We start from the raw sequence: 42,705 nt of genomic DNA on the forward strand, positions 1-42,705 counted from the left end.
GCCTGGACTTTTAATACATACGATGGGGAAAATTGCCATCGCATTTATTTATCTAATTTTTTAAAACAACAGAATCAGAGTTCAAATACTGATTCGCATATATTATATATAAGTAGGTGCAAAAGTATTTTATTTCCTCGAAAATAAAAAGAGAATGTTGTATAGTTCTAACCTTTTAACCTTTGAATTTTAACTTTTAACCTTTAGCAGGGGTTCGTAAGCCTTCAAGGCTTTTTCGAAAGTAACAATAGCTTCTTCCATAGTCCCTGTAAATTCTCCTCCGGATGCATTCAGATGTCCTCCTCCATTAAAGAAGTCGGCAGCCACTTTATTAACGGGGAAAGTACCCACCGAACGTAGCGATATTTTAATTATATTTCTCTCTGTGTCTTCTCTTAAGAAACAGGTAAAGAATACATCTTTAATTGATAAGGGGATATTCACAAAGCCTTCGCTATCTCCTTTTAAATAATCAAATTTATCTTGCTCTTCCTTAGTTAAGGAAATTAATGCTGCATGACAATCGGAATAGACCTTCATATTCGACAAAACATATCCCATCAACCGCAAACGGCATTCTGAATAGGTGTTGTACACTTTTCTGTAAATTTCATCTTTATCAATGCCTTTCAGAAGAAGCTCACTAATAATAAAATAGATATGACGATTATTGGAGTTATAAGTGAATCCACCTGTATCAGTCATCATTCCGGTATATATACACTCCGCTGCCTTTTTGGAGATGTCTTCGAAATAACCCATCCGACAAATCAAGCGGAAAACAAGCTCAGATGTAGAAGATATTTCAGGATAAGAGATCGTTATCTTACAAAAATCAGCCGGATTCAAATGGTGGTCGATAAGTATTTTACGAGCCGGAGAAGCTGCAACAGCATCTGCCATATTATCAATACGCGATAAAGCATTCAAGTCGAGGCAACAAATAACATCAGCTTCGGCAATCAGTTTATCGGCAAATTCTTTATAACGATCATATAACAAGATATCTTTTGCCCCGGGCATCCATTTCAGGAAATCGGGAAAAGCATTGGGCACAATTACATTTGCATTCTTTCCTTGCGATTCCATAAAATGCCACAAGCCCAGCGAGGACCCAATAGCATCTCCGTCGGGAGATACATGAGATACAATAACAATATTATCGGCTCGCTCAAACCATTTCGCAAAATGATCGACTTTAGATTGTTCGATAACTTTATTCAGCATATTTTCTAATTAAATTAAACACGGCAAATATACGAATAATATGCCATTGAATGATATGTTTAAATAATAAAGCGTTATTAATAAATGAGATAAGAAGCATGATTCAAAGATATGCAAGACATTTCTAATGCTTCGCATTCTTTTCGCAGCCTATTTTGTAGATATTCAGGCAAAGAAGCATCCAATACAATATGCTTTACATTAAAAATGGTGGTCAGAGATTGCACGCTACCTGTATATCCCTTACACAAATAAAGATAATCTACCCGAAGGGGGTATTCACTTTTCCGGTATCTCCAAGAGTTATTGTTTATAAAAGCTACTCGTTTTTCTCCGAAAGAAATCATATTATCTTTTCGAGTAAAGGCTCCTTCATTATAGTTTTCCTTTACAGCCTTAGGTTTATCTAATCGCAAACGATTCCAATAGGGAGAAGCAGAATGCTTTAATCTCTCTACATCAGGTATGCTATCTACATAACTTAGCCAGGATTTTCCTGAAGATGATATGCAATGAACTGCCGGGCAATTTCGAACACAATAAAACACCATGCTATTGGAGGGAGAATTTTTATATGTAAGTCCGGCATGCAAAACCACAAAACTCAAAATGCTACCCAATAAGAGTATTAACGTTTTAGCTCTACGGTTAAAAACAAATACGCCCAATAATACAAGAATTACATAAATACCAATAACTTCTATTTTATGCAACCAAATATGATCGATGGAAGAATATGGAAGTTTCTCCACCCAACCCACAATATTGATTAAACCAGACAAAAGATACTTTAATATCCAGGCTACACATTGTTGTGCCAACGGTATAGGAGTAAGTAGCAATAATAAAACGGCTCCATAAACAATAAAAGAGACTAAAGGAATCACCAATAAATTTGTCAACAGGAAATGAGTAGAGAAACGTGAAAAATAGAATAACACTAAGGGAGCAGTACCTATCTGTGCTGCCAAAGAAACAGTAACTAAATCCCATACATATTTCAGTGCCCTATTATTTACTTTCACCTTATTAGATAACCAAGGCTGAATAAACAAAATAGCTACTACAGCCGAAAAAGAAAGCTGAAAACCCACATCGAACAACCAAGCCGGATTATACACTAACATAAAGAAAGCCGCTGCTGACATGGAGTTGAACGAAAGATTTTTATGTCCGGTGAACTGTGCCAAACTCAACAATGAGCACATAATAGTTGCTCTGACCACCGAGGTTGATAATCCTGTGATAAATGCAAAAGCCCAAAGAGCAATAAGTATCACAATCAGTTTGAACATTCGATTGCCCAATGTCTGATTTCCTAACCCAGCCAACATAAAAAGAAGTATTGTGTAAACAAGCATCAAATGAAGCCCAGACAGCGATAAAATATGGCTCGATCCTGCCACAGAAAAGGACTCCCGGATCTCTTCACTTAAATCTTCTTTATAGCCTAAGGTTAAAGCTGAAAGAATAGATAATTCATCTTTTGTAAAACCCAATTGTCGGTACACAGATAAGAGTGTATCTCTGGAATCAGAGGCTATTTGTTGAAGAGTACGGTGCGAATCATGCGTTAAGAGCTTCCAATGTCCATCAGCAACATAACCTGTACCACTGATCCCTTTTCTCAATAAGTAACGCCGATAATCAAAAGCATCCGGCACTCCACTGTTTTTGGGTAGAGACAATTGGGAAGACACAAGTATCCTATCACCCCTTCGAAGTGTTGCAACAGTAGAATCTTTAGGAAAATACAATAACACCCTTTGATGTTCTATCTCTGATTCACAAAGTATAGAGCGCTCTTTCACCTCAGGCGAACTAATTATAGAAGCTTGATAGACAGAAGAATCTTCCGAAAAAGAGCAGTTTGTTTGTTTCAATTTCCAATAATGCCAATTGCATCCCAACAAGAAAAACACCCCAAATATGGAAGCACCAAACAGCCAACGCAAGGAATATCTCTTTGAGATGCAAGACAATAAAGCCACACAAACAACTACACAGAAAGGTACAAATAAGTAAAAAGCAGAGAGGTTTACTCCCCGATAAAAAAGTAAATCACCCCCAACAATACCAAGAATTAACGGAATAAGTAAACGAAAAAAAGTGTGTTTGTGTAAAAAGTCGGCAAAGGACACTGGTTAACTATGAGTTCTTCAGCTTATGAATCATTAATTCCGGATTCTCATTGCCAAAGATTGCACTTCCGGCTACCAGTACATCGGCTCCCGCAGCCACTAATCTGGCTCCGGTTTCGGCATTCACGCCGCCATCTACTTCAATCAGAGCTTTAGAACCTGTACAAGCAATCAGTTCGCGTAGTTCCTGTATCTTTACGATGGTATGTTCGATAAACTTTTGCCCTCCGAATCCGGGATTCACACTCATAACCAATACCATATACACATCGCGAATAATATCCGAAAGGAAAGAAACGGGAGTAGCCGGATTAATAGTCACAGCAGGTTCCATACCTGCTTCGCGAATTTGTTGTACCACCCGGTGCAGATGTGTACAAGCTTCGAAATGCACATTCATGGTATGAGCCCCCAACGCTTTTACCTCAGGAATGAACTTTTCAGGATTCACAATCATGAGATGTACATCAAGAGGTTTATGAGTGAGTTTCACTACCTGTTCCAATACCGGAAAGCCAAAAGATATGTTGGGTACAAATACCCCATCCATTACATCGGCATGTATCCAATCTGCTTCACTGCGGTTAAGCATCTCAATATCCTTGGCCAAATTAGAAAAATCGGCCGACAAAATAGAAGGAGCTATCAGAGGTTTCATAGTTCATGAATCATAATTACTATGCAAAGGTAGAAAAAGAAAATACAATAACCATCTCACTGTAATATGAAAATATGCTCTTTCCAAACCAAATATGATGAAAATAATACTTTCGGTAGGTAAGAAGCTGCAAATTAATTGTTAAGATTCAACAAACTATTCAAACGTTTCACTAAATTTGCGTCTTAAAAACTCAAAAAATATACATGATAGAGAAGCACATTGTATTAGAAGATATAGATCCGGTTATTTTTTATGGTGTTAACAACGCCAACCTTCAACTGATTAAAGCCCTATACCCTAAGCTACGAATCGTGGCCCGGGGAAACGTTATCAAAGTATTGGGTGATGAAGAAGAGATGGCCGCCTTTGAAGAGCACATCATTAAACTGGAGAAATATTGTGCCGAATACAATTCATTGAAAGAAGATGTTATTATTGATATCATAAAAGGGAATGCCCCCCAAGCCGAGAAAGCCGGAAATGTAATTGTTTTCAGCGTAACGGGAAAACCAATTATTCCGCGTAGCGAGAATCAGATGAAGTTGGTGGAAGGCTTTCAAAAGAACGATATGATTTTTGCAGTTGGTCCTGCCGGCTCCGGAAAAACATACACAGCTATTGCACTGGCTGTTCGTGCTCTTAAGAATAAAGAGATCAAGAAAATCATACTCAGTCGCCCTGCCGTAGAAGCGGGAGAGAAGCTTGGTTTCCTGCCTGGTGATATGAAAGAGAAGATCGACCCTTATCTACAACCTTTGTATGACGCTTTGCAGGATATGATTCCCGCTGCCAAGCTGAAAGAATATATGGAGTTGAACGTAATTCAAATAGCCCCATTGGCTTTTATGCGCGGTCGAACACTCAATGACGCGGTAGTAATTCTGGATGAAGCACAAAACACCACCACCCAGCAAATTAAGATGTTCCTTACGCGTATGGGTATGAACACCAAAATGATTGTAACCGGAGATGTTACACAAATCGACTTACCGGTTTCACAAACATCGGGCCTGGTGCAATCTATGAAGATATTAAAACATGTAAAGGGTATCTCCTTTATTGAACTGAATAAAAAAGATATTGTTCGTCATAAACTGGTAGAGCGTATTGTGGATGCTTACGAAAAATATGACAAAGAGAGAGAGTTACAAGTTACAGGTTACGAGTTACAAGTTAAGAAGAAGAAATCTGACTCAACTCAAACCAGCAACCCGTAACTTGTAACCCGTAACTTGTAACTCGTAACTTAATTGTAACTTGTAACTAAAAAAAATAATATGAGCAAAGCATTAGTTAGAACAGATTTCAATTTCCCGGAACAAGTAAATGTATATCATGGAAAAGTACGTGATGTATATTATATTGGCGAAGATCTTCTTGTGATGATTGCTACAGATCGTATCTCAGCTTTCGACGTAGTACTTCCGAAAGGTATTCCTTACAAAGGACAAGTATTAAACCAAATTGCATCTAAGTTTTTGGATGCCACATCAGATATTGTTCCCAACTGGAAACTGGCTACTCCGGACCCAATGGTAACAGTAGGGCTTAAATGCGAAGGATTCCGAGTGGAAATGATTATCCGTGGATACCTGACAGGTAGTGCTTGGCGTGAGTATCAAGCCGGAAACCGTGTAATCTGTGGCGTTGCTATTCCGGATGGAATGAAAGAGAACCAACGATTCCCTGCCCCTATCATTACGCCTACTACTAAAGCTGATGAAGGACATGATGAAAACATCTCGCGCGAAGAAATCATTGCACAAGGCATTGTTAGCGAAGAAGACTACGAACAAATGGAAAGATACACGTATGCACTCTTCCAACGTGGTAGCGAAATGGCCGCTGAGAAAGGTCTGATTTTGGTAGATACCAAATATGAGTTCGGCAAGAAAGATGGCAAAATCTATCTAATAGATGAAATCCATACTCCTGACTCTTCACGTTATTTCTATGCAGAAGGTTATGAAGAGAAATTCCTGAAAGGCGAACCTCAAAAACAACTTTCCAAAGAATTTGTACGTCAGTGGCTGATGGATAACGGCTTCATGGGCAAAGCTGGTCAACAAGTTCCCGAAATGACAGATGCTTATGTAGAATCGGTATCCGAACGCTACATTGAGTTATATGAACACATCGTAGGCGAAAAGTTTGTAAAAGCAAATGCTGATGATGTGGCTGTTCGTATTGAGAAAAATATAAATCATTTTTTGCAAAAATGATTTAGTTACGAGTTACAAGTTACGAGTTACCTTTCCTAATTATTGCTAACTCACAACTTGTAACTCGTAACTCGTAACTTGTAACTATATGAATTATCCCCAAGAAACCATCAAGCCTTACAATGGTGAAGGAAAAAAGGCAGAGCAGGTAGAACACATGTTCGATAACATTGCTCATGCATACGATCGGCTTAACCATACTCTTTCATTGGGTATCGACAGAAGTTGGCGTCGCAAAGCAATTGCCGGCCTCAAGCCTTATAAACCACAACAGATTATGGATGTGGCTACAGGTACAGGCGATTTTGCTATTTTAGCTTACCGCATGCTACAACCCGAATCCATTATCGGAACTGATATATCCGAAGGTATGATGAATGTGGGAAGAAATAAAGTTGAAAAAGAAGGACTATCCGATAAGATAACTTTCTCTAAAGAAGACAGTTCTTCTTTTTCTTTCGAAGATGAAACATTCGATGCGGTGACCGTTGCTTTCGGTATCCGAAACTTCGAGAACCTGGATAAATGCCTGGCCGAAATGTGCCGCGTATTAAAGAATGGCGGACATCTGGCTATACTGGAGCTTACTACTCCGGATAAGTTCCCGATGAAACAACTGTTTGCCATTTACTCCAAGGTTGTGATCCCCGTTATCGGTAAGCTATTATCCAAAGATAACAGCGCTTATAAGTATCTGCCCGAAACAATCAGGGCTTTTCCGCAAGGAGAAGTTATGAAAGGTGTTATAGCCCGGGCCGGCTTCAGCGAAGTAAACTTTAAGCGATTAACATTTGGTATATGTACACTTTATACTGCGACTAAATAACTTCTAAAATTCCCTTTTATGCAAAAATATGGTTTAATTGGTTTTCCTCTGCACCATTCGTTCTCTATCGGATACTTCAACGAGAAGTTTCGTGCCGAAGGAATTGATGCCGAATATGTTAACTTTGAAATACCTTCCATTAAAGACTTCAAAAGTGTTATTGCGGAAAATCCCAATTTAAGCGGGCTGAATGTAACAATTCCCTATAAAGAACAAGTAATTCCTTATTTGGATGAGTTAGATAAAGATACGGCAGCCATCGGAGCTGTGAATGTAATCAAAATCATTCACAAAAAGGGAAAAGTAAGATTGGTAGGATACAATTCCGATATTATCGGCTTCACCCAATCTATTGAGCCGCTTTTACTGCCTCAGCACAAAAAAGCCTTGATTCTGGGAACCGGAGGAGCAGCCAAAGCTGTGTTCCACGGATTAAAGAATTTGGGGGTGGAAAGTGTATATGTATCGCGCACTCCTCAAAAAGGAATGCTCACGTATGAAGAGCTGACTCCTGAGATCATGAAGGAATACCTGGTAATTGTTAATTGCACACCGGTAGGCATGTATCCCAAAGTTGATTTTTGCCCATCTATTCCTTACGAGGAGCTTACCTCAAATCATTTACTTTACGATTTACTATACAATCCGAATGTTACTTTATTTATGAAGAAAGGAGAAAAGCAAGGAGCTGTTGTAAAGAATGGTCTTGAGATGCTCTTACTCCAGGCATTCGCTGCATGGGACATTTGGAACGACAATCTATAAAATGAGAATTAAGTTACTCGCCATATTAGCTTGCGTACTCTGGGGGTCGGCCTTTGCCGGAGCGAAAATCGGATTTGAATATACCAGTCCGCTACACCTGTCGGGTATGCGATTTATGCTGGCAGGGATATTATTGGTTCCTTTTCTGATTTATCAAAAGGTAGATTGGAGGAAAAATCTGAAAGAATGGCGGTACATGTTACTGTTCGGACTCCTTCAGACCTTTATTCAGTATGGACTTTTCTTTATGGGGCTCAATGATGTGCCGGGTGCCATATCTGCCATCATCATCGGAGGCGGTCCGCTTTTTGTTGCTATCATGGCGCACCTCACCATTAAAGATGATAAGCTGACAACCCGAAAATCATTCGCCATTACTTTAGGGCTTATAGGGATTGCATTCATTAGCATATCCAAAGGGCAGGCAGAAGCCGGAAGCGCTGATTTCAAGTTTTACACCGGAGTTGCACTACTTATTATCAGTAACATCGTAGGAGCCTCCACCAATATTATTTTAGCTAAAAACAAAGGTAGAGTATCTCCCGTTATGCTTACGGCAGTAGCCAATTTCAGCGGAGGCCTTTTACTTTATATCGTATCCTTCTTTACGGAAGATTGGTACATCAAAGATTATACCACCGAATTTTATCTGGCCTGGATATGGCTTGCCTTTATCCCGGCAGCCGGATTTTCCATCTGGTATTCTTTATTACAAAGACCGGAGATAAAGGTTTCCGAACTAAACATTTGGAAATTTGTAATCCCTGTGACGGGAGCAATCCTTAGCTGGATGCTATTGCCCAATGAATCACCCGACTTTTATTCGATCGTTGGCATTATCATCATTACGACTGCACTCATCGTTTTACAATGGAATCCACGGAAAAGAAATAGGTAGCAGTTGCTTCGATTGTCAGTAGCATTTGCTTCAATTGCCGGTAGCATTTTTTTCAACTGCCGGTAACATTTAACAGTATCGTGATAGGTAAATTTATCCATTTACCCAGAGACTTCATGACGATTTCCTAACGCACCTAACGCACTTGCCCTTTAAACATCACTAATTCAGATAATTAGGGTGCGTTAGGTGAGCCAAAAATACCTAACGCACCAATCACGCACCTAACGCAGTAGATCACGCAAAAAGGTAAAGAAAGAGAAAATGCCCGTAAATTTTAGTATTCAACTTAAAAACAGTAATTTTGCATCCATTAAAACCATTATAGTCCATGAGTAATCAACGATACATGATGCGAGGTGTTTCTGCCTCAAAGGAAGATGTGCATAACGCAATCAAGAACATTGATAAAGGTATTTTCCCGCAAGCTTTTTGCAAAGTCATTCCCGATATTTTAGGAGGAGATCCTGAATACTGTAACATTATGCATGCAGATGGTGCGGGCACCAAATCATCTTTAGCATATTTGTATTGGAAAGAAACCGGAGACATCTCTGTATGGAAGGGAATTGCACAAGATGCCCTAATCATGAACATTGATGATTTACTTTGTATAGGTGCTACCGATAATATATTAGTATCTTCTACTATCGGGCGCAATAAGCTACTCATTCCGGGAGAAGTTATCTCAGCCATTATCAATGGTACAGACGAACTATTGGCAGAACTCCGCGAAATGGGAGTAGGTATCTATGCCACCGGTGGAGAAACCGCCGACGTAGGCGACCTTGTACGCACCATCATTGTAGATAGCACCGTTACCTGCCGTATGAAACGCAGCGAGGTAATTGATAATGCCAACATCCGTCCGGGAGATATCATTGTTGGTTTAGCCTCTTATGGACAAGCTACATACGAAAAAGAATATAATGGCGGTATGGGAAGTAACGGATTAACTTCTGCCCGTCACGATGTTTTCGCCAAATACCTGGCCGAAAAATACCCGGAAAGCTTTGACGCAGGTGTACCTGCTGATTTGGTTTACTCAGGTGGCTTGAAGCTAACCGATAAAATAGAAGGTTCTCCGCTGGATGCCGGCAAACTGGTACTCTCTCCTACCCGTACGTATGCTCCGGTTGTAAAAAAGCTATTGGATGCATTACGCCCTCAAATACATGGTATGGTACACTGTTCCGGAGGTGCTCAAACTAAAATTCTCCACTTCGTAGATAAGGTACGAGTGATAAAAGATAATCTATTCCCGGTTCCTCCTTTATTCAAAACCATTCACGAACAAAGCGGAACAGACTGGGCTGAAATGTATAAGGTATTTAATATGGGGCATCGTTTAGAAGTATATTTATCTCCTGAACATGCGGAAGAAGTCATTGAAATATCTAAATCATTTAATATTGATGCACAGATTGTAGGTCGGGTGGAAGAAAGTGATAAGAAAGAATTAATCATTAAGAGTGAATTTGGAGAATTTAGATATTAAAACATTCACCACAGAGGACACGGAGTACACAGAGGAATACATAAACTCTGTGACCTCCGTGTCCTCTGTGGTGAATTCTAATTTATACAGATGGCAGATAATAACAATATATTAGACAAATTAGAAGGACTTGTTAGTCGCTTCGAAGAAGTCTCAACCCTCATTACCGACCCTTCCGTAATTGTCGACCAAAAGCGCTTTGTAAAACTCACCAAAGAGTACAAAGAGCTGGACGATATTATGAAAGCCCGCAAAGAGTATATCCAAATATTGGCAAATATTGACGAAGCTCATGATATTCTCAATAACGAGCAAGATCAGGAAATGAGAGAGATGGCTCGCGAAGAGTTGGAAGCAGGCCAAACACGTCTTCCCGAATTGGAGGAAGAAATAAAAATACTACTCATTCCGGCCGATCCCGAAGATGGCAAAAACGCCATTGTAGAAATTCGCGGAGGTACCGGAGGAGATGAAGCTGCTATTTTTGCCGGCGACCTATTCCGTATGTATATCAAATACTGCGAAACCAAAGGTTGGCAAACCGAAGTAACCAGCAGCAGCGAAGGAAGTTCCGGAGGTTTTAAAGAAATTATCTTCACCGTATCGGGCGATAATGTTTATGGAACACTGAAATACGAAAGTGGCGTGCACCGTGTGCAACGTGTTCCTGCCACCGAAACGCAAGGACGCGTACACACCTCTGCTGCATCGGTAGCCGTACTTCCCGAAGCAGAAGAAGTAGATGTGGAAATCAATCCGGCCGATTTGGAGTTCCAAACAGCTCGTTCAAGCGGCGCGGGAGGTCAGAATGTAAATAAGGTAGAAACCAAAGTACAATTATACCATAAGCCTACAGGAATACAGATTCAGTGCCAGGTATCACGTTCGCAGTTAGCCAATAAAGAAATGGCATTGCAAATGCTTCGTACTCGTCTTTATGACATGAAAATGCAAGAACACTTGGCAGCCATCTCTTCCAAAAGGAAAACAATGGTTTCTACCGGCGACCGTTCTGCTAAAATCCGCACCTATAACTATCCGCAAGGACGTATTACAGATCATCGTATTAATTATACGATTTACAATCTTGCAGCTTTTATGGATGGCGATATACAAGGTTGCATTGACCAGTTGATTGTGGCGGAGAATACGGAACGAATGAAAGAGAGTGAACTGTAAGCCTCTCCCCGACCCTCTCCAAAGGAGAGGGAGGAAGACCTGCGGATGAGATGCTATGAAATAAAAAAGCTAATTATAGAATAAAACAATATAAACCATAAAAAATGAGGGCCCAATCCGCATGGCGGCTCCCTCTCTTTGGGAGAGGGATGGGGTGAGGCTTTATGAACAAACAACAATTATTCGAAAACATAAAACGCAAAAAATCATTTCTTTGCGTTGGGTTAGACACCGATATAAAGAAAATACCCGAACATCTATTAAAAGAAGAAGACCCAATCTTTGCTTTCAATAAAGCCATTATTGACGCAACAGCCGATTTCTGTATTGCCTACAAACCGAATCTTGCTTTCTATGAGAGTTTAGGTGTAAAGGGATGGATTGCCTTTGAGAAAACAGTTAACTACCTCAAAGAGAATTATCCCGATCAATTTATTATTGCCGATGCCAAACGTGGTGATATTGGCAATACCAGCGAAATGTATGCTCGTTCTTTCTTTGATGAACTAAATATAGACTCAGTAACCGTAGCTCCTTATATGGGCGAAGACAGCGTGAAGCCATTCCTTATATATCCCGAAAAATGGGTGATACTATTGGCTCTTACTTCCAATAAAGGCTCGCACGACTTTCAGCTAACAGAAGATGTAAATGGCGAACGCTTATTCGAGAAAGTATTGAAGAAATCTCAGGAATGGGCCAGCGATGAGCAAATGATGTACGTGGTAGGTGCTACACAAGGTAAAATGTTCGAAGACATCCGTAAACTTGTTCCTAACCATTTCTTGTTGGTTCCCGGTGTAGGAGCTCAAGGCGGATCACTTGATGATGTATGCAAATATGGCATGAACAGCACTTGTGGCCTTATTGTAAATTCATCTCGCGCCATTATCTATGCAGATAAAACAGAAAAATTTGCAGAAGTAGCTCGTCAGGAAGCTCAAGAGGTGCAAAAACAAATGGCCCAGCAGTTGGATAGTTACAAGTTACGAGTTACAAGTTACGAGTAAAGCTTATACATATTTACTCAACCACTTGTAACTCGTAACTATAATGTCCAACAACAGGAAGATCATCAATGATCCGGTATTTGGTTTTATCAATATACCGGAAGGGTTAATATATACGGTTGTTCAACATCCGCTATTGCACCGCCTTACACGTATTAAGCAAATGGGATTATCCTCATTTGTTTATCCGGGTGCTCAACACACTCGCTTTCAGCACTCATTAGGAGCGTTTCACCTGATGAGTGAAGCCATTACACAATTAAGAAGTAAAGGCATTGAAATCAGTGAAGAGGAAGCCATTGCTGTTAAGATAGCCATTCTTTTACACGATGTTGGTCATGGGCCTTTTTCTCATGTATTGGAAGATACCATTGTATGCGGAGTATCACACGAGGAAATCTCACTGATGCTAATGCAACAGATAAATAAAGAGCTTAATGGTCAGTTAGATCTTGCCATTCGTATCTTCAAGAATGAATATCATAAGAAATTCTTGCACCAACTGGTTAGCGGGCAATTGGATATGGATCGACTTGACTATTTACGCCGTGATAGCTTTTATACGGGAGTAACAGAGGGCAATATCGGATCAGCCCGCATCATAAAAATGCTTCATGTAAAAGACGACCATTTGGTGGTAGAAGCCAAAGGCATTTATTCCATTGAGAATTTCCTTACTTCGCGACGGCTGATGTACTGGCAAGTATATCTTCATAAAACATCAGTGGCTTGCCAGGAGATGCTTATCAGCACATTGCTTCGTGCCAAAGAACTTGCCGAAAAAGGAGAGGTTCTTTTTTGCTCCCCTGCTCTTCATTTCTTCCTGTACAATCATATCGATCGGGATACGTTTTACACGAATCCCGAATGTCTGGAACATTTCATTCAATTAGATGATAATGATATATGGACAGCCCTCAAAGTTTGGAGTGCACATTCTGATAAAGTACTCTCAACCCTGAGCATTGGCTTATTAGATAGGAAGCTCCTGAAAGTGAAGACTTCCGAAGAGCCATTTAATGAAGATCATATAACTGATTTAATCAAGATAATAAGTAAGAACCTTGCTATTCCTTTTTCGGATGCGAAGTATCTAATTTCAACCCCCAGCATTGAAAGGAATATGTACGATCCGGCAGACGACAGCATCGATATTATATATAATGATGGATGTATCAAGAATATCGCTACGGCATCCGACATGTTTAATATATCTTTGCTCTCTAAAAAGGTAAAGAAGTACTACATTTGCTATTTACGAACGAAGTAGCGGCTACAAAATATCCTCGTTTTAGTAAGGATATATAAAAAAAAAATCCGTTATTTGCGTTTTGAATTAAACACGCAGGGCAAAACCTGCTTTATTTTGACCAATAAACATAGTAGGTAATTTTATAAAAGCACTATAAAGATGGAGTTCTCGGCTAAACAGATAGCGGCGTTTATACAGGGAGAAATAGTTGGCGATGAAAATGCTAAAGTTCACACTTTTGCAAAAATAGAAGAGGGGGTTCCCGGCGCACTATCATTTTTGGCAAACCCCAAATATGCCTCATATATTTACACTACCCAATCAAGTATTGTACTTGTAAATAAAGACTTTCAACCCGAACAAGAGATTAAAGCCACATTGATCAAAGTAGATAATGCTTATGAAAGCCTGGCAAAGCTTATGAACTTATATGAATCGAATAAGCCTAAAAAACTGGGAGTAGATTCATTGGCATACGTAGCCCCCACTGCCAAACTGGGAGAAAATGTATATATAGGAGCTTTCGCTTATATTGGCGAGAATGTTATCATAGGAGACAATACACAAATATACCCTCACACTTATATTGGCGACGGCGCAAAAGTAGGAGATACATGTGTTCTATATTCCAATGTATCAATCTATCATGACTGTCGTATAGGTAACGAATGTATTATACATTCCGGTGCCGTTATAGGCTCAGATGGTTTTGGATTTGCTCCAACAGATGAAGGCTATGATAAGATACCACAAATTGGCATCGTTATCTTAGAAGATAAAGTAGAAATAGGAGCCAACACCTGCCTCGACAGGTCTACTATGGGTGCAACAGTAATTCACAAGGGAGTCAAATTAGACAATCTTATACACATAGCACACAACGTAGAAGTAGGCTCTCATACAGGTATGGCAGCACAAGTAGGCATCTCCGGCTCTACAAAAGTGGGAGAATGGTGTATGATTGGCGGACAAGCCGGATTATCAGGCCATATCACAATAGGCGATAAGGTAGGAATCGGCGCACAATCGGGTATTAAAAGTTCGGTTAAAGACGGTAGCCAGATTATAGGATCGCCGGCTATTGAAATAAAACAATGGTTCAAAGCTTCCACTGTTTTTAAACACTTACCCGATATGTATCTTGAAATGAGCAAACTCCGCAAAGAATTAGATGAACTGAAAAAACAATTAAATAATTAACCAATGATTAAACAAAAAACGCTGAAGAGCAGCTTTTCATTAAGTGGAAAAGGGCTTCACACCGGAGTTAATCTGACTGTGACGTTCAATCCGGCTCCGGAAAATCATGGCTATAAAATACAACGCATAGACTTAGAAGACAAACCCATCATCGACGCTATTGCCGATAATGTGGCAGAAACTACAAGAGGAACAGTACTTGCACAAAACGGAGCGAAAGTAAGCACCGTAGAGCACGGAATGGCCGCCCTGTATGCATTAGGAATAGACAATTGTTTAATAGAAGTAGACGGCCCTGAATTTCCGATTCTTGAAGGAAGCTCCAGACGTTATGTGGAAGAAATAGAGAGAGTAGGAATCCAAGAGCAAAACGCTGTAAAAGACTTCTATATCATTAAATCGAAAATTGAATTCCGCGACGAAGAAACGGGTTCATCGATTACCGTCCTTCCCGACGAAAACTTTAGCCTAAATGTACTTGTTTCATACGATTCTGAAATTCTCCCCAATCAATATGCTACTTTAGAGGATATGACTAACTTCAAAGACGAAATAGCCGCAAGCCGCACTTTCGTCTTTGTCCGTGAAATAGAACCTCTGCTTTCTGCCGGATTAATTAAAGGAGGAGACTTAGACAATGCCATCGTTATTTATGAGCGCAAAATGTCTCAGGAGAACTTCGACAAGCTGGCAGATGTAATGGGAGTTCCTCACATGGATGCCGAGAAAATAGGCTACATCAATCATGTTCCTTTGGTATGGCCTAACGAATGTGCCCGCCATAAGCTATTAGATGTAATAGGGGATCTTGCATTGATAGGAAAACCCATTAAAGGAAGAATCATAGCTACTCGTCCGGGACATACTATCAACAACAAATTTGCCCGTCAAATGCGTAGAGAAATTCGCAAACATGACATACAAGCTCCTGTATACAATTGCGAGGAAGCTCCTGTTATGGATGTGAATCGTATTCGCGAACTCCTACCCCATCGGTATCCATTCCAATTAGTAGATAAAGTAATTGAGATTGGTGCTAATTATATTGTCGGAGTAAAAAACATCACCTCAAACGAGCCCTTCTTTCCGGGACATTTCCCGCAAGAGCCTGTTATGCCCGGTGTATTGCAAATAGAGGCCATGGCACAAGTAGGCGGTTTACTTGTTCTCAACTCAGTTGATGAACCCGAACGTTATTCCACCTACTTTATGAAGATAGATGGAGTAAAATTCCGCCAGAAAGTAGTTCCAGGTGACACGCTGCTCTTCCGGGTAGAGTTACAAAGCCCTATTCGCCGTGGAATCTCCACCATGAAAGGATATGCTTTCGTAGGAGAAAAAGTAGTTTGCGAAGCTGAATTCATGGCACAAATAGTGAAAAACAAATAACTAACATATTTATGATAAGCCCTTTAGCATATATCCACCCCGAGGCTATTATTGGAGAAAATGTAGAAATTGCTCCATTTGCATTTATTGATAAGAATGTAGTGATTGGCAACAATAACAAGATCATGGCCAATGTCAGCATTCTCCACGGAAGCCGTATTGGTAACAACAATACCCTATTTCCCGGAGCGGTTATCGGTGCTATTCCTCAAGACTTGAAATTCCGCGGCGAAGAAACAACCGCTGAAATAGGAGATAATAACACTATTCGCGAAAACGTAACCATCAATCGCGGTACTGCTGCCAAAAACAAAACTGTAGTAGGCAGTAACAACCTATTGATGGAAGGTGTACACGTTGCACATGATGCCATTGTAGGTAACGGCTGTATCATTGGTAATGCCACTAAAATGGCTGGTGAGATTATTATCGACGATCATGCCATCATCAGCGGCGCCGTATTGATGCATCAATTTTGCCGGGTAGGCGGATATGGAATGCTTCAGGGAGGAAGCCGTTTCAGCAAAGACATTCCCCCATATATCATTGCAGGTAGAGAGCCTGTTGCATTTTGCGGCATAAACGTTATCGGCTTAAGACGACGCGGCTTCTCTAACGAAACCATAGAGTTAATACACAATGCATATCGCATCATTTACCAAAGCGGATTAAATACTACAGATGCATTAGTGAAGATTGAAGAGGAGTTGGAAGATACACCCGAAATCAAATACATAGTAGACTTTATTCGCGGCTCAGAAAGGGGTATCATTCGCTAAGAATTACATTATTCACATATAATTGAGTCCGGTTTAACCAAATTAACAGTTAAGCCGGACTTTTTTAAGCCCGTATTTGTAGTCTTTGCTTTTTTTGCTAATTTTACACCATTAATAAATGATAGAATTATGATATACAGATTTACTATTATATCCGATGAGGTAGATGATTTCGTAAGAGAAATACAAATTGATCCGGAAGCAACTTTCTTAGACTTTCATGAAGCCATTTTGAAATCGACAGGATACACTGATAATCAAATGACTTCTTTCTTTATATGCGACGATGATTGGGAGAAAGAAAAAGAAATCACACTTGAGGAAATGGATTCAAGTTCAGAAATCGACAGTTGGGTAATGAAAGATACCCCATTAAATGAGTTAGTAGAAGACGAGAAACAAAAGCTCTTATACATTTTCGACTACCTGACAGAACGTTGCTTCTTCATTGAGCTCTCTGAAATCATCACAGGAAAAGAAATCAAGAAAGCAACCATTACACGTAAGGAAGGTACTCCTCCTCCTCAAGTAATGGATTTCGATGATATTGCCGCCACATCAGGTTCCGTAGATTTAGGTGAAAACTTCTACGGCGACGAAGATTTCGACATGGACGACTTCGATATGGACGGATTTGATGTAGATAATGCAGGAGCCTCCGGTAATAGCGGTGACGATATCTTTTAATGAATAAATTCTTAATTGTACTTATAGGGCCTACAGGTGTCGGAAAAACCGAATTGAGTCTTCGGATTGCCGAAGAATTTAATACGAGCATCGTCTCTTCGGATTCCCGACAACTGTATGCCGACCTTAAAATAGGAACTGCCGCTCCCACTCCTGAACAACTCCAGCGAGTACCACACCACTTCGTAGGTACGCTAAAACTGACAGATTATTACAGTGCGGCTCAATATGAAACGGAAGTCCTCCAACTTCTGGATTCTTTATATACTCAAACAAACGTTGTTCTATTAACCGGCGGTTCCATGATGTACGTGGATGCTATTTGCAAAGGTATTGACGATATTCCAACCGTAGATACTGACACTCGTCAGCTCATGCTTCAACGTTATGAAACAGAAGGCTTGGAGCGTCTTTGTGCAGAATTAAAGTTACTCGATCCTGAATATTATCAGATTGTAGATTTAAAAAATCCCAAGCGAGTTATCCATGCATTGGAAATCTGCTATATGACAGGAAAAACCTACACCTCCTTTCGTACACAGAAGAAAAAAGAAAGACCTTTCCGAATCATTAAGATAGGTCTTACCCGAGATCGTGAAGAGTTATACGCGCGCATTAATCAGCGTGTAGATATTATGATAGAGGATGGACTTCTTGACGAGGTTCGTTCTGTCTACCCCTACCGTCACCTGAATTCATTGAATACAGTAGGTTATAAAGAACTTTTCAGATATTTAGATGGTGAATGGGAATTGCCTTTTGCAATAGAGAAGATCAAGCAAAACTCTCGCATCTATTCTCGCAAACAAATGACCTGGTTTAAACGGGATACGGAGATTCAATGGTTTCATCCGGAAAAAGAAACGGAGATACTTTCGTACCTCCGCTCTATGATTACTTCTGCATAACTTCGGCAACTTTTGCTTTGAGTTCTTCGCCACGTAATCCTCTAGCAACTACAGTTCCATCAGGAGCAAACAAAATGATGTGTGGTATGCTTTGAAATCCATACAGCTCGCCCGGTACTTTTTGCGTATTCAAGATGTGAGGCCAAGGCATTTTATATTTTTCGAAAATAGCCTTTGTCTTCTCCAGTTCATCCCATACGGCTACGCCCAATACCTCAAATTTATCTCCTTTATACTTTTCGTACACTTCGGTAACTACCGGCACTTCGGCAAGGCACGGTCCGCACCAACTGGCCCAGAAGTCAACCAGTACATATTTACCTTTACCTACATAATCTGAGAAGGATTTTGTTGTGCCATCGCCCTGATCAATCGTAAAATCAACAAAAGGTTTCCCTATATCTGTTCTCATATAGGCGGCATTCAACTTAACTATTCTCTCCACTCTTTGACGAGACAGTACAGCTTCGCCTGCCTTTGCTATCAGTTGAGCCAGTTCTTGTTTGTTGCCGTAATTTTCATACCCCATTAATGCCACTACCCCCACTTCATTGTTGCTATTGGCCAAAAAGTATGATTTGTAGATCTCTGCCAACACCTTAGAACTTCTCTCACGCAAAAGTATATTTTGCCTTTTCTTTTCCATAGGCTCGGTTACTTTTTTAAAGAGCTCTGTTCTTTCTGTTGCCTCCGCTTGATGTTGTTTGGCCGTAGCCTTCTGCATTTTGGCAAGTTCCATATTTAGAGAAGTAGACAAAGAGTCTTTACAACTCATATCAATTACAGCATTCTCCAATATCAAAGTACCAAAGTTAGCTCTGCCTTCTACAACCGAGCAGTATGTAGGAACATCGTTGGTAGTACCTTTAAAAACATAATTCACGCCCACTATTACTGTGCTGTCAATCTTTACATTATCGTCATGACGAACAAGGTACACAGTTTTTCCATGATAGGTTGAATCATTCAGTTTTCCTTTTATTTCATAAGAGGAAGATTCAACCGAGTGTTTATTGGAAGCTTGTTTGCAGGCAGGTAGCAACAACATTGCAACAGCAACCCATAAGATAAAAAGTTTCTTCATTCTATACTCATTTAGTAAGTTATTGTTTCTCCATCATTATATTGAGTTTCTTCTTTGGTTTCAGTTCCTGATCTTTCATTCCAACATGCGAAACCTGCAATAGAGCATCATCTGTGGTTTTTAGTTCATACCTGCCATCTGCACCTGTCATAGTAGCAATGTCTGTTCCTTTAATAAAGATAGTTGCTCCATGAATAGGATCTCCATTGGTATTTACAACAAATCCTTTTACGGTTAAAGGAGCTCCTTTCTGCGTTTTCGTTGCCGGGAAACGTCTTGCCATGTCGCTCTCCGACACATCTTGAGCAGCTTCAATTAGTTGTTTCATATCAACTAAAAAAGCCGGTCTTTCTTTTTCGGTATTATCTTTCTTTATTAATTCGATAGAGATAACGCCATTTTTTCCTTTAGCACCATAAGGCTCTGTCGATTTTAAATCTTTAAGTAAAGTGATTGATTGTATTTTACTGGTATTCAGCAATAATGCATCATCTACTGAGATTTCTTTCCCATCTACAACAAACAATGGCAACTTTTCTTTATCTATTTCTCCCGATTTGCCTAAAATTATGGCTCGTTCATTATTGTTAATGACTATGGTATCTTGCTTCTTTGTTTCCATAATTGAAGCAAAATCATTAACTTTGACTGTGGAAATCTCTTGCAGTTCATTAGAGATTTCAGGACGGGCAAAAGCTGTTATTGCGATAGCTGCTACCGGAAGCACATATAAGTACTTCAAACGTGCCCAAGGACTTGATTTTTCTTTTAACATCATAGTGATACGTTTTTTAAGTTTACTGTGATTAAAGCTGTTGGCCATAGAGTAGAGCCTTGTGCCAACGGCTTTTTTTATTAATAATAGTTGATATTGTTTCGCATTTACGCCTTCTTTTATAACGGTTTCGTCGGCTTCATATTCATGAATATTCTGCAATTCCTGCTTTAACAGCCATATTGCGGGGTTAAACCATTGGAAGAATGTAGAAACTTCGGTCAACAATAAGTCTAAGGAGTGTCTATTTTTAATGTGAGCTAACTCATGAATTAGTATTTCTCTTGCGCTTTCCTCCAAATCTTTTTCTGAGATTACCACATAATTCATCCAACTAAATGGCGACAAATTTTCTTTATGGTGTATTATTAAGGTAACACCTTTCTCTATTTGCTCTTTCTTTCCTCCTTTTATCAAAAGCAAGACACGCACTAAAGAATAAAGATTCCTACCTATAAAAAATAAAACACCCAGAAAATACACTATCATAAGAACCTGTATCCAGGCAAAAGAGGCGGTTTGTTCCGGCAAAGTTTGAGATGAATCAGTATAATTTGCCTGCATCAAAAGCTGCTCAAGGCTCAATACTGTTTGCGTAATTTCCGTTTCCTGATGAATGGTTACTTTGCAAAAAGGAACTAATAAGGACAATAATAGTATACACAAAATACCGATCCGGTTAAAACGGTGAAAAGTTTCTTTGCTGAGTAACAACCTGTAGAACAGATAAAAAAGGGTTAAGCAAAGAGCTGCTTTTAATATGTATACACAAAATGCTCCCATCAGATTATTTTTTAGTATTAGATTTTTCTACCTCAGCTATTAATTCTTTCAATTCCTTTAAAGAAATATCTTCTTCCTGCACCAAAGAAGACACTACATTCAGATACGAATTGTTAAAATATTTACTGATCACATTTTTCAGTGTTCCTTTATGAAACTCATCTTCTGCAATTACTGCATAATAACGATAGGTATTGCCAAAAGTCTCATGATTAAGATATCCTTTCTCCTCTAAACCGCGAACAATGGTTGATAAAGTATTAAAATGAGGTTTAGGTTCATCATAAAATGCAAGTATTTCTTTCACAAACAGGGGGCCTTTCTGCCAGAAAAACCCCATAATCTCTTCTTCTTTTATTGTTAGTCCTTTCATATTCTAAATCTATTGAGAGCAAAGAACTAAATTTTATAGTTTACAAACTAATTTATTTAGTTAAATAGAACTAAAGGTTATAGTTTGCTTGAAAACAAAATTATTTTTGCTGCAAGTGATATGTTTTAGACCCCCATCTAAAACAGTATTAGATGAGGGTGTAATGATGTATTAGATGGGGGTCTAAAACAGAGTAGTTTACAAAGAAAAATATAAAAAGCCTATTAAGCCAAAAGGGAACATATACAAGTCCTTACCTGAATTAATACCTAAATCAATCCTCTGTGGGTTTATCTTTCGTTTTCTTTTCTTTCTTCAAGCGTCCATTTTTCTTCAATGCTTCATTTATAATCCATTGAAGTTGACCATTTGTACTGCGAAACTCATCGGCGGCCCATTTTTCAATGGCTTCCATCGTATCCACATCTATTCGCAGTACAAAACTTTTGGTTGAAGATTCTTTTTTACTCATATACAATACTACTGTTTCAATTCTCTTTTATCCAGTTTGCAATATCTGATATAAGATATTCGGCTACAGGAGTTTGAACATTATATTCGGTAGGAGTCGATTTTCCAATTCCTTCTTGTAATAAATGATTCAATTTGGAGTAAGATTTAAATGACACATACTTAGCTTTAGCAAGTCCTGCCTTCCAAAGATTAAAATCCTCCATTGTTACCTGATAATCGCGTTCTCCCTGAACAATAAGCATGGGGAGCTTTAGCTTTTTAGCTACCTCAACCGGACGATATTCATTGGCAAATTTCCAATAAGAGATTGGCACCTCCAAAATTAAACCATTTTTTTCATCGAAAGGTTCCCTACCTATTTTTTTCACATTTATTGCCTGTTGCTTAATGGCTTCAACCTGCTTTTCTGTTTCAGGAGTTGAAGGAGCTAATGATGATAAATAGATTGTTTGCTCCACCATCAAATCTTCCATTGAACGGGCAGGTCCGGCTATAAGTATAATTCCTGCCAAAGCATTCCTTGAGCGTTCTGCAATTCTCGGTGCCAACAAAGCACCCTGACTATGCCCAACTATATAGATGCGGTTTGAATCGATCAAAGGCTCGTTCTTCATCATCTCAATAATAGCCAAAGCATCATCTACGGTCTCCTTATCAAAATCGGAAGCAAGTTCCACATCTTTATATACATACGTCCGCTTATCATAACGAACTACAGCAATTCCTTGTTTAGCCAGCCCGTATGCTAAATCACGAAAAGGTTTATTGGGTCCAATTGTTTCATCTCTGTCATTGGGCCCCGAGCCATGCACTAATATAGCCACAGGAGGTCTGGTAACGCCTTTAGGCAAAGAAAGGATACCAGGCAGTTTTAACTGCCCTGAAATGATTTCAATTTCCTTTTCTTCTATTTCTTCCGTATTCAAAAGTTCCGCCTTTGCAGTAGGTTTTGCTGGTACAGGCATAAAACGAATGGTATTGGCTAAACCATCATCATCAAAGGCTGTAAGAAAACGAAGTGCAAGATTTTCAAATTGAAGATCGGTATAATAAATCTTCATATTATTCACCAACTCTGTTTTCCATTCGCTATGAGACTGATATTTACCCACTTGCTGTTCTAACCCAAGAAATATCTGATTAAAAACAGCAGGAGTCAGATTTGAACGAACATTATCATTCAGACGAACATATACACTGTCTCCTTGCCCTACCATACAGAAATCCAATAATTGTTTAGCACGTTCTTCATTAGCCTGCGCATTGGCAAACAAACATGAAAACAAGATAGTTAAACTGACAATTACTCTAAGCACCATATTAAGATGTATTAATGATGTAATGTACCTGTATTCACCACCGGTTGAGCAGCTTCATCTGCACACAGTACCACCAATAGATTACTAACCATGGCTGCTTTCTTTTCTTCGTCCAGCTCCACAATATCTTCTTCCGAAAGCTTAGTTAAGGCCATCTTAACCATAGAAACAGCTCCTTCTACAATCTTTTCGCGAGCAGAAATAATAGCAGAAGCTTGTTGACGGCGAAGCATTACTGCTGCAATTTCCGGAGCATAAGCCAGATAGTTCAAACGAGCTTCCACCACTTCCATACCGGCCATAGCCAATCGTTCGTTTAGTTTCTTCTCCAGTTCCTCATTGATTTCATCACCACCGGAACGAAGCGTCAATTCGTTGGATTCACCCTCATCATTATCATCATAAGAATATTGTCCGGCTACTTCGCGCAAAGCTGCATCACTCTGAATCTTAACAAAATTTTCAAAAGCGTCCATTCTTCCGGCCACGGCAAGTGTCTTACCGGGAACAGAGTTCCCTGCTGCCATGGTTTGAGCATCAATTTCGAACATAGCTTTATAGGTGTCTTTCAGTTTCCATACCAATACAAGACCAATCATTATAGGATTACCTACCTTATCGTTCACCTTTATCGGTTCTACATCCAGATTACGAGCACGAAGGGAAAGACCTTTTTTACTAAGGAAAGGATTTACCCAAAAGAACCCCGTTTCTTTAAAGGTTCCTTTATACTTACCAAAGAATACCATTACGCAAGCCTTATTCGGCTCAAGCGAAATAAATCCGGCAGAACCAATACATGCAAGAGTAACCCCTGTAAGTCCTAATGCAAAGGCTATTCCTCCTATTTCTTTAACAAGAGTAAACGCCCAGATACTACCTGCTAATAACAATATAAGCACAAAGAGCATAACAAAACCATTTGTTGCTCCACCTTTAAAATCTTTTTCTTTTGCTTCCATAAATTGATTAGATTATGATATTATTTTGATATCACAAATATATCGTCATTTTTTGAGAAAGCAAGAAATAAATCAATATTTAACGTTCTTTATATCAGCATGTAAAAGGTTAAATTCGAAGATTACATATATTTGGAAAAACCAATTGTCTATGCCATGTATTTATCTTCCGACAAACAGACGTTGAATGATCTTGCAATTGTTGAGAATAACCACAATGAGAAGATTTTATTTTCATTATTTAAGCATGCGGAAACAGATGGAGGCAATAAATGCATAGAGAATTGGCTGTATTCTCCCTTAAAGAACGAGAAACTTATCAATGAACGATTGGAAGCTGTTTTTTGCACCAATCTTCCTACACTTACATTTGATAGAGATGAATTAGACTTCATTGAGTTTTACATGAGTAGCAATGATACTCCGGTAGATTCTTCTATATTATCTTCGTATGCCATGGCTGCATGGAGACTTCTCCGACGAGATCCCCAAAGATATATTGTAAGACGAGGCATTGATTTTTTAATTGCTCAAATTAGAAAGCTATATACTTATTCCAAAGAAATAAATGACGAGCATCCTATTATTATTAAAACTTTCAGCAAAGAGATCAAGAATATAGCTGAAAGTTCGAAACTTAAACCCCTTATTCATACGATTCAGATGCCGGATGACCCTCATTATATTGATCAAATTGATTATATTCTCCGTTATGAATATTCAAATACAGTAAGAACACTATTAAATATCGTTTATTCCATAGATGCTATTCAAACACTCAGAAGAACGGCACAAAAGAGAGGCTACTGTCGCCCACAAATATTACGTCATTCCCCACTCCGGTTGAAAGACTTCTATCATCCGTGCCTTAAATCTCCGGTAGAAAACAGTTGGGATATGGAACATAGCACTATTTGTTTATTCACAGGTTCAAATATGGCAGGAAAATCAACTACATTGAAATCTATTTCCATCGCGGTGTGGCTTGCTCATTGCGGATTCCCGGTTCCGGCATTGGCTATGAATTGTCCGGTATTCGATCACATTTATACCTCCATCAACCTGAGTGATTCTTTAAAAGGAAGAAAAAGCCATTTCTATACGGAGGTATTACGAGTAAAAGAAATATTAAACAAGGTTTCGCCAGATGAATCTTCTTTTATTCTGTTTGATGAATTATTTCGCGGCACCAATGCTAAAGATGCTTTTGAAGCTTCTGATGCAGTTATCGACATTCTTAAACAACGTGCCAATAGCATTTTTCTAATTTCTACACATATAATAGAATTGGCGTTCAAATATCAACCTGACAAAAAATGCAGTTTCTATTATATGCATTCAAAGATTAAAAATGATAAATTAAATTGTTACTATACACTTAAGAAAGGTATCTCGGAATCTCGTGTAGGATATTGGATTGTAAAAAAGGAGTTGATGAGTGAGGATCAAAAATAAAGCCACCCTTTTAAGAGGTGGCTTAAACATTTTATTTTTGCACTATTTGCTTATCCGGCTATAGCATTTACTGTTTCTTTCACAGTTTGCAAAATAGCTGTTGTTGCTTTAGCTTGGTAAACTGCTTCTTCAGCAACCAACTTCACTACTGCCTGAGAGTATTTCAATGATTTAGTTCCTTTGGCAATTTTAATAGGGCTCTTTAATTTCTTCACATCTTGAAGAGCATTCAAAGCTGTAGTTCCAAGGCTTGCAGCAGCAGTTCCTTGTTTTTCAATTCTTTTCAAAAGAGCTTCGCAATGTTTTTCTGATGGGAATATTTCTCCTTCTTCAGCTTCGGTAGCTTCTTCGCCTTCTACTTCTTCTCCTCTTAAACGAGCATTAAATTTTTCAATTTCTTGTGTTATGGCAAGAGCTTCTTGCAACATAGCGGTAGCTTCATCTGCTAATTGGTCGATAGCTTCAACTCCAACTTTATCAGGAGCTTCCATTTTTTCTAATTTCTCGCAGCGTTCTTTAGAGGCTTGTACGTCTTCTGGTGTTTGTGCACTCAAATTTCCTGTTGCTAACAACACTAAACTCATAGTAAAAAACAGTAGTTTTTTCATCGTTATAATTTTAATGATTTTCCCTTACTCTATTTGGTTTTCAGGATCCCCATATTTCATTATTTGTTCTATCGTATTACTTTTATTAAGAGATCGCAAATATAACACCTTTTCAGTTATTTAGAAGAAAAATAATTAAATTTAATCACTTTTATTAACGATAAGCCTCTCTGAGTTGATTGAGCGCCCGCTCCAACACGCTTCTCGGCGTAGCTACATTGATTCGCATAAACCCGGCTCCTTCTTTCCCGAACATGGCTCCTTCATTTAATGCAAGATGCGCACCATCTTCGAAGAACTTAATTAAATCCGGTTGAGAAAGTCCTAATTCCCTACAATCCATAAAAACTAAGTAAGAAGCTTGTGGACGAATCATTTTTATTTTCGGAGTATACTCTTTCAGGAAGCTTTCCAAATAATCAATATTTGCACTTACATACGCCAGCATCTGATCCAACCATTCGGTACCATTGCTATAAGCGGCTGCTACTGTGATGAAAGCAAATAGATGTCCGCTATCCAATTCGGCTGCTGCAACATATTCTTGAAATTTAGCTCTTAATGCCTCATTTTCAATTATACAATAAGAACTTGAAAGACCGGGCATATTAAACGCTTTGCTGGGCGACATAAATACGATGGAGTTATTACGTGCTTCTTCAGACACATTAGCAAAAGGATGATGCACATAAGGAGCCAATGTCAAATCAGCATGAATTTCGTCGGAAACCACAAGTACATTATTCTCATAACAGATATGTGCTACTTCTTCCAGCTCCTCTTTTGTCCAGACTCTTCCTCCCGGATTATGAGGATTGCAAAGAATAAATAGCTTACAGCCTTTAATCTGTTTTCTGAAGTTCTCCATATCCATTCGGTATTGTCCATCTTCCAGAATCAACGGATTCCAGACTACTTCCCGGTGGTTATGCTCTGTCACCAAGAAAAAAGGATGATAAACAGGAGGTTGCACCATCACCTTATCTCCCGGTTGGGTGAAACACTGAATGGCAAGCCCCAAGCCGGTAACAATTCCGGGCGTATAAGTCAGCATATTAGCGCTGATCTTCCAATCATAACGTTCTTTCAGCCAGTTTATAATAGATACATACCAGTCTTTCGACTTTATGGTATATCCTAATATCTCATTCTCCAATCTTTTCTTTATGGCATCAACTACAAATGGAGCTGTACGAAAATCCATGTCGGCTACCCACAACGGAATCAAGTCTGTTCTTCCCCAACGTTCGGCCAGGGCTTCTACTTTCACCGCGTCCGTATGACTACGGTCTATTATTTCATCAAAATTATATTTCATACCATGGGTTTCTTTTGGTTTACTCCTACAAAAATAGCAATAATTGCGTACCTTTGCCCCTAATAAACAAAACGATTAACTATGATTAAAGCTCTTTTTTTCGACATAGATGGTACATTGGTCAGCTTTAAGACACACTGCATTCCCCAATCTACCATCGACGCCATCAATGAAGTTCGCAAAAAGGGTATCAAGGTATTTATTGCCACCGGGCGTCCCAAGATTATAATAAACAATCTGGGCGATTTAAAGTTTGACGGCTTTATCACAATGAATGGCGCGTTCTGTTATATCGAAGATGAGGTTATTCATGAAAACAGCATACCCAATACAGACGTAAAAACAGCTGTTCAATTAGTTACCGATAGAAATATAACATGCGTATTCGTCACTGAAAATAAGATGAGTCTTGTGAATCCAAGCCAATTATCAGACGAATTTTCCAAAGATCTGGCTGTACAACAGTTGCCTCAAATCTCCATAGATGAAATCTTGCAGGAAGATATTTACCAGATGTCTCCCTTTATCACCTCGGAAGAGGAACCCGAATTCATGGCACAGATTCCCGGTTGCGAAGCCGGTCGCTGGCATCCAACATTTGTCGACGTAGTTGCTAAAGGAAACGGCAAAGACCGAGGCATAGATGAAGTTATTAAACGCATAGGTATAAAGCTTGAAGAAACAATGGCTTTTGGCGATGGAGGAAACGACATTAGCATGCTTCGTCATGCAGGCATCGGCGTAGCCATGGGTAATGCCAAAGATCATGTAAAAGCTGTAGCCAATTATGTGACTGATTCTGTAGACAATGATGGCATACTGAAAGCCCTAAAACACTTTAATTTAGTTGAGAATTGAGAGTTGAGAGTTGAGAATTACCATGCGGCATCGTAACTCTCAACTCTCAACTCTCAACTCTCAACTCCTAATTACTAAATCAAGTGAGTTTCACCATCGATACCGACAACAAAGAGTTTCAGGATGCACTCAACCTGATTCAATATACCAGCCATTCCGTATTTCTTACTGGGAAGGCAGGTACGGGTAAATCTACTTTTCTACGGTATATTTGCGAGAATACCAAGAAGAAACATGTGGTACTGGCTCCTACAGGTATCGCTGCCATCAATGCAGGCGGAAGTACAATGCATAGTTTCTTTAAACTTCCTTTTCACCCTTTGTTACCGGACGATCCTAACCTCAGCTTACAGAAAAACAGGATACACGAATTCCTGAAATACAATAAACAGCACCGCAAACTCATTGAGAAAACAGAACTGATTATTATAGATGAGATTTCTATGGTGCGGGTAGATATCATCGACAGCATTGACCGCATCTTGCGTGTTTACTCCCGTAACCTTCGTCAGCCTTTTGGCGGTAAACAGGTATTGTTGGTAGGAGATGTATATCAGTTGGAACCGGTAGTGAAAAGCGATGAAAGAGAAATTATCAATCGCTTCTACCCTACCCCTTATTTCTTCTCTGCCCGTGTTTTTAATGAAATGGAATTAGTATCGATCGAACTTCGGAAGGTATATCGCCAAACAGACAGAGTATTTATCGATATACTGGACCGGATACGAAATAACACCACCAACGCCGTAGATCTTCAATTACTAAACACACGCTATCACACAGAAATCGAAGCGTCGGAGGAAGATATGTATATCACATTAGCCACCCGACGGGATAATGTAGATTTCATCAATGATAAAAAACTGGCCGAGCTACCCGGAGATCCGGTTGTATTTGAAGGAGAAATTACAGGACAGTTTCCCGAAAGTAGTCTACCTACCCCCAAAGACCTTGTGCTTAAGCCCGGTGCACAAATCATCTTTATTAAAAATGATTATGAACGCAGATGGGTAAACGGCACCATCGGAGTAGTTAGCGGTATTGACGAAGAAGGAACGATTTATGTAATTACCGACGACGGCAAAGAGTTTGACGTAAAAAAGGATTCCTGGCGAAACATTCGTTATAAATACAACGAAAAGAAAAAAGAAATCGAAGAAGAGGAGTTAGGGGTCTTTGTACAATACCCTATCCGATTGGCGTGGGCAATCACTATCCATAAGAGCCAGGGGCTTACCTTCCATCATGTAGTGATAGATTTCACCGGTGGCGTATTTGCCGGCGGACAAGCGTATGTGGCGTTAAGCCGATGCACCTCGTTGGAAGGTATTCAATTGAAAAAGCCTATCAGCCGGGCCGATGTTTTTGTGCGACCGGAAATTATTAGTTTCGCACAACGTTTCAACAACCGACAGAGCATCGACAAAGCATTGAAACAGGCACAGGCAGATGTTGAATATGCAGAAGCTTCCAAAGCGTTCGATGAAGGAGACTTTAAAAGTTTCCTCGATCATTTCTTTGTGGCTATACACGCACGTTATGACATTGAAAAGCCTATCATTAAACGACTGATACAAAAAAAGTTAGGCATCATCAACAAATTACGCGCACAAAACGTTGTATTGAAAGAACAGTTGCGGGTTCAACAAGAGCAAATGAAAAAGCTTGCTTACGAATATTTGCAGTTAGGCAATGATTCTATTACCTTAGCCAAAGATATTCGATCGGCCATTGCTAATTACGACAAGGCTATCAGCCTTTATCCTGAAATGACCGAAGCCTGGATACGCAAAGGAGTTACCCTCTTTAATAACAAGGATTATATGGAAGCAGAATCCTGTTTCAATACAGCCATTAAAACATCTCCCTCGGAATTTAAGGGTTATTACAATCGTGGCAAACTCCGGTTGGCAACTAATAATGTGGAAGGAGCCGTAGCAGATTTTGATAAAGCTACCTCACTCAACCCCGACCATGCAGGATCACATCAGCTTTTTGGTGATGCACTTTTAAGAAATGGAAAAGAAGACCTTGCCTCTATACATTGGCGACTTGCCGAAGAACTACAAAAGAAGAAAAAGAGAAAATAATTTTTAAAACACTATCAAAATGAAGAAAGGATTAACAATTGCAGCCATTATTGTAGGCGTATTATTAGTCATTATGATTATTCTACCTTTCGCTTTCCGCGGAAAGATTGAAGGAATAGTTAAAACAGAAGGTAATAAAATGCTGAATGCCCAATTTGACTTTAAAAGCCTAAGCATCAGCCTCTTCAAACACTTTCCAAAAGCCTCTGTTACCCTCAACGATTTTTGGCTAAAGGGTATCAACGAATTCGAAAACGACACTTTACTGAAAGCCGGCGAGCTTTCTGCTGCTGTTGATTTATTCTCCCTCTTTGGAGAAAACTTCGATATTTCCAGAATTTCTATCAAAGACACTTGGGCCAAAGCCATTGTATTGCCCGACGGAAAAGCAAACTGGGACATCATGAAAAGCGATGGAAGCGAAGAATCCACCGAAGAGGTAACTACCGAAGAGTCTGCTCTTTCCATCAGCTTAAAAGAATTAAGCATCAACAACCTGAACTTAATTTACGACGATCGCCAAGCCAATATGTATGCCGAAATAGCCAAACTATCGGGTGCTCTCTCCGGAAATCTGGGAAGCGACCAGACTACCTTGAAGATAGAAGCCGAAACGCCGGGAGTAACTTTCAAGACAGGAGGTGTTGCGCTGCTTAATGCTGTAAACTTCTACACTAAAATGAATGTAGATGCCGATCTTAAAAACAATAAATTCACGTTGGCGCAAAACGAATTCCGTCTGAATGCAATCAAAGCAGGCGTAGATGGTTGGGTAGAATTACAAGATCCCGCTATGGATATGGATTTGTCTTTGAATACCAACGAAGTAGGCTTTAAGGAAATCTTATCTTTGATACCTGCTATCTATGCCAACGACTTTAAGAATCTGCAAACCGATGGTACCGTTACCCTAAAAGCACATGCCAAAGGAATTATGCAAGGTGATACGCTTCCTCAGTTTAATGCTGCCCTGGAAGTTAAAAATGCCATGTTCCGCTATCCTTCCTTACCTGCCGGAGTCGATCAGATCAACATTGCAGCCTCTGCTAAAAATCCGGGTGGAAGTGCCGACTTAACCGAAATAAATATTAATTCGTTTAATTTCCGCATGGCCGGAAATCCGTTTAGCCTGACAGCAGAAGTTAAAACGCCTATCAGTGATGCCAACTTCAAAGGAAATGCCAAAGGTATTTTTGATTTAGGTAAAGTAAAAGACGTTTATCCGCTGGAAGATATGAAATTGAATGGAGTGGTAAATGCCGACTTATCCATAGAAGGAAGAATGTCGTATGTTGAAAAAGAACTGTACGACAAATTCATTGCTTCGGGAACAATTAAACTAACCGACATGAAACTGGCCTTGAAAGATATTCCGGATGTGGACATCAAACAATCACTGTTTACATTCACACCACAATATCTACAACTGAGCGAAACCACTGTAAATATCGGCAAGAACGATATCACTGCCGATACTCGTTTTGAGAACTACCTGGGGTATATCTTTAAAGATAAAACCATCAAAGGAACATTAAATATCCGTTCTAGCCATTTCAACCTCAACGATTTCATGTCCGGAGAGGTCGACACTACTGCCGTAGCAGCTACAGACACCACCGCCATGACTCTAATTGAAATTCCTAAGAACATCGACTTCAACATGACAGCCAACATGAAGCAAGTATTGTTTGATAAAATGGTATTCAATAACGTAAACGGACAGCTTCTTGTAAAAGATGGCAAGGTGGATATGAAGAACCTTTCTACCAACACAATGGGAGGTAATGTAGTTATCAACGGTTACTATTCTACCACAAACATTAAAGATCCTCGCATGAATGCTGCTTTCCGCATGACCGACCTGAGTTTCTCGCAAACTTACAAAGAGCTTGCCATGGTGCAAAAAATGGCTCCTATCTTCGAGAACCTGAAAGGAACTTTCTCGGGTAATATGTCGATCAATACCCAATTGGATAACCAGATGAGCCCGGTACTACCGTCTTTACAAGGTTCCGGAAACTTATCGACCAAAAACATGGAACTAAGCGGTGTGAAAGCTATTGATGCCATTGCCGATGCAGTTAAGAAACCGGAAATGAAAGAAATGCATGTAAAAGATATGAATTTGGCTTTTGATATTAAAGACGGAAGAATAACTACCGACCCCTTCGATATTAAGTGGAAAGATTATGTACTGAATCTATCCGGTTCTACAGGCCTTGACCAAACTATTAATTATACCGGAAAAGTTAAACTGCCGGAATCTACAGGAGTAGGCAAATACACTACATTGGATTTGAAAATCGGAGGTGAGTTCTCTTCCCCCAAAGTATCTGTAGATATGGAAAGTATGGCCAAACAAGCTGTGGAAGTAGCCAAAGATAAGCTATTGGATAAGTTGGGAGATAAACTGGGATTAAGTTCCAAAGATTCTACCCAAACTACCACAAAAGAGGAGCAAAAAGAAGAAGCCGTGAAAAAAGGGATTGATGCTTTAAAAGGATTAATAAAGAAGAAATAATTTTTTTTAGTTTATAGTTTGGAGTTTGGAGTTTATAGTTACCTTGCAGCATTGTAACTATAAACTATAAACTCCAAACCAAAAACTCCAAACTATAAACTATAAACTTAAACCAACATGTTACTCAAACTCTACGACAAGAACAATAACCCTCAGGATTTGCAAGAGATTGTAGATATTCTGAATAATGGTGGAATTATTATTTATCCCACCGATACTGTTTATGCTATTGGTTGCCATGGTTTGAAAGAGCGTGCTATCGAACAGATTTGCAGGATTAAGGATATCAATCCGAAGAAAAACAATCTTTCCATTATTTGTACCGACCTTAGCATGGTAAGCGAATACGCCAAGATGAGTAATGATACATTTAAGTTATTGAAGAAAAACCTGCCAGGCCCTTTCACCTTTATATTAAAGACAGGCAATAATCTGCCCAAAATATTCAAAAACCGCAAAGAAGTAGGTATTCGTATTCCCAACTCACCAATAATCAACGAAATATCCCGTTTATTGGAAGCCCCCATCATGACTTCTTCTTTACCTTACAACAGTGATGATGATATTGAATACATCACTCACCCCGAACTGATTGAAGAAAAGTTTGGCGAACTTGTCGATTTAGTAATTGATGGAGGTATTGGTGATACCGAACGTTCTACCATTGTAAACTGCACAGAGGATGAGCCGGAAATTATCAGGCATGAGAAAGGGGAAATTTCCTGGTAATATTTTATCCTCCTCCGTTATTCCCTACACAAAAATATCACATCGCCATTCGATTACCATTTATACACCAACCCAAAGACACTTCTCAGAGAATCCCCTCGGGGATTCAATTTGAATAACCCCCAGTGAAGCGCAGCGACTGGGGGGATTTGGTAGCGCCATCTTACCACCAACCCCGAAGTGGGTTGAATCAGAATTTATCTCTTACGCTCATCATCGAAGAATTTCCTTTCCCCCACAAAAGTCCAATTATTCCCCCTTCTTCTTCAAAAACCTCTTACTCAAAAACGCACGAACCGGTTCATCATAAAGTTTCAAACTAATATAAGCCAACAAAATACATCCTATCACTAACGCGATAGCTCCGGGTAAAGATTCTCCAAAAGTAAGATTCTCATTTTTAACCCAAGCATAATATAGATAAATGAAAGGATAATGCACCATGTATAAAGGATAAGAGATATCTCCCAGAAACTTGCAGATGCGAACCGTATATTTATCGGTAGTTTTGCCCGAAGCACCTAAAAAAACGATAAGCGGAAAGAACACAGCAAAACAGATGGTTTCATATAACCCATTCATCCAAAGATGTTCGGCACCTCCAATACGCGGCACAGCCAACAAGGCAACTACCAACAAACTACATAACCAGAATGCCCCTTTTATATGAACCGGTTTAAAGATACGGGATAAAAGCAAACCTGCCGAGAAAGAGAAAAGCAAGCGGAGAGAACCTCCGGTAAACTCGATCCCTGTTAATTGAAAGCCGGCACAGATATCTCCAAGAGGTCCGAAGATGGCGAATGTAGCCAACCCACACCCGGCTATGGCAACCAATACTGCAAGAGCCTTGGTAGAAAGCCTGCGAATAAACAACGCATACAGTACATTCCCGATATATTCGAAGAACAAAGACCATGTAGGTCCATTCAACGGGTACATTTCTCCTAATCCTCTGACTTCCATTCCGGGAGTAGAGGGTATCAGCAAAGCATTTAGTAATGTGCCTAACAAAAGTGCGCCGATTGTAACTTTCGAAACATCCCATACCTCGCATCCCTGAAAATAAAACATCACCCCTCCTATGATAGCTCCTATAACCACCATCGGTTGCAGACGAATGATTCGACGTTTCAGGAAATCCATTGTTTTCATGGTTTTCCAACGGTCGTCATAAGCATACCCTACCACAAAACCGGATAACATAAAAAAGAAATCTACCGCCAGATAGCCGTGGTTGATCGTTTGATCCAGATGGCTGGTGGCAAAAGCTTCGAATAGGTGAAAGCAGACTACCGTAATGGCTGCTATTCCGCGCAACCCGTCGAGAATATTATAATGCGGTTTGGTATCTGCAAAGGCAGCAGAGGGGGTTTGTTTTTCGATCATGAGATTAGATATTGATTTCTGATTTTACTATTATCTCACAAAAGTAGATATTCGGTGGTAGATATTGTGGATTAAGCCGGGTAAAAGCAATAAAGAATGTTAAGGGGGATTGATAAGAAAAGCCAAACAAAGAACAGTATGCACCGTTATGGGTGGTTGTTTGTCTTTGTTTGGCTAAGAGTGAATAGTTTAGTGTATGGAGCTATTTAAATTTTACTTGAAGGGAATCACCGGATTCGACCCTTATTTCCAGTCTTGCATCTTTGTTTTTAGGGTGCCAGTTTATGACTTTCGCACTCTTTTTAGAACGTTCCAAATAGTTATACCCTTCCCCTGTCAAATTTTCCACATCGATCTCACTGTTTATTATTTCCCTATGTCCAATACAGCTAAGATCAATATTTAATTCTTTGATTTGGCTATCTTTAAGTTGAAATGAATTATACCCTCCTCTTTGTATTGGTTCCAGCACATTCGCTTTACAGTTTGTCACATACATAGCAGATGTTGAATTTATTCTTATCAAATCCGTTTCCATATCTTCTATTTCAATAGCAACTCCATCCAAATTACTAAGAACATCCGCAAAGTTTCCATATAATGAAAAGTTTACTCCATCCAGAGCTGCATAATATTTTCTTGCTTCGTCATCTGTTTTTCCGTACTTTTCTTTTAACTTATTTATTTTCAGTTTTATAATTAAAGTATCATTGGAAGAAACGATATCCACAAATTGAGATAATTCTTCGGAAATAAATAATTTATTTCTTTGCTCTTCACTGGTAACAGGTGCAAGCTTAAATCTTCCTCTGGGATATATTTCTTTATAATTATATGCTCTTGGCTCTGAGTCCAACCAAACCGTCTTATAGGGAGAAACATCCAAACCAACTACATTCTCTTCTGATATAAAAGGGATATCCTTATATCCAGTGTTATAATCAACCCTATCCGTAAATGAAAACCCAATGATAAAACCAATCGATAGGACAAATACCGACCCGATAACACCTAATACTATCTTAGTTGTAAGTCTCATAACTACTTATTTTCTTGTTGTTTTATATATTGATTATACTTGCTGACGATCTCTTCGATTGGGATATTCAATAGCCGAATCTGCCTGAAGAACTCGTCAATCTCATGTTGAAGGAAATAGGTCTTTCGGATAGAAAGTATTTTCTTCACCGCACCTTCGGATACGAAATACCCGATACCTCGCTTATTGAATATTATTTCCGATTGCTGCAAATACTCAAACGAGCGCATTACCGTATTAATATTCACTTCCACGATGGAGGCATACTCACGAACGGAAGGTATCCGCTCCTCTTCTTTATACTTTCCGAGCAAAATCTCATCACAAATGCGCTCGGCTATCTGCAAATAGATTGCTTTATTATCTTTGAAGTTCATAATTTACCATCGTTTAATGATTTCGGATTCTTTGAAACGGAAGAAGGCAAGGGTCCAGTTGAACAGAGCCAAGAAAGCAAGTATACCGATAGCAAGACACACAGCTCCATCCTTATCTTGCAAAAAGACAATCGTATCGAAAGAGTTTATTACATTCCCGAATTGATTATAATCTTCATAGAAAAGCTGTATCGTCAAATTACAAATAAACAAGAACAAACCTGAGATAACTACCCCGGTAGCAAACGTCTTGAGAAATGTAGATTTCTGCCAAAAAGTACTACCCAGAATAAATAGTGATTGTATAAACAAACAGAATGTTAAGCAAAGCCAGAATAAAATCATCTCAGGAAAGAGGTAAGAGTGGTCATATTCTCCAACAGAAACCAATTTGCTTAAATCCATAAAAGGCACATCAAGATCCGGATACTTAATAGAACAAACAACTACCCGAAAGGCATCTGCAACCCATAAAGCAACAAAAAAAGCAAGCGTATAGCCCACTGTTAAAATCAACCAGCGCGAAAGGAACTTTTCAACGTTAGATGCAGGAAGAGTAAGATAAGTTATACGCTTAGTTTTGCTGTTCATTGGTTCCATTAAGGTAGAAGCCATTAGCACTCCAAACACTGCTAAATAAATGAAAGCCATTCTCAGCAATTGCAGATTCAACATTTCTAAACTATAATAGGAAGAGTGTTGCATATCCGACAAATATTCCATAGAATTCATTATCAATATCACCACCAACCCTCCAAAAAGTCCTGCAAACTGCACTATACTCCTTCTTTTCCAATTCTCTTGAAGATCTTTACCTAAAACCAGCCCAAAGCGTCTGATATCAAATATATTATTCATAATCTATTTTCGTTTTACTATAAAATTATTGTTCCGATTCAAACAAGGTTTTAATCTTATCCGGATTAGCCAATACCCCATTGAAAAGAGTTTCCAGATTGAGCGTGCTTTCTTCTCCCAACTCATTAAGTACAATGGCATTATAACCCATAATGGAAGGAGAAACATACAAGGCTTGTTCGGCATCTACAGTTTTTGCTCCATTTACAAAGTACATCTTTTGACCAATTTCCATAGATGAAGCATTCAATAATACTTCGTTATTATCGATAATAACTACATGCTCTATTAAGTTCTCCACATCCTGCACCTGATGGGTGGAGATGATAATTGTCCGGTCGTCCGTCATATTCGATGCAATGAACTTCTTGAACTGGCTTTTACCGGGAATGTCTAACCCATTGGTAGGTTCGTCCATAATAAGTAAGGAGGTGTTAGTGGCCAAGGCAAAGCTCATAAAAACTTTCTTCTTCTGCCCCATGGAAAGTGCTCCCAAATTTATTTCAGCAAATGCGTCCATCTCAAAATGTTTTAGATTCTCAACCAATTGCTCCTGACTGAAGTTAGGATAGAAAGGACTATTTATTTTGATGTACTTTTTCAAAGATATATTCGGCAAGTTAAACTCCTCCGGCACAATAAAAAGATCTTGGAGGGTGGAAGGATAGCGCTTCGACACATCTTCATTATTATAAAAGATCTTTCCTTTGCCGGGTTGAAGCAGTCCGGTCATTAAATAAAGCAAGGTCGATTTTCCTGCTCCGTTTTTACCCAGCAGACCGCAGATGCGGCCTTGTTCGATGTTCAAAGAGAAGTCCGTAAATACGTTCTTCTTTTTGTACTTAAAGGTGAGGTTCTCTACTCTAATCATAATGAATTAAATATTAATTAAGGGTATATAGTGTATTAGTCTAATAGTACATTGCAAATATAAAGAGTTTATTTAATAGGATGCAAGTAAAAAGCGAATATTTTCTAAAAAGCATTGAATCGAATAAAGAGTCAAACACGAATAATATGATACAACCAAACCGAATTTAAACCGCAGATTTCACCGATCTCACAGACCTTAAAATACGGATAAAGAAGATGGAAAACAACTCGTAATTTTAACGCATTAAATCGACTTCATTTGTACATAAATAGAAAAATACGTTATTTTATCTCCAGAAAGTTTTTCCTTCAAAAAAGTACCGCAAGTTCCACCAACGAATTAAAGCATTGATTATCAACCGTATTATAGGTGCAACTTTCAACAAAAAAGTTCCACCAAGTCCCACAAAAGTCCCACCTTTTTCGATTTTATTACATGAAATATTGTTTTATCCGCTCTTTTTCTATTTTGTTTTATCAATTAATTTACTTATCTTTGTCTATAAGAAAACAACTCCTACACCCGGGTGTACAGGGCGTGTAGATGCGGATATACAAACTCCGTACATCCGGGTGTGCCGGATACATACACCCGGGTATACAAAAAGAGAAGTAAGTTTTACAAAAAATAAAATAAAATAGCTAACACACAAAAAGAATATATTATGCAACTTTATGTAGTACGTTCCAAAACAGACAAAACAAAAGGAGAAGAAAAAAAGCGTTATTACGGAGTTCCTATCGTTTCCGGGCAAATTACCGAAGAAGAACTCGCCACAGAAATATGCGAACGTTGCTCGCTAACCCGTGGAGATGTATTAGCAGCCATCAGCGCGTTGAGCGATTCCATGCAAAATCATCTCTCTAATGGGTATAATGTAAAGCTCAAAGGCATCGGTCTGTTCTCCGTTTCCGGTAGTAGCGAAGGGGTAGATACCCCGGAAGAGTGCACGCCCGGCAAAATGAAAGCACAACGCATTTGCTTTAAAGCAGACAATACATTGCGCATTGTACTGGAGAAACTCAAATACAAACTAACCCACCGTAACAAAACAAAATGAAAATAACTACCTATAGAAATACGACTACAGGGCAGACTCAGCGCGTTCTTGAACTAGAAACGGCCTTGGAGAATATGCGCGGCGAAATAAAATCGAAACCGGTAACCATGCTGCGCCAAAACCTGGCATACACCTCCTCTGGCAAACGAAACGACTATGCCGAAAAACTACCCGTATTGGTATTCGGTGGTGTATTCCATAAAAAAGAAGGCAAACAGGAACTTACCACCTACAACGGATTGGTTCTGCTGGAAATCAATAACCTGGCCCACTTTAACGAAGCCGCCAAGCTTCGTAACTTAGCCTCTGGTCTTCCGCAAACCCTGATTGCCTTTATCGGTTCAAGTGGCAAAAGCGTAAAAATCATCGTTCCTTTTACATTGCCCAACAGCACTTTGCCACAGAGCCGGGAACTGATTGACCGCTTTCACGCACAAGCTTATCGAGATGCCGTGAAATGGTATCAACCTCAATTAAGGCGAGAGATTGAACTGAAAAAGCCAATGGTTGAGCGTGGATGTCGCTTATCATTCGATCCGGATTTATACCATAACCCCCACGCGGTAGCCATCCGAATAGACCAACCCCTACGTATGCCTGCGGAAACAACCTTCGAGGAGGCACAGCAGGCCATTGCCGACCCTCTACAAAGGTTGATACCCGGATACGAACGCAACCGGATTATCTCCACTCTCTTTGATACCTGCCTGGCAAATGCACTTAACGAAATAGAAAGAGTAGACTGGAAGGAGGACGAATTAAAACCTTTTTTCGTCACACTTGCACAGAATTGTTACCATTCGGGCATCCCCGAAGAAGAAGCAGTGAAGTGGACGCTTTTGCATCGCGACCTGAAGAATTACGAAATTCAAGTACGTGCCAATTTCCGAAGCAGTTATTCCACCTCCCGAAAGTTTGGCAGAAAGCCCTGCATTAGTGCCTCCATGACATTGGTAGCACAATTGGAAGAATTTATGCAAAGACGGTATCAATTCCGATACAACACCATCAAGGCGGTGGTGGAATACAGGGAGCTAAAATCGTTTTACTTCGACTTCCGTCCGCTAAGCAAACAGGCCATGAACAGTATTTCGCTCAATGCCACCTCCGAAGGCATCAATGCCTGGGACGCGGATGTAAAGCGCTACCTGCACTCCGACAGGGTACCTGTGTACGACCCTATCGAGAATTACCTTTTCTCCCTGCCACATTGGGATGGAAGAGATCGGATCAGAGAGCTGGCTCGTTGCATCACCTGCAACAATTCTCGTTGGCCGGACTTGTTCTACACCTGGTTTCTTTCCATGGTGGCGCATTGGCAGCAAATAGATCGTCGGCACGCCAACAGCACATTACCTTTATTGGTAGGTAATCAGGGATGCGGTAAATCGACTTTCTGCCTGAATCTACTTCCTCCCGAACTGCGCGATTACTATACGGATAGTATCGATTTCAGCAACCGCCGCAACGTGGAGTTGGCACTGGGTCGCTTCGCTTTAATTAATATGGATGAGTTCGATTCCATCAGTCCGTCGTATCAGGGTTTTATGAAACACATTCTTCAAAAAGCAGTGGTACAGACCCGTTTACCATACGCAGGTACTACCGATGCCATTCGTCGGTATGCAACCTTTATTGCTACGAGCAATAACTTCGATCTACTATCGGACCCTACGGGCAACCGCCGCTTTATCTGCGTAGAAGTGGAAGGCATTATTGATTATAGTCAACCGATTGATTACCGACAACTGTATGCGCAGGCCGTACATGCCATCCGCCAGAATGAAAGATATTGGTTCAGCCATGAAGAAGAAGCATACATCACTGCCTGCAACCAACGATTTTTGCGCACCCTACCGGAAGAGGAAATGGTGTATGCCTATTTTCAGGCACCTGCCAAAGGAGAAGCTTTCAAAGAACTTACTTGCACGGAAATGTTGGAACATATTCGGACGAAGCGTTCGGGATTCAGATATAGCCGGACGGCGGCTATGTCGCTGGGACGTTCGCTAAAGAATGTGTTTGAGGCGAGAAAGGCGAAGAGGGGGACGGTGTATAAGGTGAGGGAGAGGGGGGAATGATGGAAATATTTCAGTCTTTAAATAAAGATTTATTTTGGGAGTACAGTGATAATGTATCAGATTAATATTAAGGGGTTTGCTTTGACTGGAGTTAGCATGCATACTCTTTGGTTCTTCTGTTTTTCTGTCCAGAATGGGAAGTCCGAGTAGATTTTGTCTGCAAAGATATTCCTATCCGTAAGAGTATCTGCTACTTCTGTTTTGAGTACTGTCAAGTCGTTTTCTGTCGCAGAGGATATCATTAGTATTTCAGGAAATGGTAGTGTTCCTTCTCTTCTAAAAGCCAATGCGTGGAGTTTGAGTCCAAAGTAATACATATAATATCAACAATGGCAGATGGTATTAAATTTAGAGGATATAAACCTGATGAGTTATTATTAAAGAGAAATATTAAATTTGAAATAACAAATTATAAACCAGAAAATGGAATTTATAGTATAAGAATGCAACAAATAAAATAATTATAATAGAATGAAAAAATACAGACAGGAGCTTTTAGATAATTTTACTATAGAGGAATTGGAATCTTTCAATGACGAACAAATAGAAAAAGTTAGTATCAATGGATTAAAAGCCGAGTTGAGAATGAGAGAATCATCTAAGAAAGAAGATGAGCTAATTAAAAAATTTTGGTCAGAAGAATATTCTCAAATGAGTTTTTCCGACAAAATAAAGTATTGGGGAGCAGAACGTCATCAGAGTATGCGATGGCAGGAAGAAAGCGGCTATCCGGTTGAATGGTTATATACAAGAAAATGGCTCGAAGAAATGTTGGAAATAGAACCTGATTTTATGAAAATGCTACCAGATATCTATAATATGTGGGGTATGTCATTTGATTCTGAAAAAATTGATAAAGTTATTCAGGAACTTTATAAGGAGATAAAAGGATGAGATGGTTAGAATGTTATCACTTTCTCCTGTATACTATTTATTTTATAACCTGAATTCGGGATAATTTTCTCTTCCTCTTCAATACATCACAAGGCATAGTTATCGTGCTCACATTGGATTTTTCAATTGAGTATTTTTGTTT

At 39.4% G+C, this 42,705-nt stretch carries 39 protein-coding genes and 1 pseudogene; 23 read left to right on the forward strand and 17 right to left on the reverse strand.

The features are described 5' to 3' along the window. Positions 1-189 precede the first annotated feature (189 nt). The 3 genes from D0T60_RS11720 to rpe form a co-directional block, all read right to left on the reverse strand. Complete coding sequence (locus D0T60_RS11720; RefSeq protein ID WP_163218349.1) at positions 190-1,227, reverse strand: bifunctional oligoribonuclease/PAP phosphatase NrnA; 1,038 nt, start codon at positions 1,225-1,227, stop codon at positions 190-192. A gap of 77 nt (positions 1,228-1,304) precedes the next feature. Then, complete coding sequence (locus tag D0T60_RS11725) at positions 1,305-3,200, reverse strand: ComEC/Rec2 family competence protein (RefSeq protein WP_370524450.1); 1,896 nt, start codon at positions 3,198-3,200, stop codon at positions 1,305-1,307. 175 nt (positions 3,201-3,375) lie between these two features. Continuing rightward, positions 3,376-4,026, reverse strand: coding sequence for a ribulose-phosphate 3-epimerase (gene rpe, locus D0T60_RS11730; RefSeq protein ID WP_163218351.1), 651 nt, complete (start codon positions 4,024-4,026; stop codon positions 3,376-3,378). Between the two features lie 206 nt (positions 4,027-4,232). Between rpe and D0T60_RS11735 the strand changes: the two genes are divergently transcribed. From D0T60_RS11735 to miaA, 14 genes are all read left to right on the forward strand, one after another. Next, entirely contained in the window at positions 4,233-5,246 is a 1,014-nt protein-coding gene (locus tag D0T60_RS11735) for a PhoH family protein (RefSeq protein ID WP_163218352.1), read from the forward strand. A gap of 60 nt (positions 5,247-5,306) precedes the next feature. Next, positions 5,307-6,251, forward strand: a complete 945-nt coding sequence (locus tag D0T60_RS11740; RefSeq protein ID WP_163218353.1) for a phosphoribosylaminoimidazolesuccinocarboxamide synthase — start codon at positions 5,307-5,309, stop codon at positions 6,249-6,251. An 88-nt stretch (positions 6,252-6,339) separates the two neighbouring features. Beyond that, a complete protein-coding gene (ubiE, locus tag D0T60_RS11745) occupies positions 6,340-7,077 on the forward strand; it encodes a bifunctional demethylmenaquinone methyltransferase/2-methoxy-6-polyprenyl-1,4-benzoquinol methylase UbiE (protein WP_163218354.1) in 738 nt (245 codons plus the stop codon). 18 nt (positions 7,078-7,095) lie between these two features. Beyond that, positions 7,096-7,842: a shikimate dehydrogenase gene (locus D0T60_RS11750; protein WP_163218355.1), complete on the forward strand. Its 747-nt coding sequence runs from the start codon at positions 7,096-7,098 to the stop codon at positions 7,840-7,842. Position 7,843: 1 nt separating this feature from the next. Beyond that, positions 7,844-8,740, forward strand: a complete 897-nt coding sequence (locus tag D0T60_RS11755; protein WP_163218356.1) for a DMT family transporter — start codon at positions 7,844-7,846, stop codon at positions 8,738-8,740. Between the two features lie 331 nt (positions 8,741-9,071). Then, the gene (locus D0T60_RS11760) at positions 9,072-10,238 is read left to right on the forward strand and encodes an AIR synthase related protein (RefSeq protein WP_163218357.1); all 1,167 of its coding nucleotides are present in this window, start codon (positions 9,072-9,074) and stop codon (positions 10,236-10,238) included. A gap of 90 nt (positions 10,239-10,328) precedes the next feature. Further along, on the forward strand, positions 10,329-11,417 hold the full coding sequence (gene prfA / locus D0T60_RS11765) for a peptide chain release factor 1 (RefSeq protein WP_163218358.1): 1,089 nt from the start codon (positions 10,329-10,331) through the stop codon (positions 11,415-11,417). Positions 11,418-11,581: 164 nt separating this feature from the next. Beyond that, the gene (pyrF, locus tag D0T60_RS11770) at positions 11,582-12,427 is read left to right on the forward strand and encodes an orotidine-5'-phosphate decarboxylase (RefSeq protein ID WP_163218359.1); all 846 of its coding nucleotides are present in this window, start codon (positions 11,582-11,584) and stop codon (positions 12,425-12,427) included. 43 nt (positions 12,428-12,470) lie between these two features. Then, a complete protein-coding gene (locus D0T60_RS11775; protein ID WP_163218360.1) occupies positions 12,471-13,697 on the forward strand; it encodes an HD domain-containing protein in 1,227 nt (408 codons plus the stop codon). A gap of 141 nt (positions 13,698-13,838) precedes the next feature. Then, positions 13,839-14,879, forward strand: a complete 1,041-nt coding sequence (gene lpxD, locus D0T60_RS11780) for a UDP-3-O-(3-hydroxymyristoyl)glucosamine N-acyltransferase (RefSeq protein WP_163218361.1) — start codon at positions 13,839-13,841, stop codon at positions 14,877-14,879. A gap of 3 nt (positions 14,880-14,882) precedes the next feature. Further along, complete coding sequence (locus tag D0T60_RS11785; RefSeq protein ID WP_163218362.1) at positions 14,883-16,268, forward strand: bifunctional UDP-3-O-[3-hydroxymyristoyl] N-acetylglucosamine deacetylase/3-hydroxyacyl-ACP dehydratase; 1,386 nt, start codon at positions 14,883-14,885, stop codon at positions 16,266-16,268. Positions 16,269-16,279: 11 nt separating this feature from the next. Continuing rightward, positions 16,280-17,047 carry an acyl-ACP--UDP-N-acetylglucosamine O-acyltransferase gene (gene lpxA, locus D0T60_RS11790; RefSeq protein WP_163218363.1) on the forward strand — a complete coding sequence of 256 codons (768 nt, stop codon included), beginning with the start codon at positions 16,280-16,282 and terminating at the stop codon, positions 17,045-17,047. 129 nt (positions 17,048-17,176) lie between these two features. Continuing rightward, a complete protein-coding gene (locus D0T60_RS11795; protein WP_163218364.1) occupies positions 17,177-17,734 on the forward strand; it encodes an IS1096 element passenger TnpR family protein in 558 nt (185 codons plus the stop codon). Next, positions 17,734-18,642, forward strand: coding sequence for a tRNA (adenosine(37)-N6)-dimethylallyltransferase MiaA (gene miaA / locus D0T60_RS11800; protein ID WP_163218365.1), 909 nt, complete (start codon positions 17,734-17,736; stop codon positions 18,640-18,642). Before D0T60_RS11795 ends, miaA begins: the two co-directional genes overlap by 1 nt. Here miaA and D0T60_RS11805 read toward each other — a convergent pair. The 6 genes from D0T60_RS11805 to D0T60_RS11830 all read right to left on the reverse strand — a co-directional run bounded on the left by D0T60_RS11805 (position 18,629) and on the right by D0T60_RS11830 (position 24,412). Beyond that, positions 18,629-19,726, reverse strand: a complete 1,098-nt coding sequence (locus tag D0T60_RS11805) for a TlpA disulfide reductase family protein (RefSeq protein WP_163218366.1) — start codon at positions 19,724-19,726, stop codon at positions 18,629-18,631. The genes miaA and D0T60_RS11805 overlap by 14 nt on opposite strands. Positions 19,727-19,745: 19 nt before the next feature. Beyond that, positions 19,746-21,284, reverse strand: coding sequence for a M56 family metallopeptidase (locus tag D0T60_RS11810; protein ID WP_163218367.1), 1,539 nt, complete (start codon positions 21,282-21,284; stop codon positions 19,746-19,748). A 4-nt stretch (positions 21,285-21,288) separates the two neighbouring features. Continuing rightward, the gene (locus tag D0T60_RS11815; protein ID WP_163218368.1) at positions 21,289-21,657 is read right to left on the reverse strand and encodes a BlaI/MecI/CopY family transcriptional regulator; all 369 of its coding nucleotides are present in this window, start codon (positions 21,655-21,657) and stop codon (positions 21,289-21,291) included. A gap of 274 nt (positions 21,658-21,931) precedes the next feature. After that, complete coding sequence (locus D0T60_RS11820; protein WP_163218369.1) at positions 21,932-22,129, reverse strand: Arc family DNA-binding protein; 198 nt, start codon at positions 22,127-22,129, stop codon at positions 21,932-21,934. A 16-nt stretch (positions 22,130-22,145) separates the two neighbouring features. Beyond that, entirely contained in the window at positions 22,146-23,450 is a 1,305-nt protein-coding gene (locus D0T60_RS11825; RefSeq protein WP_163218370.1) for an alpha/beta fold hydrolase, read from the reverse strand. An 11-nt stretch (positions 23,451-23,461) separates the two neighbouring features. Beyond that, complete coding sequence (locus tag D0T60_RS11830) at positions 23,462-24,412, reverse strand: SPFH domain-containing protein (protein WP_163218371.1); 951 nt, start codon at positions 24,410-24,412, stop codon at positions 23,462-23,464. Positions 24,413-24,544: 132 nt separating this feature from the next. Between D0T60_RS11830 and D0T60_RS11835 the strand changes: the two genes are divergently transcribed. Beyond that, a complete protein-coding gene (locus D0T60_RS11835) occupies positions 24,545-25,867 on the forward strand; it encodes a MutS-related protein (protein WP_239059557.1) in 1,323 nt (440 codons plus the stop codon). Positions 25,868-25,917: 50 nt separating this feature from the next. Here D0T60_RS11835 and D0T60_RS11840 read toward each other — a convergent pair whose 3' ends face one another. Beyond that, a complete protein-coding gene (locus tag D0T60_RS11840) occupies positions 25,918-26,475 on the reverse strand; it encodes a hypothetical protein (protein ID WP_163218372.1) in 558 nt (185 codons plus the stop codon). Positions 26,476-26,629: 154 nt separating this feature from the next. After that, positions 26,630-27,793, reverse strand: coding sequence for a MalY/PatB family protein (locus tag D0T60_RS11845; RefSeq protein WP_163218373.1), 1,164 nt, complete (start codon positions 27,791-27,793; stop codon positions 26,630-26,632). Positions 27,794-27,874: 81 nt separating this feature from the next. Here D0T60_RS11845 and D0T60_RS11850 point away from each other — a divergent pair, with 81 nt between their 5' ends. From D0T60_RS11850 to D0T60_RS11865, 4 genes are all read left to right on the forward strand, one after another. Beyond that, positions 27,875-28,651: a Cof-type HAD-IIB family hydrolase gene (locus D0T60_RS11850; RefSeq protein WP_163218374.1), complete on the forward strand. Its 777-nt coding sequence runs from the start codon at positions 27,875-27,877 to the stop codon at positions 28,649-28,651. An 83-nt stretch (positions 28,652-28,734) separates the two neighbouring features. Beyond that, a complete protein-coding gene (locus D0T60_RS11855) occupies positions 28,735-30,741 on the forward strand; it encodes an AAA family ATPase (protein ID WP_163218375.1) in 2,007 nt (668 codons plus the stop codon). A 19-nt stretch (positions 30,742-30,760) separates the two neighbouring features. After that, entirely contained in the window at positions 30,761-33,262 is a 2,502-nt protein-coding gene (locus D0T60_RS11860; protein ID WP_163218376.1) for an AsmA family protein, read from the forward strand. A gap of 117 nt (positions 33,263-33,379) precedes the next feature. After that, positions 33,380-33,991 carry an L-threonylcarbamoyladenylate synthase gene (locus D0T60_RS11865; protein WP_163218377.1) on the forward strand — a complete coding sequence of 204 codons (612 nt, stop codon included), beginning with the start codon at positions 33,380-33,382 and terminating at the stop codon, positions 33,989-33,991. Between the two features lie 249 nt (positions 33,992-34,240). On the opposite strand, the gene D0T60_RS11870 is transcribed toward D0T60_RS11865, so the two are convergent. From D0T60_RS11870 to D0T60_RS11890, 5 genes are all read right to left on the reverse strand, one after another. Continuing rightward, positions 34,241-35,380, reverse strand: a complete 1,140-nt coding sequence (locus D0T60_RS11870) for an acyltransferase (protein WP_163218378.1) — start codon at positions 35,378-35,380, stop codon at positions 34,241-34,243. 202 nt (positions 35,381-35,582) lie between these two features. Then, on the reverse strand, positions 35,583-36,419 hold the full coding sequence (locus D0T60_RS11875) for a hypothetical protein (protein ID WP_163218379.1): 837 nt from the start codon (positions 36,417-36,419) through the stop codon (positions 35,583-35,585). A gap of 2 nt (positions 36,420-36,421) precedes the next feature. After that, entirely contained in the window at positions 36,422-36,796 is a 375-nt protein-coding gene (locus D0T60_RS11880) for a GntR family transcriptional regulator (protein WP_163218380.1), read from the reverse strand. Between the two features lie 3 nt (positions 36,797-36,799). Next, the gene (locus D0T60_RS11885) at positions 36,800-37,654 is read right to left on the reverse strand and encodes a hypothetical protein (protein ID WP_163218381.1); all 855 of its coding nucleotides are present in this window, start codon (positions 37,652-37,654) and stop codon (positions 36,800-36,802) included. Between the two features lie 25 nt (positions 37,655-37,679). Beyond that, on the reverse strand, positions 37,680-38,525 hold the full coding sequence (locus D0T60_RS11890) for an ATP-binding cassette domain-containing protein (RefSeq protein ID WP_163218382.1): 846 nt from the start codon (positions 38,523-38,525) through the stop codon (positions 37,680-37,682). A gap of 667 nt (positions 38,526-39,192) precedes the next feature. Between D0T60_RS11890 and D0T60_RS11895 the strand changes: the two genes are divergently transcribed. After that, complete coding sequence (locus tag D0T60_RS11895; protein WP_163218383.1) at positions 39,193-39,588, forward strand: HU family DNA-binding protein; 396 nt, start codon at positions 39,193-39,195, stop codon at positions 39,586-39,588. After that, positions 39,585-41,669 (forward strand): BT4734/BF3469 family protein, encoded by a 2,085-nt coding sequence (locus tag D0T60_RS11900; protein WP_163218384.1) that lies wholly within the window; start codon positions 39,585-39,587, stop codon positions 41,667-41,669. The genes D0T60_RS11895 and D0T60_RS11900 overlap by 4 nt, the downstream gene beginning before the upstream one ends. Before the next feature lie 56 nt (positions 41,670-41,725). Here the strand turns inward: D0T60_RS11900 and D0T60_RS19055 are convergent. After that, positions 41,726-41,986 (reverse strand): annotated as a pseudogene (locus D0T60_RS19055) (transposase); the annotation flags it as partial. Positions 41,987-41,998: 12 nt separating this feature from the next. On the opposite strand from D0T60_RS19055, the gene D0T60_RS18955 reads away from it, so the two are divergent. Next, positions 41,999-42,130 carry a hypothetical protein gene (locus D0T60_RS18955; protein ID WP_255491680.1) on the forward strand — a complete coding sequence of 44 codons (132 nt, stop codon included), beginning with the start codon at positions 41,999-42,001 and terminating at the stop codon, positions 42,128-42,130. 10 nt (positions 42,131-42,140) lie between these two features. Continuing rightward, positions 42,141-42,563 carry a hypothetical protein gene (locus tag D0T60_RS11905; protein ID WP_163218385.1) on the forward strand — a complete coding sequence of 141 codons (423 nt, stop codon included), beginning with the start codon at positions 42,141-42,143 and terminating at the stop codon, positions 42,561-42,563. The last annotated feature ends 142 nt before the right edge of the window (positions 42,564-42,705 follow it).

Origin of the sequence: Bacteroides sp. 224, from assembly GCF_010500995.1 — a bacterium.
Classification (GTDB): Bacteria; Bacteroidota; Bacteroidia; order Bacteroidales; family Bacteroidaceae; genus Bacteroides.

Bases quoted from the DNA above. Each gene is read 5' to 3' on its own strand.
- D0T60_RS11840 (WP_163218372.1), bottom strand. From the start codon at position 26,475: ATGAAAAAACTACTGTTTTTTACTATGAGTTTAGTGTTGTTAGCAACA.
- D0T60_RS11735 (WP_163218352.1), top strand. From the start codon at position 4,233: ATGATAGAGAAGCACATTGTATTAGAAGATATAGATCCGGTTATTTTT.
- lpxD (WP_163218361.1), top strand. From the start codon at position 13,839: ATGGAGTTCTCGGCTAAACAGATAGCGGCGTTTATACAGGGAGAAATA.
- D0T60_RS11810 (WP_163218367.1), bottom strand. From the start codon at position 21,284: ATGGGAGCATTTTGTGTATACATATTAAAAGCAGCTCTTTGCTTAACC.
- rpe (WP_163218351.1), bottom strand. From the start codon at position 4,026: ATGAAACCTCTGATAGCTCCTTCTATTTTGTCGGCCGATTTTTCTAAT.
- D0T60_RS11740 (WP_163218353.1), top strand. From the start codon at position 5,307: ATGAGCAAAGCATTAGTTAGAACAGATTTCAATTTCCCGGAACAAGTA.
- D0T60_RS11890 (WP_163218382.1), bottom strand. From the start codon at position 38,525: ATGATTAGAGTAGAGAACCTCACCTTTAAGTACAAAAAGAAGAACGTA.
- D0T60_RS11805 (WP_163218366.1), bottom strand. From the start codon at position 19,726: ATGAAGAAACTTTTTATCTTATGGGTTGCTGTTGCAATGTTGTTGCTA.
- D0T60_RS11820 (WP_163218369.1), bottom strand. From the start codon at position 22,129: ATGAGTAAAAAAGAATCTTCAACCAAAAGTTTTGTACTGCGAATAGAT.
- D0T60_RS11850 (WP_163218374.1), top strand. From the start codon at position 27,875: ATGATTAAAGCTCTTTTTTTCGACATAGATGGTACATTGGTCAGCTTT.
- D0T60_RS11795 (WP_163218364.1), top strand. From the start codon at position 17,177: ATGATATACAGATTTACTATTATATCCGATGAGGTAGATGATTTCGTA.
- D0T60_RS11775 (WP_163218360.1), top strand. From the start codon at position 12,471: ATGTCCAACAACAGGAAGATCATCAATGATCCGGTATTTGGTTTTATC.
- D0T60_RS11755 (WP_163218356.1), top strand. From the start codon at position 7,844: ATGAGAATTAAGTTACTCGCCATATTAGCTTGCGTACTCTGGGGGTCG.
- D0T60_RS11845 (WP_163218373.1), bottom strand. From the start codon at position 27,793: ATGAAATATAATTTTGATGAAATAATAGACCGTAGTCATACGGACGCG.
- D0T60_RS11870 (WP_163218378.1), bottom strand. From the start codon at position 35,380: ATGATCGAAAAACAAACCCCCTCTGCTGCCTTTGCAGATACCAAACCG.
- lpxA (WP_163218363.1), top strand. From the start codon at position 16,280: ATGATAAGCCCTTTAGCATATATCCACCCCGAGGCTATTATTGGAGAA.
- D0T60_RS11750 (WP_163218355.1), top strand. From the start codon at position 7,096: ATGCAAAAATATGGTTTAATTGGTTTTCCTCTGCACCATTCGTTCTCT.
- D0T60_RS11895 (WP_163218383.1), top strand. From the start codon at position 39,193: ATGCAACTTTATGTAGTACGTTCCAAAACAGACAAAACAAAAGGAGAA.
- D0T60_RS11830 (WP_163218371.1), bottom strand. From the start codon at position 24,412: ATGGAAGCAAAAGAAAAAGATTTTAAAGGTGGAGCAACAAATGGTTTT.
- D0T60_RS11885 (WP_163218381.1), bottom strand. From the start codon at position 37,654: ATGAATAATATATTTGATATCAGACGCTTTGGGCTGGTTTTAGGTAAA.
- D0T60_RS18955 (WP_255491680.1), top strand. From the start codon at position 41,999: ATGGCAGATGGTATTAAATTTAGAGGATATAAACCTGATGAGTTATTA.
- D0T60_RS11865 (WP_163218377.1), top strand. From the start codon at position 33,380: ATGTTACTCAAACTCTACGACAAGAACAATAACCCTCAGGATTTGCAA.
- pyrF (WP_163218359.1), top strand. From the start codon at position 11,582: ATGAACAAACAACAATTATTCGAAAACATAAAACGCAAAAAATCATTT.
- miaA (WP_163218365.1), top strand. From the start codon at position 17,734: ATGAATAAATTCTTAATTGTACTTATAGGGCCTACAGGTGTCGGAAAA.
- D0T60_RS11875 (WP_163218379.1), bottom strand. From the start codon at position 36,419: ATGAGACTTACAACTAAGATAGTATTAGGTGTTATCGGGTCGGTATTT.
- D0T60_RS11825 (WP_163218370.1), bottom strand. From the start codon at position 23,450: ATGGTGCTTAGAGTAATTGTCAGTTTAACTATCTTGTTTTCATGTTTG.
- D0T60_RS11860 (WP_163218376.1), top strand. From the start codon at position 30,761: ATGAAGAAAGGATTAACAATTGCAGCCATTATTGTAGGCGTATTATTA.
- D0T60_RS11720 (WP_163218349.1), bottom strand. From the start codon at position 1,227: ATGCTGAATAAAGTTATCGAACAATCTAAAGTCGATCATTTTGCGAAA.
- D0T60_RS11785 (WP_163218362.1), top strand. From the start codon at position 14,883: ATGATTAAACAAAAAACGCTGAAGAGCAGCTTTTCATTAAGTGGAAAA.
- ubiE (WP_163218354.1), top strand. From the start codon at position 6,340: ATGAATTATCCCCAAGAAACCATCAAGCCTTACAATGGTGAAGGAAAA.
- prfA (WP_163218358.1), top strand. From the start codon at position 10,329: ATGGCAGATAATAACAATATATTAGACAAATTAGAAGGACTTGTTAGT.
- D0T60_RS11815 (WP_163218368.1), bottom strand. From the start codon at position 21,657: ATGAAAGGACTAACAATAAAAGAAGAAGAGATTATGGGGTTTTTCTGG.
- D0T60_RS11905 (WP_163218385.1), top strand. From the start codon at position 42,141: ATGAAAAAATACAGACAGGAGCTTTTAGATAATTTTACTATAGAGGAA.
- D0T60_RS11900 (WP_163218384.1), top strand. From the start codon at position 39,585: ATGAAAATAACTACCTATAGAAATACGACTACAGGGCAGACTCAGCGC.
- D0T60_RS11760 (WP_163218357.1), top strand. From the start codon at position 9,072: ATGAGTAATCAACGATACATGATGCGAGGTGTTTCTGCCTCAAAGGAA.
- D0T60_RS11880 (WP_163218380.1), bottom strand. From the start codon at position 36,796: ATGAACTTCAAAGATAATAAAGCAATCTATTTGCAGATAGCCGAGCGC.